The sequence below is a fragment of the Streptosporangium sp. NPDC004631 genome (assembly GCF_053601935.1).
In genome coordinates this window covers 57,672-113,345 of record NZ_JBSGCR010000022.1, presented here as the reverse complement: position 1 = coordinate 113,345, position 55,674 = coordinate 57,672, and the positions used below count along the sequence as shown (strand labels likewise).

Here is a 55,674-nt window from a genome sequence, read left to right as displayed (position 1 = left end):
CTCGGAGTGATTTGGCGATTGCCCGAGACCTACCACCAGGTAGGCCCCGAGGCGGGGACCGCCACTTCAAGTTCTACGAGCTACGGGACAACCTCGATACGACCCAGGTGTTGGGCAAGAGCCTGGGCTTGGGTTAGGGGGGTTATGCGGTCTTCGGCTCCGTGGATTAGGAGTAGTGGGCATCGGATCCCGGGTTCGGGCCTGTCAGCTCCGTAGGAGGGCTCGCTGTGGAGCAGATCCGCGTGATGGGCCTGGAACTTGGGTGCGGCTCCGCCCCAGGTCTTGAGGTCGACCACGGCGGATCTGGCGATCCCGGCCGTGAACACGTCGGTCGTCGCCAGGGCGCGCAGAACGGTGTACCCATCGGCGCCGGCGCCCCAGATCGCCATTCGTGCGGGGTCCGCACGGCCGGTGGATGCCAGGTGAAGGGCTGCGTCGGCGCAGTCGGTGGCGTCGGCCTCTCCCCACCGGTGGCGGAGTCGCAACCGGTACGCACGCCCGTACCCCGTGCTGCCTCGATAGTCGATGTCGGCGACGGCGAAGCCGTGGCTCGTGAAGTACTGAGCGTGGAGGTCCAGTCGCAGAGGCCAGTTCGCCGTTGGTCCCGGATGAGCGCGTACGAGCAGCGGCGGTAGCCGGTCGCCCTCATTCGCGGGCGGGTAGTAGAGGCCATAAGCCTCGCGGCCGTCGCGGGTGGGGAAGACGAATGCCTCGGGCTGTGTCGGGAACGGCGGATCGAGGTGGAGGCCGCTCTCGGTGAGCTCTTGGGTGGTGCCATCCGGATCGGCCAGCACCACGGTGGGCGGCTTGGTGGGGCTGGAGCCGATGAGGGCGAGCTTCCGGCCTGTCACAGCCAGGTAGGGCTTGATCGAGGTGTACGGCAGGACCGTCGTTTCCAGGGAACCGTCGGGATGTCTCGTCACCAGACGGTGCCGCGGGCCCCGCTGGACGACGGCCGTGATCTGGTCGCCCTGGAAGACGTACGTGCGGTAGCCGAACTCCCAGGGGGCCGCCGCGACCTCGAACTCTCCTGTGATCACCGGATCAAGACGCTCGTCGTGCCAGGCGTAGAGGTTCCACCAGCCGGAGCGGTCGGAGACGAGGTGCAGCACGCCGTCCGGACTCCACCGCGGCTGACAGACCGACTCCTCCTCCCCTCCGGCGACGAGCCGGACATCGGTGAGATTCCCGTCGGGTGCGATGTCCGCCACCCACAGCCGGGAGCCGTCCCACGGCATGAGCGGGGCGTTCCACGACACCCAGGCCAGTCGCCTCCCATCCGGGCTCGGCTCGGGTGACATGGAGAAGTCGTCGCCGGAGGCGATCACCCTCGGCTCGGCCAATCCGTCGGCCGACAGGATGACGATCTCGTTGTGGACGTCCTGGACGGCCGGGCCCTCGTGCCGCTCGCGGACACAGACGAGTTCACCGGTGCCCGGCAGGAGGCGAAGGTCCGCGTATCGCAGGGCGGACGGCGAATCCGGAGAGGGCGTCACCGGTACCGGGTGCCGACCGCCTCCGGCATGATGGATCCGCTGGTCGTCCGCGTCGCAGAACCAGAGGTCCCGCTCGGTGGCCAGATACGCGCCGCCACCGTACTCGTGCACGCGGGAGGCGACGTGAAAGCCCTCCGGCAGGGCGTCCCGAACCCCCTCGGAGGCGGTCCAGCGCACGAGCACGTCCCCGTCCGGGCGTCCTTCGATCCAGTGGACGGTCTCCCCGACCGCCTGAAGCGCGTCGTAGGAGACGGTGGCACGGGCGACGAGTTCAGCCGGGATGGGGCTCACGCTTTCCATGTTCGGACGAAATCGTCCAGTTCGCGAGCCGCCGCGGCACGTCCCAGGTGAGACATGTGATCGCGGAGCCGGCGCACCCGGGACATACCCGCCGCCGATCCCCTCCGGGCGAACACGGTGATCGCCTCCATGGCCAGCCGTACGGCCTCGGCGCTCTCCCCCTGACCGAGGCGTGCCTGCGCCAGGTCCACACGTGTCGCCACGCCTTACCGGCCTCGGGCCACCGTCGGCTCGGTGTGGTTCAACCGGCCTCGGAGAGACGATCTCGCGGGCCGGGCGGTCCCGGCCCGGTGGTCAGGTTATGCGCGGCCGGGGCGGAGGGTCGTGGTCAGGGCGCCGATGCCGTGCACCTCCGTGCGTCGCCGTTGGGATGACGCACCGTTCTCCATGGGATCGCGGGCCGTGTCCGGTTCGATACTTATGCGACCCCTGTGGGGTCTTGACGCCAAGGTTGTATTCAGAGTTTTGTATACCGCATTCAACTCCACCCCTCAGGAGGCACAGCGGTGATGAGCCAGTTACGCACGGGCACCAAGCACGGCCCACATTCCATGGCGGCCCCGGATGCGAAGGCCCGTCGGCCGCGTCGGCGGCAAGGCGGTGCCCTGGGAGTCCGGCTCGGCCTTCTCGCCGTCGCCGCCACCCTGCTCACCGGATGCGCCGGCTTCGGCGGCGGCTCCGACAGCGCCTCGGACAGCCCCTCGAACGGCGGCTCCCCCACTGCGGCGAAGTCCGAGTACGGCCTGGTCACCGACGGAGTGTTCACCTTCGCCCTCAGCGGGCAGCTCGCCCCGTTCAGCTTCTACGAGGACAGCAAGCTGACCGGCTTCGACGTCTCCATCGGCACCGAGGTCGCCAACCGGCTCAACCTCAAGCCCAACCCCTCCACCGGCCCGTTCAACACCCTGCTGGCGGGCCTCCAGTCCGGCCGGTACGACGCGATCGTCGGCTCGATGACCAACACTCCGGAACGTGCCAAGGTCGCCGACTTCTCCGACGACTACTACAAGTCCGGCGCCTTCCTCTGGGTGAAGTCCGGCTCCCCTGCGCAGTCCATCGACGGTCTGAAGAACGCCGTCATCGGTGTCCCGCTGGGCAGCACGTTCGAGGCCGAGATGAGGAAGAAGGCGAACGTCAAGGAGGTGAAGACGTACGAGAGCGACATGGACGCGCTCAACGACGTCCCCACCGGGCGCGTCGACGGCGCCATCGTCGACAAGCTCGTCGGCGCCTACACCGCGAAGAAGGCCAACCTCCAGGTCGGCATGGCCGGCCCGGCACTGGTGGACAACTCGGCGGCCATCCCCGTCCGCAAGCAGCACGAGAAGCTGCTCGCGGCGATCAACAAGGCTCTGGCGGACATGAAGGCGGACGGAACGTACACCAAGATCTCGCAGCAGTGGTTCGGCATCGACATCGCCACCCCCTGAGGACAGCCCAGCAGTGGAATGGCTCATTGACTTCGCCGACACGGCACCGACGTTCCTGCGGGCACTGTGGATCACGCTTCAACTCGCGCTCTGGTCCATCGTGCTGGCCGCCGTCCTTGGCGCACTCCTGTCTCTCTGCAGGCTAAGCCGCTGGCGAGTTCCGCGGATGCTCGTCAGCGGCTACATCGCCCTCATCAGGGGGACGCCGCTGGTAACGCAACTGTTCATCATCTACTTCGGCCTCGCCTCGGTCGTCACCATCGACTCGTTCTGGGCGGCCGTGATCGGCCTCACCGCGCACAACGCGGCCTACGTGGCGGAGATCTACCGCTCGGGCATCCAGTCCGTGCCCGCCGGGCAGGTCGAGGCCGGCCGTTCGCTCGGCATGAGCAAGGCGACGACGCTGCGCCTGGTCATCGCACCGCAGGCGCTGCGCACCGTCCTGCCGGCACTGGGCAACCAGTTCATCATCGCGGTCAAGGACACCTCGGTGGCGGCGTTCATCACCGTCGCCGAGCTGTTCAGGGCCGCCCAGATCGTGGCCGCGGAGAAGTTCCGGCCGCTGGAGTTCTTCGTGATCGTCGGCGTCTACTACCTGGCCATCGTGCTGCTGCTCTCCGGCGCGGTGCGGCTGATGGAGAAGCGCGTGGGGAGGTACGGCGTCTGATGGCCGAGCAAACAGCCGACACGAACGAGGTGCTGGTACGGATCAGAGGCGCGACCAAGCGGTTCGGGCCGCTGACCGTCTTCGAGGACGTCGATCTGGACGTGCACCAGAGCGAGGTCGTGGTGCTCATCGGCCCTTCGGGAGCCGGCAAGAGCACCCTGCTGCGCTGTGTCAACGGTCTCGAACGGCTCGACGCCGGCACCGTCGAAATCGGAGGCGAGCGGCTCGCCTACCGCGAGGCCGCGCTCAACCGGACCCGCCGGCACGTCGGCATGGTCTTCCAGAACTTCAACCTGTTCCCGCACATGACGGTGCTCCGCAACGTCACGGTCGGACCCGCCAAGGTCGTGCACCGGCCGCCCGGAGAGGTTGAACAGGAGGCCCGTGAGCTCCTCGACAAGGTGGGGTTGGCCGACAAGTGCGACGCCTACCCCAGCAGCCTGTCGGGCGGACAGCGCCAGCGCGTGGCGATCGCCCGCGCGCTCGCCATGCACCCGCGGCTCATGCTGTTCGACGAGCCGACCTCCGCACTCGACCCGGAACTGGTCGGCGAGGTGCTCGACGTGATGCGGGCGCTCGCCGCCGAAGGAATGACCATGATGATCGTCACCCACGAGATGCGCTTCGCCCGGAAGGTCGCGGACCGTGTGGCCCTCGTCGCAGACGGCGGCATCGTCGAGCAGGGACCGCCGGAGGCGGTTCTCGACGCGCCGCGGACGGCGCGCGCGAAGAACTTCCTGCGCGCCGTCATGGAACATTGAGGAGGAAACGCGTGACACGGGTCCTCTACCGGCGCGGGGTCGTCCACGCCCCCGAGCGGCCGGACGCGACGGCGCTGATCCTGGACGGCGACACCGTCGCCTGGGTGGGCCGGGACGGCGACGCCCCGGCGGACGTCGCCGTCGACGAGGTGGTGGATCTCGGTGGCGCGCTCGTCACTCCCGCCTTCGTCGACACCCATGTGCACGTCACGGCGACCGGCCTGGCGCTCGACGGGCTGGACCTCACCGGCTGCCCGTCGCTCGCGGAGGCGCTGCGGCGGCTCGCCGAGCACGCCGCCGCCCGCCCCGCCGAGATCCTTATCGGGCACGGCTGGGACGAGACCCGCTGGCCGGAGCGGCGCGCGCCCACCGCGGCCGAACTGGACGGTGCCACCGGCGGCGGCGTGTGCTACCTGTCCCGCACCGACGCGCACTCCGCGACGGTCTCGACGGCCATGCTGGCCCATGTCCCGGAGGCGCGCGCCGAGGCGGGGTTCGACCTTTCCGGGTACGTCCGGCTCGACGCCCACCACACGATCCGACGCTACGCCTTCGACAGCATGTCGCCGGAGCAACGCCGGCGGGTCCAGCGCCGCACCCTCGACGAGGCGGCGAGACGTGGCGTCGGATGTCTGCACGAGAACGCCATGCCGGGCCTGTCCAGTGAGGAGGACCTGGCCTCGCTGCTCGGCCTGGCCAGGGACGCCGAGCCCTGCCCGGAGGTGGTCGGCTACTGGGGAGAGCTCGGCGCGGTCGAGGTGGCCCGCAGGCACGGGCTGGCCGGGCTGGCCGGCGACCTGCTCGCCGACGGCTCGCTCGGATCCCACACCGCCTGCCTGAGCAGTCCGTACCGCGACGATCCCGAGACCGGCGGGCACGCCTATCTCAGCGTCGAGCAGGTCACCGAGCATGTGCTCGAATGCACGCGTCACGGGCTGCAGGCCGGGTTCCACGCGATCGGCGACGGCGCGCTCCGCACGGTGCTGACCGGATTTCAGGAGGCCGCGGACCGCATCGGGGCCGACCAGGTCCGCGCCGCGCGGCACCGGCTGGAACATGTCGAGATGCTCGACTCGGGAATGATCGCCACCATGGCCCGGCTGGGGATCGCGGCCAGCGTCCAGCCGATCGCCGACACCTTCTGGGGCGGCGCCGACGGCATGTACGAGCGGCGGCTCGGCGCGGAACGGGCACGTGCCATGAACCCGTTCCGCGACCTTCTGGACGCCGGGGTGCCGCTCGCGCTCAGCTCCGACTCGCCGATCATGCCGATGAACCCCTGGCTGGCCATCCGCGCGGCCGTCGATCACCACGTCCCGGAGCAGCGGATCTCCATGGCGGAGGCGTTCACGGCCCACACCGCCGGGGGGTGGCGGGCCGCCGGGCGGGACGGCGGCGGAGCCGGCCACCTGGTGCCGGGAGCGCCCGCCGGCGTCGCCGTCTGGGACTGCGGTGACACGCTGGACCCCGCCACCCGGCTGCCCGCCGCCGGCGCGGAGGCTCCGCAGTGCCTACGCACCGTCGTCCGCGGCCGGATCGTCCACGACGAGATGTGACCCTCGCGTTCCACCGGGCCCGCCGTCGCGGCGGGCCCGGCTCGCGGGGCCGGGCGTCCTCGGCCCGGCGGTCGGGGGGACTATGCGCGGCCGGGGCGGAGGGCCGCGGTCAGGCCGTAGACCACCAGAGACAGGAGTCGCTGGGCGAACAGGCCCTCGTCGACGTCTTCGTCGGCGGCGGCGCGGATCAGCAGCGGGACGACGACCCCGGCGAGCGCGCCGCCCAGCACCAGCTCATAGATCGTGTTCGGAGTGGCGTTGGCCACCGTGTAGGCGTCCAGCAGCCGCGACCCGAGCCCGAGCACGGCCACCAACGCCAGCGTCCGGACGAACCCGGTCACCCGGGAGACCGGGGTGGCCGTCGCCATCGCACGGCCGGTCCGCATGAGCCGAGGCTGCTCCACCATCCGTGACTCCCTCCCCATCTCAACCACTTTGAATTAACATTTCCGGGTTTATAGCCGTCGTCGGTATTTTTGCGGGTCATGACGGCGAATCCCCGTCGCCGTTCAAAGCCGTCGGCCGCCGCGAACGGATTCCGGTTCTCCTCCCCATCCGTCGCGCGGGGTTCGGATGGGGATCTGTTGTGGTGGAAAGCGACCAAAGTCTAGGGATGACCCGACTTAGGGGGGACGCGAAAGGTTAAGGCGTTCGGGCATTCTGGGAGCCATGAAGGGATTCCTGAGGCTGGCCGGGGTGGTCTTCCTCGTCCAGGGGGTCGGCGGGGCGGTCAACAACCTGCTGGGCTGGTGGCGCTGGGCGCATGATCTGCTGCTGGTGAACCGGCTGGAGTTTCTACGGGGCTACGAGGTGGTCGTCGGCGCCGTGATCGCGGCGATCGGCTTCGCCCTCTACGCATTGGGAGCGGAGAGCGGAAAGGCGGTCCGAAAGGAGGAACCCTCGTAACGAAAGGCGGGTCACGGCTCTACGGCCTTGATCCGTCCCGAGCGGGCCGCCGATGGCCGGGAGCCATGGACGAGCGGTAGGGAAGATGGTGTGCGCGGTCACCGCATCAGGTGTTTCGGGCCGGGGCGGGCGGGGTGACGGGTCGCGGGGCCACTACGCTCGGGGCCATGTTCGACCAGCTCACCTGCCACTGTCTTCTCTGCGTCGAGCAGGACGTGGAGCTCGACGAGATCGACCGGAGCACCATGCTGCACGTGCGGGAGCACGGGTGGGCAGTGATCATGGTGCCGGAGGACGAGGACGGGCCGGGGTGGGCGTTCACCGTCGGACTGTGGCACACGCTCCGCTCGCCCGAGGTGGCGATGTTCGGCCTCGGCGTCGAGGTGATGAAGAGCTGCCTGAACACCCTGGCCGACGCGATCGCGGCCGGCCACCGTCTGGTCGCGGACCAGGAGCGGGACGATGTCATCAGGGGCTATCCCGCCCTCACCAGAAACGTGGACGAGAGCTGGTACCGGTCGCTGTTCGGTACGGCACTGCACTTCTACCGGCAGCCCCCGCTGCCGTTCATGGAGGTTCTCTGGCCCGACGCCGCCGGCCGGTTCCCCGGGGAGGCTGATGCCAGGCCGGAGCTGAGCGATCGCCAGCCCTCGCTGTGGATTCCCAAGGACGACCACGCTCCGGGGGTGTGGACGAAGCTGCCCTGAGCCCGGCCTCGACGGCGGAAAACTCGGCCAGGACAATCGCGGCGGAGATGTAACAGAACGGCGGATCCGGACAGGTAGCGGTAACGAGTCCCCGCCGAAAGGGAACAGCGTGGTCCCCCCTGACCCGAAGCCGTACTTCGAGAAGATCTACAACGCGTACTATCCGGGTCTTCTCGCCTACGTGCGGCGGCGCACCGACTCCCCCGACGACGCCGCGGACGCGCTCGCCGAGACGTTCACCACGGCCTGGCGCCGGCTGGCCGACATCCCCGAGGGGCACGACGCCAGGCTCTGGCTCTACGGCGTGGCCCGGCGGGTGCTGGCCAACCGGCGGCGGGAGGAGACCCGGCGGACCGTGCTGGCCGTACGGCTCCGCACCGAGCTCGCGGTCTGGGCCGAGAACCTGGTCGAGGAGGATCGCGACGGGATCCGCCGGGCGTTCATGCGGCTGAGCCCCGGCGACCGGGAGCTGCTCTCCCTGGTCAGCTGGGAGGGGCTCGACAGTGAGGAGATCGCGAAGGTGCTGGGCTGCTCGCGCGGCGCCGTACGCCTGCGGCTGCACCGCGCCAGGAAACGGCTGGCCAGGGAGCTGGACGCGGCGGGACTCGACATGGCCGGGTACGGCTCGCGCGCGATCGCGCTGGCGAAGGGACAGCTGTGATGAACGACGTCGACCGTCTCGTCGCGGGGATCGCCCCCGATCCCGGCCCCGGCATGACCCCCGGGGGCAGGGAACTGTTCGACGAGATCACGGCGACCCCGGCCGCCGCCCGTGTCCGGCGCCGATTCGCCGGGTTCCCCGGCCTCCGGTGGAACGCCCACCGCCCGGCCCCGGGCGCCCGGCGGCGGCGGTGGCGCCTCGCCGTACCGGCCGTCACCGGACTCACCGCCGCGCTCATGATCCTGGGCTGGCTGTTCCCCGGCGGGTTCGGCACGACCTCGGCCTCCGCCGCCCTGGAGATCAAGCGACAGGGCGACTACTACGTCATCACGGTGAAGGATCTCTTCGCCGCCCCGGAGATGTACGAGCACGAGCTCAACGCCCGGGGACTCGACATCGAGCTCAGGCTCGAACCGACGTCCCCCAGCCAGGTCGGTCACATCGTCGTGTTGAACGGAGACGTGGAGGGGCTGCGGCGGGGACGGGTGGTGTCGGAGAAGGACTCCATCACCACCATTGAGGCCTCCGGTGAGGCCTCCGGTTCCTGCCGCTGGTTTACGGGCTGCCCGATCGGCCTGAAAGTGCCGGTGAGCTTCACCGGAAAGGGCGAGATCCGGCTCGGCAGGGAGGCCCGTCCAGGTGAGAAGTACATGATCTTGACCAGCATGGGCCTGCCCGGCGAGCCGCTCCACTGCGTGGACTACATCAACAGGACCGTCGACGAAATGCGGCCCATCCTGCGACAGCACGGCGTGGAGCCGACGTTCACCTTCTACGCCAAGAAGGAGACGTCGGGCCCGGTACCGGGCGACTGGTATGTCCACGACGATGTCATGACCGAACCCGGCAAAGCGCTCATACTCATCGATCCCCAACCCAACCCCTCCCCCCGCCCGATGGACGACTTCTGCCCCAACCGTCCCTGAGCTCTGAGGCTTCCGGCCAACCCCTGATGCGCCCCGGCACCTCAAAGACCCGGGAATCCCCGACACCACCTCCCGCTGCCCCCGTGCTCCCATCCGTCGCGCAGAGGAGCACGGGGCGGGAACCGTTCCTCGCCCACCGCACGGCCCGTTTCGCATGCGCGCGATCACCCCTCCCCCTCTTCCACGACTTCCACGACTTCCACGACTTCCACGACGACGATCGGATTCGGCATGCCCGCAGACATCCGCTCAACGGCGATCCCTCGGATCCGCCGTGCGCTCGCGACCCGCCTGTCCGCCATGGCCCTCGTGGTCCGCCGCGCGGTCGCCGTGACCCTCGCGATCCTCGCGACCCATCGCCTGTTCGCCGTGCTTCTCGCGCCGGCCGCGGCCCTCCGCGTGGTCACGATGCTTGGCTACCGGCCCGCCCGGCTCTACTGGTACGACTCCTTCACCTACCTGGACGCCGCCGTCCATCTGAAGCCCGCGTCCGGTTTCCACCCGATCGGCTACCCGCTCCTTTTGAGAGTCCTCTGGCCGTTCCACAGTGTCGAGGTGATCGTGGGTGTCCAGCACGCCATGGGACTCGGTACGGGGCTGATGCTCTACGCACTGCTCCGCCGCAGGTCGCTGCCTGCCTGGGGGGCGGCATTGGCCGCCGTACCCGTCCTGTTCGACGCCTCGTTCCTCCGGCTGGAGCACGCGGTGCTGTCGGACACGCCGTTCATCTTCCTCGTGGTCGCCGGGCTCACCACCCTGATGTGGTCGCCGCGCCTCTCGCTCCGGGCCGCTGTGGGGGCGGGTCTGCTGTTCGCCGCGGCGGCGCTCACCCGGACGATCGCGCTGCCGCTGTTCGTCGTGATCGTGCTCATGCTGGCCGTACGGCTCCTGCCGACGGTAGGGCGGGGCGAAGCGCGGGGCGGACGGCAGAGCGGATCACAGGGCGGCGAACGGAGCAGACGGCGGAACGAGCGGAACGAGGAGCGGAACGGAGGGCGGGGCCGGGGGCGGAGCGGGTGGTGGCCCCTGGGGGTCATGGCGGTCGCCGGGATCGTGCCGCTGGTGGCCTACGCGGGGTGGTACGGCCACCACCACGGCAGGTTCGCCCTCAGCGGCTCGGACGGCGTGGCGCTCTGGGCGCGCACCATGACCTTCGCCGACTGCTCGGTGATCAAACCGCCGCCGCGAGAGGCGAGGCTCTGCCCGAACGGCTCGACCGCCGACGCCGCCTCCGAATACGTCTGGGCACCGGACTCCGCGCTCAACCGGCTCCCCGGCGACCGGTTCTCCCACAACGACCTGGCCCGCTCCTTCGCACTGCGCGCCATCGCCGCCCAGCCGTTCGACTATCTCTGCGACATCGCCCGGGACACCGCGCTCACCTTCGCCTGGACCCCGATCGCCCACCCCGGACGGACGACTCCGGCCTTCGGCTTCGCCCACGGATACCTGCCACTGCCCGACCAGCCTCTGATCGACGAGATGCGTGAGGTGTACGCCCCGGACATCCGCGGCCAGCGCTCGGTCCGGCCGTACTCCGATCTGCTGATCGCCTATCAGTATCCGGCGTATCTGCGCGGCCCGCTGATCGGCGTGATCCTGCTGGTGGGGGCGGTCGGCGCGGTGCTGCGGTGGCGTGGTGTGCCGCTGCCCTGGGCCGTCGCGATGTTCCTGCTCGTCGCCCCGGTGGCCGTGCTCGACTTCGATCACCGCTACGTGCTGCCGGTGATCCCGGTCGCCTGCCTCGCCGCCGCGCCGGCCATCGTGGAGATCACCGCGAGGATTGTTGCGGGAATTCGAGCGGGGGGATGAGAGGGGGAGCGGGGGGGATCTCCTCGGGGGCGTCGAGGAGGGCGCGTGGGATGAGGACGACCGCGGTGGCACCGCCGAAGGCCGAACGGTTCAGGGTGACCTTGATGCCGTGACGGGCGGCGAGCCGGCTCACCACGAACAGGCCGAGCTGTTCGCTGTCGATCAGGTTGACCTCCGGCGGGTTGGCGAGGCGCTCGTTGATCTCCTCGCACTCCCTGTCCTGCAGGCCGAGTCCCCGATCCTCGATCTCCAGCACGAAGCCTCGCGCGACGGACTCTCCCCGGATGTTCACCTGGGTGTTCGGCGGGGAGAAGACGGTGGCGTTCTCCAGCAGCTCGGCCAGCAGGAGGGTGACATCGGCGGTGGCGGAGCCGGTCAGCCTGATGCCGTCCGGCATGGGAAACACGGTGATCCGCCGGTAGTCCTCGACCTCGGCCACGGCGGCGTAGACCACGTCGGGGAGGGGGGCGGGATTGCGCCAGGTACCACCCGCCGCGGCCCCGGAGAGGATGATCAGCCCTTCCGCCTTCCGCCGCATGCGGGCGGTGAGGTGGTCGAGCCGGTTGAGGTCCTCCAGCACCTCCGGCTCACTGGCCTTGCGCTGCATGGCGTCGAGCTGGGCGAGCTGGCGGTGGACCAGTGCCTGGTTGCGCCGGGCCAGATTGTGGAAGACCTGGTTGAACCCGAGGCGGAGTCTGGCCTCGCCCGCGGCGGACTCGACGGCGGTGCGCTGGACGGTGGAGAACGCCCGGCTGATGTCGACGATCTCCAGGGTGCAGCCCTTGGTGACGATGGGCGGCACGCTGACCCCGACGTCCACGGCCTCGCCACCGCGGAGCTGTTCGACGACCTTGGGCAGCCGGGTCTCGGCCAGTTCCAGGGCTGTCCGGCGCAGCTCGCCCAGCTCTCTGGCCAGTCCTCCGCCGAACCTGGCGGACAGGACCACCACCCCCACGATCGCCGCCAGGCCGAAGCCGCCGGCGATGACGATCTCCGCGATGATCCAGCCCGCGGCGTCGTCGACACGCCCGTTCAGCAGCCGTGACCGGGTGGCGAGGAGCCGGTCCATGCTCCCGCCCAGATCGGCGGCGACAGAGTTCCAGAGGGCCCGTTCCACCGGGAGCCGGGAGGTCTCGACGATCTCCTCCTCCAGGGAGATCAACTTCTGGTGCTGGGCGGAGGCCAGCAGCGTGTCGAAGGGGCCGCGCAGTTCGTCGTCCAGGGTGGCGGTCCCCTCGGTGAGCAGCAGCAGCCGATTCGGCGCGATCACCTCGATCGCCTTGTACTCCTCGCGGGGCAGGGTGCCGGCGAGGGTCGCGCCGGCGATCAGCGCGTCCTCCCTGGACATCATGTCGCGGGCGTGGGCGATCCGCTGGAGGCCGATCGCCTGCTGGTAGAGGTCTACATTGGAGGCGGTGACAAGCCGGTCCTGGAGGCGGTAGACCGCGTCGACGACGCGGCTGAACGACTGGACGGCCCGCAGCCGGTCGGACACCCGGGCGTCGACGTCCGCGCGTAGCGTGGGCAGCTTGTCCGCCTCGGCGACGACCTGAGCGATCGCCACGCGCACCTCGGAACCAGTGGTCGTCATGGCCTCCATGGAGGTGGCCTGCCTGCGGAAGGCGGTGACCGCCGCGTCGGTCAGATTCCGGACATCGGACAGCCCAGGCTTCTGGCCGACGGTTCCGCTCAAGGTGACGGCTGAGAGCTTACGCTCGTTCTGCACCGCGATGACCAAGGCCGTCGACGGAACCGCCACGCGCTCATACAGCGTAGCGGCTTGGCGCAGTTGAAAAAAGTCGCCGATGACGTGACCTGTAACGAACATCCAGAGCCCGATAAGAGCCACGATCGGGAGGCTGAGCAGCGCGTACAGCTTGGAGCGAATGGTGCAGTATAACATGTCACCACGCTTGTAATATCGGTAAATGTCACGAAAGGTAGCAGGCTAACACCCGGTAGTGGCCGTCGTCTGGGAATCCCAGATGCCCCTCGTCCGAGGATCGCGGCAACATGGCGGCCAGGTCCAGCCCCCGGCGGGGCCACATCCGGTTCCTCCAGGCCGACCGCCCGGCTGGAGCGGCGGAGCAGATCGAGATGGAGCACGGGGACCGGCTGGAGTACCCGCGGGTCACGGCGCGCGAGGGGGGATCCCACCCCTGGACGACGTGGCGTGACGTCCATCGGACTACGAGCCCGCCTGCTGGGAGAGAAGATCCCAGGCGATGTCCAGCGCCGGGACCAGGACGACGATCCCGATGCCGTCCGTCAGCAGCACCACCAGATAGTTCACCAAGGCGGTGCCGGAGTCGACGCCCTCTTGGAGCCAGACGTCGGTGAACACGAAGAGCAGGCCGAGCCCGGCCGCGGCGAGCGCCCCGAAGGCCGTCACGATGTGCCGGAGCGCCTCGCTGGAGATCCGCGGGATCGCTGCGAAGATCAGCGCGGCGATGGCGCCGACCAGGCCGTTCGCGACGCTCCAGTTCCACCAGAGCAGGCCGGAACCCTGGATGAGATCGATGACGACGTTGCCGGCGAGGCCGGCGAAGAAGCCCGCGACGACACCGAACCGCTTGCCGAAGAGCGGCACCAGCGCGAACGCGGGCCGGATGGCGATGCTCTGGGTGCCGGGAATGATGAGGCTGAACAGGCCGAGCACGGCGTAGAGGGCCGCGCCGACGACCGCCCGGGAGCCGGTCGCCCACGGTGAACGGCGGAGAGGTAAGGAGTCGATGCTCATGAGGGGGGTTCCTTACCGGCAGGGGGATGAGGCATGCGCTGTTCGGGGCGCGCGACCGACCCGGCGGCCAGACGCTTACCGGCCGCCAACAGGCCGGTCAGCCGAAGAATTGCGTAAATAGCGGCCCACAGCCGCTTATGTCAGCCTTTCGCGTCTTCCGTCCGGTCTATTGCAGGATTCGATTAAAAACGAGAGCGGGCCCGCTGACAATGCTCTTGCAGTCATAAAAACCATCAATGACCACACCTGATCGCCTCGAAGATCAGTTCCGCCACCATGACCACCCGGATCCGGGCGAGATGCCCGATGACATCGGCCCGCGCTCCGGCACCGGAACCCCGGCCACATCCGCCTCCCCGTCCGGCCGGGGTTCCGGCGCCGGAGCGCGGGCCAGGAAGAAGGCAGGGGAGAAAGGGAGAGGAGACGGGGGACGAATTGAGGGGGCGAGGGACCGGCGTGCCCGGAAACCACACTTCACGGATTCACAGACATCGGAGCAATATGTCGCTCCGCGGGATTGTTTCGCCGACATTTTCCTATCGGAAAACATCCGGCATCAAGACCGGCGTTCCGGGATCGAGCGCGGCACGGGTTCGGCGACACCTGTCACAGGGCACACCCCCTGGCCGCCCCCCCCCGCATCGGAGGGGGCGGAACGAGCTCGAACGGCCCCTCGGAGGCAGGGTCCCGGATCGCCGCGAGCGGGCAGTGATCCCGAGCCCGCCGGGACAGGGCTTCGCGGCCGTCACCGGGCCGCCCCGGACGCACGCGGGCGACGGCGGGCGACCTTCCACCCCCCGCCCTCCACCGTCCCGATGCCGGCCGGCGAAGCCGATCCCGGGACACGGGACACGGGACCGCCGGAGTCACAGGCGCGACCCCGGCGGGACCTCGACCGGGTGGGTCAGGTCGAGGTGATCATGAAGGCCAGGCCGAGCAGGACGACGACGGGGATCAGCCACACCACGGCCTCGACGGCGAATTCCTTGTACACGGCGAGCTTCTCCCTAAGTTCTGGCGTGTCCGCAAAAGAGATAAAGAGCAGCCTATGCGCATTTGACGAAAACCCATACTCGGCCGTACGGCACGGCAGGCCGGACCCCGGCGACGTCCGGCGCACCCCCATGTCACAGAATGGATAACAGTCACTACTTACCGTAGAGAAGAGGCAGGCGATGGCGGACGCGGACGACGAGGGGCCGGAGCTCCTCGACGAGCGACTCACGATCGGCACCGGCTTCGCCGAGGACGAGCGACCCAAGGCCGTCGAACGGCTCGCCCCCCTCGGCAAACGGCTCCGCTCCTATCCTCCCGGCTCGGCGGAGCTGCGGCTGAGCGTCAAGAATCGTGGCCGGGCCGAACAGAAGGTGACCTTGGAATGCTGGATCGCCCGCGCGGAACCGCTGGTGGCCAACTCGACGGCACCGGAGTTGGCCACCGCGCTGACCGAGGTCCGCGAGGATCTCATCGAGCAACTGGAGAGGCTCAGGACCAAGCGAGACCCTCGCCACGTCCGCCCCCACCGGCCGTGATCCCGCAGCGGACCGAAGTGAACGGAGGCGCCGAACGCGGAGGCGCCGAACGCAGGGGTGCCGGGCATGGTGGAATCCGGCAAAGTTCGGGATCATCGGGGAAGGTGCGGGAGATCGGGGTCCCCCGATCCCCTCATTCTGTATCGATCACTAAAATACGGCCCCTCCGAGTTTCTTTAGCGATCGCTATAGAATGCTCCGGGTGAGCAGACGGCGCAGCTTCGACCGGGACACCGCGCTTGAGAGCGCGCTCCTGGAGTTCTGGCGGTACGGGTACGAGGCGACGTCGATCGCCTCCCTCACCGCCGCGATGGGGATCCGTCCGCCCAGCCTCTACGCCGCCTTCGGCGACAAGCGGCGGCTGTTCGACGCGGTGATCCAGCGATACCAGAAGACCTACGGCACCTTCCTGGCACGGGCGATGGCCGAGGAGCCGACCGGCAGAAGGGCGATCGGCCGCCTCCTCCGCGACGCCGCCGCCGAGTACACCAACCCGGCGCACCCCCCGGGCTGCCTGATCATCAGCTCGGCGGTCAACTGCGGACCCGAGTCGGCGGAGGTGGAGGAGGCGATGCGCGAGCTCAGGGAGGCGGCCAAGGCCGGGATCGGAGCCCGCATCGCCAGAGACGTCACGGCGGGCCTGCTCTCCGAGGACACCGACATCGACGCCCTCGCCGCGTTCTACGCGGGCACCCTGCAGGGCATGTCCGTCCAGGCCCGAGATCGCGCACCCCGCGAGCAACTGGAGCGGATCGCCACCCTCGCCATGCTCGTCTGGCCGGACCCCTCCGACAGGTGCCCGCCGGAGGGACGGTGACCGCCGGGGGGGTTCTCCGGAGGGTGTCCGCCCGGCAGGTGTTCGTCCGGAAGGCGTTCTTCGGAGAGCGTCCGTCCGGAGGGTGTCCGTCCAGCGGGTGTTCTCCGGAGGGCGTTCGTCCAGAGGGGCCGTGTTCACCCGGATGGACGGCGTTCGCCGGAGAAGGACCGGCGCGTCTCAGGATCTGGGGAAGGTGTTTTCCGTCACAGACCGGTGATGCGGGTCGGTCACGCGAGACCGCAGGAGCGCGGCGCGGGCATATGTGTGTGCGACCGATGTGGGTCGGTCGCGTGGGACCGCACTCCCCGACCTGGCACCCTATAGGGATCTATCGCGGGACACGCCCCCATAACCAACGGTGACCTGCGGCCATGCCCATCTCCGAGCGGCTACCGTGGGTACGGACACCCGGGAGGAGATCATGCGACAGCTGAGGCGCGGCGCGCCCGTTGGCTGGCTGCTCGCGCTCCTGCTCCCGCTGCTCGTTCCCGGAGGTCCGAGCGGCGACACCGTCACCGCCCTGCTGCGGCACTCGACCGTCACCGCGGTCACCGCGCAGCACCAGCCCCTGTCCCGCCAGGCCGCCCCCGGCGGACGGCAGCACGACTTCACCGCGCCCCTCACAGGGGTCGCGGCCGGAGCCGGTGGCTGCCATCCGGTCGGGGCCCCTCCGCCGGACGCCCGGCATCCGTCGCTCGCCGCCGGTCTCGACTCCAGGGCCGCCGGCGGCGGCAGTCCGCGTCCGCTGTCGGCCCTGCTGGTCAGACCGGGCCGGGCCCCGCCCTCCACAGGCGTCTGAGGCACCCCGGAGCCGTTCCGGGCGCTTCGCCGTACCCACGCTCCGGATACCTCGCCGCGCGCGAGAACGGTCCGGGCGCTTCACCACGCCCGAACCGCAGGTGTCTCACCGTGCCCGGGCTCCAGGTACACCGCCGTACCCGAACACTTTCCCAAGCCTGTGGAGGCTTCCATGTCGCGTGCCCCTGTGGTGCGCGCGGTGGCGGCATTGGCCGTCATCGCCATCTCACTTTTCGTCGCGTTGACCATGTCCCCGCGCCTCGGCCTCGACCTGCGCGGCGGCACCCAGATCGTGCTGGAGACCAAGGACTCCCCCACCCTCAAGGCCGACGCCGAGGCCACCGACCGCACCCTTGAGGTGCTGCGCCGCCGGGCCGACGCCCTGGGCGTGGCGGACGCCCCGCTGGCCCGCTCCGGCGAGCGGCGCATCATCGTGGAACTGCCCGGCGTGCAGGATCCGACCAAGGCCGCCGAGGTCATCGGCAAGACCGCGCAGCTCACCTTCCACCCCGTCGTGGCCGTGGCCGACGAGACGACCAAGGCCGGCAAGGGCCAGAAGATCGTCTCCGACGAGGACGGCATGAAGCTGCTCATCGGCCCGGCCCGGCTCACCGGGGACGGTGTCGGCGACGCCGAGGCGGGGACCGACCCCCAGCAGGGCGGCGGCTGGTTCATCACGGTGGACTTCCGCAAGGACGGCCGCCAGGCGTGGGCGAAGCTGACCGGCGAGGCCGCCTGCCAGCCGGTGGGCGACCCGGGACGGCGGGTCGCCATCGTGCTCGACTCCAAGGTCATCGTCTCACCGCAGGTGAACGAGGACGTGGGCTGCGGGGTGGGGCTCACCGGCGGCTCCACCCAGATCACCGGCTCCTTCAGCGTCGAGGAGGCGCAGGACCTGGCCGCGCTGATCAAGGGCGGCTCGCTGCCCGTGCCCGTGGAGATCGTCGAGCAGCGGACCGTCGGCCCGACGCTCGGCGCCGCCGCGATCGCGGCCAGCGCGCAGGCGGCCGTCATCGGCGTGGCGCTCACCGCACTGTTCATCGTGGTGATCTACCGGCTGGTGGGATGGCTCGCCGTCGTGGCCCTGGTCTGCTACGGGCTCATCTCGTACGCGGCGCTGGTGGCGCTCGGCGCCACGCTCACCCTGCCGGGCCTGGCGGGCTTCGTGCTCGCCATCGGCATGGCGGTGGACGCCAACGTGCTGGTCTTCGAGCGCGCCAGGGAGGAGTACAGCGTCGGGCCGAAGCTCAGGCCCGCGCTGGAACAGGGCTTCCGCAACGCCTGGAGCGCGGTGGCCGACTCCAACATCACCACGCTGCTCGCGGCCGGACTGCTGTTCTTCCTGGCCTCGGGGCCGGTGCGGGGCTTCGGCGTCACGCTGAGCATCGGAGTGATCGCCTCGCTGATCACCGCCATGGTCATCACCCGGGTCCTGGCCCAGTGGGCGGTAACCGTGCCCGCGGTGGCCAAGCGGCCCCGGATCACCGGCCTGGCGGACATCGGGCGGGTCCGCAAGTGGCTGACCGCGCACAACCCCAACCTGATGAAGTGGCGGACGCTCTATCTGGTGTCCACGGGCGCGGTGGTCGCCGCCGCCCTGGCCGGGGTGGCGGTCCGGGGGCTCAACTTCGGGGTGGAGTTCACCGGCGGCAGGCTGATGGAGTACTCGACGAGCGTGCCGATCACCGCCGACGCGGCCCGTGAACTGGTCAGCGAGGCCGGATTCCCGAACGCGGTCGTGCAGTCGTCGGGCGAGGACATCTCCGTACGGACCGGCCAGATCGGCTCGGCCGACGCAGCGAAGATCGAGACGGCGCTGGAGAGCCAGGGGGCGAAGGTCACCAAGGAGCGCGACGAGCTGATCGGCCCGAGCCTCGGGGACGAACTGCGGCGCAACGCGCTGATCGCGCTGGGCGTCGCGCTCGCCGCGCAGCTCGCCTATCTGGCCTTCCGGTTCCGCTGGACGTTCGGCCTGGCGACGGTGATAGCCCTGGTCGCCGACGCGGCGATCGTCGTCGGCGCGTTCGCGTGGCTGAACAAGCCGGTGGACGGGATCTTCCTGGCCTCGATGCTCACCGTGATCGGCTACTCGGTCAACGACAAGGTCGTGGTCTTCGACCGCGTCCGCGAGCTGTGGGGGCTGCGGCGCAAGACACCGTTCGCCGAGGTGGCCAACACCGCGGTCCTGCAGACCGTGCCCCGTACGGTGAACACGGGCCTGGGCGCGCTGTTCATCCTCGCGGCGCTGGCCGTACTCGGCGGTGACTCGCTGACCGACTTCGCGGTGGCACTGCTGATCGGCATCATCGTCGGCACCCTGTCCTCGACGGTGGTCGCGGCACCGCTGGCGATCATTTTCGAGAAGCGCAACTCGGCACCGCCGCCGCAGGGCCGGAGCGGGTCCACCACCCGGGCCCGCGCGGGGTCGGGCGCCGTGCTCTGACCTCGGAAGAGGTCACGGAGAGCTCCGCGCGGGACCTCGGCAGGTCTCGCGCGGGGCTCTCCCCGAAGACCGCGGGCCGGACTGAAGGCCGCGGGCCGGGCCCGGGGCCTTCAGAAGGCCACGGGTCCGGCCAGGGCCATCTCGGAAGACGGCGGGCCGGACCGGGGCCTCTCGGAAGAGCGTGGGCCCGGCAGGGGCTTTCCCTCGGCGGGGCATCTCCCGCTAATGTGCTGAGGTCTGATTTCCCTGCTGCCGGAAGGCGGATGCACCCGTGGCGGACGACTACGCGACGACTTTCAAGATCATAGATGTCGACGGCGACGGCCTGATCTCGGCCACCGAGATGACGCGCCTCATGGAGGTGCTCGGCCAGCCGATCACCCCGGAGGCGGCCGCCGCGGCCATCATCGGAATCGACACGGACGGTGACGGCCTCATCTCCCTGGAGGAGTTCGCCGGTTACCTCGGATAGACGTCGGGCGGACCCCGACAACGGCCCCCCTCCCGCCGGGCGCGCGACACATCGCCTGTGAGACAAGAACAAGCGGTTGCCGGCTGCGCGCAATGCCCACGACGTCAGGGTGTGAGGCGCGCTCAGGCGGGAGGGAAGAATGACGCGACCTCAGCGGCCCGCCCCATGGACTCCCCCGCCGGCTTCACGCCGGGGCTCGCGTCCACACCGCTGAGCCCGCCGAAACCGCTGCCGGATCTCGCCGAGGTCGAAGGCGACGTCGGTGAGGTGAACCGTGCGCACCTCCGGGTCGTCGAGGGGCTTACTGTGATCGGCGAGACCCGTGAACCTCGGGTCTCCAACGGTCACGGGCTCAGCGGGCGGTGAGATAGACCTGGCCGAAGACCTCCGAGAGCTTCTTGAGGTCGGCGGTGACGTCCGTCTCGGGGGTGGCCGGATCGTAGACGGCGGCCACCCGGCGCTGGATCGGGGTGAGCTTCTTCAGCTCGTCCCAGGCGGTCAGCCGGTTCACCGTCCCCTTGGCGTCCTGGACCCGGGTCCAGACGTTGACCTGCTGGGCGGATCCGTCCAGGACCGGCTTGGACACCCGGGCCGCGATCTGCTCGCCGGTGACCTGGCCGACCAGGCCCGTCTCCTCGGCGGTGACCTGTGCCAGGACGTCCCAGGCGCGGGCGCGGACCTGGATCCACTGGTTGCGCCGCGCCTGCTCGGCGTTGATCTTCCAGGTGTCGTAGCCGCCGTGCAGCAGGCCGCTGTCCAGGGAGACCTGGTCGACACGGCCCGAGACCAGGTGCGACTCGATCCTTTCGGGGGCGAGCAGCGGGTACCGCTTGCGCGTCTCGCTCTTGCAGGTGTCGTCCGCGCCGCAGGCGAGCTCGGGAACGACGGTGTGCACGCCCAGCCGCTTGCCGGGGGCCACCTGGCGCAGCGCGGCCGACGCGGCCGTGACGAAGGCGTCGACCTCGCCGTCGGTCTTGAACGTGGCGTTGTAGCCCAGCTGCGAGCTGAACCGGATACCGGCCACCTCGGGCCGCGCGGCCAGCGCGCCGATCCGTTTGACGGCCGCGGCGAAGCCGGCGGCTCCGGCCTTCCAGTCGTCGGCCAGCTCGGTGTCGATCCAGACCCTGAGCCCGTTGGTCTTCGCGGCGGTGATCGCCTGACCGGCGGGGCTCTGGGCCGCCGCGGCGATCTCCTGCGCGGTCGGGGCCGGGATCTGGGCGGTGGCGGCCTGCGTGGCCGGGGCGCCGGTCTGTGTGCCCGTCTTTCCGGTGGAGGTGGCGGGGTCGGCCGGGCTGCCCGGCTCGGGCGCGCTCTGCGTGCCGTCGCCGCCCTCCTCGTAGCCGGCGACGGAGCACTCCTGGCCGGACTCGCACTCGGGTGCCCCGCCGTCCTCCGCGCCCTCGGGGAGCGGGGTGTTCTCGTCGCCGACGGTGCCGTCACCCTCCAGCGCCGGGCAGGAGCTTCCCGGTGCCGAGCAGTCGATGAACTTGCCGTCCGTCGGGGTGGCACTCTTGAGCTTGGCCGCGTCGTTCTCCGCCCAGAACCTCACCACGTCGTACGCTTCGCCGGGTTTGGTCATCCACCGGCACACAATGAAGGCCGGGGCGTCGGCCCCCATCAGATCGTTGCAACTACGAGGGTCGTCCTGCGAGTTCTGCGAGGAGGCGACGGCCGCGGGGGTCACCGCGCCGATGACCGCGAGCATGGCACCGACGGTGAGAGTCCGTCGTACGTTGAATCCCATGTCTGAACTCCCCGGTAAAGCCGGTCAAAACGATCGTATTGCACTTTATATGGATCATCATCCCCCCAACAGTCCCGGTCAAAAAGTCGTCAAACTTCCGCCATGCCACATTCAGCTGGGATAGGCCATACCAATAGGCCATAACACATAAAAATGAGGCGTCCCATCCGCCCGAACCTCCAGGCGTCCGGCCGGCTCCCCGGCCCTCCCGAACGACCCGCTCCTCCCAGACGACCCGATCCTCCCGAACAGCCCGATCTCCCTGGACCACCACGAGGTGGGTTCCCCGGGGTCCGGTCCACCACGACGTGGGCCATACCGCCGGGAGCGGGCCTCTCCACGCCCCGCCGTACGCACCACGGATAATCGGGGACATGTCTCCAGCCCAGCGGGTGCCCTGAATGCCGGCCGAGTCCTCGCAGACCCTGGAACGCGGCCTGCGCCTGCTCCGCCTGCTCGCCGACGGTCACCGCGGTCGCACCCCGACCGAACTCGCGGCCGAACTCGGGCTGAGCCGTCCGGCGGTCTACCGCCTGCTCACCACCCTGCAGAGCGAGGGTTTCGTCCGCCGGGACGGCGACGGCCGTGTCCACCTCGGTTTCGGCGTGCTGGTCCTGGCCCGTGCCGTCCAGCCGCTGCTCCGCGAGGGCGCCCTTCCCACCCTGCGCAGACTCGCCGAGGAGGTCGGCGCGACCGCGCACCTCACGGTGGCCGAGGGGGACGACGGACTGGCGGTGGCGGTGGTCGAACCCTCCTGGACGGACATGCACGTCGCCTATCGGGAGGGCTCCCGTCATCCCCTCACCCGAGGGGCCGCCGGGCTCGCCGTCCTCGCCCTGCGGCAGGGCCGTACGGGCTACGTGGTCACCGAGGGCCAGCTTCAGGAGGGGGCACGGGGCGTAGCCGCGCCGATCACCGATCTGCCCTGGCTTGAGGCGTCGGTGGGAGTGGTCGCCTTCACCCCCCTTGACCCCGAAACGGTGGGCCCCCGGGTGTCCGCCGCCGCGGCCGAACTGGCCCGCTCCCTGACCTGACCCGGCCGGACACCGGCGGCGGGTCCCGTCTACATGGTGTTGACGATCAGACCGATGTGGGTGAAGTAGTTCAGCGCGCCGAACAGGGTGAACGCGAGGCCCGCCAGACCCCAGCACACCCCGACGGCGGTCGCGAGCCTGCCACCCCGGGCCCGCAGGGCGAAGGGGAACAGCACGGCGCCGAGGCCGACCAGAACGTACAGGCCGGAGATGAACGTGGCCTCCAGCAGCGGCATACTCGCGAAGGCCCCGGAGATGGGCTCCTGGGGAGGCGCGACGAACAGGGTGTAGGTCCACCCGGCGGCGGCGATACCGAAGCAGCCAAGCCCCATGCCCAGCACGAACAGCGAGACGGGGCCCGCCGTACGGGCGAGCACCCCGAGGCGGTCCAGGGCGGCGGCCAGCAGGACTCCCCTGAACCAGAGGTACACGGCGGCGGCGAGCATCAGCACCCCGAAGGCGAGTGAGGGCTCACCGAAGACGATGTTGTCGAACGGGAATCCCTGCCCGGCGAGGGGCCAGGTGAGCGTCATGTGCAGGCCGGTCGCGGTCAGGATCAGGCCGAGCACCCCGAAGGCCAGTGCCCAGCCGTCGAAATGGTCGGGCACCTGTCCACGCAGCAGTCTGCGACCGAGCGCGACCACCAGGAGGAGGCCCACCCCCGCCGCGACCGCCATGATCGTGTTGTAGGTGGGCATCCTCGTCCAGTCGATCTTCAGCTCCGGGGCCGCCTGGACCAGCCGCGCCACAATCACCCCAGCTATCGCCATAGAGGGACATTGCCCTAAGTAGTGATACCAAAACGGTATGTGGCCAATCCGGCGCGCGGCGGCGGACGACGGGGACCGGGGACCGCGCGACGCGGTCCCCGGCCGACCGTCACCGGGTGTGGTGGAGACGGTCGAAGAGGACCGCCCACCGGTCGGGGTGGACGTGCGCGACAACGGTGCCGGGGGCGACCTCGGCGGCGGCGAAGGCCGCGTCGACCCGGTCGGCCGGGTAGCGCAGCCGCATGGTCGCGTGCAGAGAGCCGCCCAAGCCGGTGAACCCGTAGTCGACGAAGGCCGGATAACCCGGCAGATCGGGCGCCTGAGAGCGGCGTTCGATCCGCAGGATGGCCGAGTCGACCGAGGGAACGGGCCGGAACACCTCACGGTCGAGGCGGCCCAGCAGCTCCCAGCCGTACCAGGGCCAGGTCCGCACGGTCAGCATGCTCCACCGGCCGAAGTCGCCGGTGCGTTTGCGGGCGTACTCCAGCTGGGTGGTCAGGGTGGCCGAGGTGAGTCCCGGCGCCCGCAGGCACCAGTCGACGATCTTCGAGGTGATCGCGTAGGGGATGTTCCCGGCGACCGCGAACGGCTCACGCGGTGCGCGGGCGGACAGGAAGTCTCCCCTGACGACGCGGATGCGGGCGTCGTGCCGGGTGCCGGCCGCCAGTCTGCCGGCCAGCCGCGGATCGACCTCATAGCCGACGACCCGGCCGCAGGTCTCGGCGAGCGCCCGGGTCAGGACGCCCTCCCCCGCGCCGGGCTCCAGGATCAGATCGTGCGGGCCGACGGCCTTGACGAGCCGGGCGATCGCGTCCGGATCGACCATGAAGTTCTGCGACAGGGTGCGCCTGGCCCGGTCACGGTCGGTTCTTCCGCCGCCGGTACGGGCTTTCTTCTGGGTGTGTGAGTAGTTTCCGTGAGCGAAGGACTGCGCCACAGTGTTGCCCTTTCGGGTCCGAGATGAAGTGGTCTCGGAAGGCCCGGGGCACGCGTGGGGAAGAGCGGGATCCCCTCCCTACCGGCCCGGAGCCGGGCTGCGGCGCAGACGGATGAAAAACTGCGGTGCGCGACATGTGAACGACATGTGATTCAGGTTACGGAGCGGCACCCCGCGCGCACAAACGGTTTTCGGCCGCTGCGCGCCGGTACGAGATCGGGGTCCCCCGCCGGATCGAGCGGGTGGCCGCCGCCCGCTGTCACACCGGCGGCGGCCACCCTGGACTACGCCGCGACGGCGCCCTGCAGCAGGGACCGGTGGCGTAGCATCCACGCCGCGGAACGCGCCTGCCAGGCCAGCGCCCAGAGCGGCGCGGGGTCGCCGGACTCGGGCGTGATCCGCGCGTCGATCGCCACGGACGCGCAGTCACGGACGGCGTACTCGATCATCCGGTTGACGAACCCCTCCCGGCCGGCCGCGGAGAGCCCGTAGCCGTCGAGGAAGTGGCGCAGCTGTGCCGCGCGCGCCGTCGCCTCCGGCAGGTTCCGCCGGGCCGCGACGTCGTCGTCGTGCAGCTGCGCGTTCCACCAGGCGACGCCCGCGACCTCGTCCAGACGGTCGGTCGGACCGGCGCTCGTCCAGTCGATGAAGGCGACCGGCCGGCCGTCGCGCGCCACGATGTGCCAGGGGCCCGCGTCCCTGTGGCTGATGATCGCCTCAGGGGACGTGCTGTGGAACGGCCACGGCTGCCAGACCGCGTCCGGCGGAGGCCGGAAGCTCGCGGTGGCGTCGTGGAGCTCGCGCAGCAGGCCGCCGACCCGCCAGACCCCCTCATCGGTCCAGGCGTGCGGGTGGGCGAACTCGCCGTCGATGTAGGTGACGGCGTCACATCCCTGATCGTCGTAGCCGTCACCGACAAGACGCGGGCTTCCGGTGAAGCCGACGTCCTCCAGATGCCGCAGCAGGGCGTGCACGGTCTCGGTCCACGGGGCCGCCGGACGCAGCACCGTGTCGCGGTGCCGGAGCACCGGGGTGGGATTGCCCTCGGCCCCGCGAAGGGGCTCGAAGGAGGATTGCGAAGACACCTGTGCTCCTCGTGATCGAAGTGGTGACACCACGGACATGGGCACCACGCAGGCAAGATCGCGGGGCTCTCCCCGCGGTCATGGAAGATCACCTCAATGTGAGGAGCGCGTCCGCGAGCGGCTCATCGCCGACCGGACGAATCCGATCCGAGCCGCCGGATCGCGTGCGTCAGAGTGCGACGAACTCCTGGATCGAGGTGCGAGACGAGGCCTTGCCAAGAACCATGATCGCCATGATCAACCTCCCGATGGCGGGCTGGAAGCGTCGCGAAGACGCTGCCACCGCGGCGCCCGGCCGTGCAACACGTTTTCCGGCGCCCTCTCAGGCTCCAACGCGGCCCCCGGCGGGGAGGCGATCGTGGCCGGCGAATCCACTTCGCCGGCCCTCCGGGAGGAGCGGAGAGTCCTCTTGGCCCTCCTCGGCTCCGCGCTCGCGGAGAACGTACCAATACGTAATCGAGGGCCTGACGCACCCTACATAAACTATGTTTCCCCCTCATGCCGCAGGACAACCCGTCAGAGCAATTCTCGTCCCTCGGACCCCCGAAAGAGGATGAAAAAGGCTGACCGGCCCGAGTTCGTGGTGGTGGGGGACACACGGAGCGATCCATCTTGACGCGGGGTCCCGCCGGCGGAATCCGGTTACTCCGGATCCATATGCGGCTGCTTTATGAAGAAATACTAAAACCCTGACCAAAATGGCTACAGATAGTCAGAATCAGCTACCCTGAGCAAGATCATGCGAAACAAGGGTTTTGACAAAACAGGCCATTGACAGCGTCAGAGGTCGTTCATAACATGCGTACACCGGAGATACCACACCGGAGATCAATCGCTGATCGAGCATCCCGCCGACCACAGCGCCACCCCTTTAATCCACTGCAGTTCCCCTGCAGAGCGGGTAGCTGAACCATCGGTGTACCAACATGGCCTTAGGAGGGATTCTGCATGCTCAAAATGATGGCGATCGGCGGCGCAGCCATGGCACTCCTCGCCCCGATCAGCTCGCCTGCGAATACCGCGGACTCGATGCCTCCGACCAACAAGGTCAAGGTGGAGGTCATGACGGTTAACGGCTCGGGCTGCCCCCGTGGATCGGCAGTCGTGACAGAAAGGCCCGACAACACGGCCTTCACGGTCACCTACAGCGACTTCCTGGCACAGGCCGGAGTCGGCGCCAAGCCGACCGACTTCCGGAAGAACTGCCAAATCAATTTGCGGGTGCATGTTCCCCAGGGATACACCTACGCGATCGCTCAGGCCGAATACCACGGCTTCGCACACCTGGAGGAAGGGGCGTCCGGCCTCCAGGAGGCGAACTACTACTTCCAGGGCAGCTCTCAGACGGTCCCGGTCAGCCATGTGCTCAACGGCCCGTTCGAGGGCGGCTGGCAGAACACCGACACGGCTGACGTGGAGGCGTTGGTATACAAGCCCTGCGGCGAGGATCGCGGCCTCAATATCAACACCGAACTAAGAGTCAATGTCGGCACCTCGAACCCGGAGAAGACGACCAGCTTCATGACGATGGACTCCACGCGCGGGAGCGTGCACACCGTCTATCAGTTCAGCTGGAAACGCTGCCCCTGATTCAGCAATCGTCGACTGACAATAGAAGGGATTCTTCGTGCGCAAACTCATGGCTGTCGCCGCGGCGGTCGTGGCATTCATCGCCACGGCCACCACTCCGGCGAATGCCTGGCCCGCCGTCCCTCCGCCAGACAAAATCATCATCGATGTCGCAACGGTCAACGGCTCAGGCTGCCGGCCTGGGACGGCCGCGGTGGCCGTTTCACCCGACAACATGGCCTTCACGGTCACCTACAGCGACTTCCTGGCGCAGGTCGGAGTCGGCGCCAAGCCGACCGACTTCCGGAAGAACTGCCAGCTCAACTTGCTCGTGCACGTTCCCCAGGGATTCACCTACGCGGTCGCTCAGGTCGACTACCGCGGCTTCGCGCACCTGGAGCCGGGCGCGACCGGCGAGGAGAGGGCCAACTACTACTTCCAGGGGCACTCCCAGACCACATCGACCACCCACAAGCTCCAGGGGCTGTTCGAGAACAACTGGCAGAACACCGACACGATCGACGTGGCGCAGCTGGTCTACCTGCCCTGCGGTGAGATGCGCAGCTTCAACATCAACACAGAACTGCGCGTGAACGCGGGCACCTCGGACACGACGAAGACCACCAGCTTCATGGCGATGGACTCGACGGACGGCAGCATCGCGACCACGTACCACTTCTCCTGGAAGCAGTGCCCCTGAACCCAGGAAAACCCTGACACCGTACCGGTGACTCAGTGAGTGCCCGCCGCCCGATCCGGATCCGGATCGGGCGGCGGCTTGCCGTCGTCACCCGTTCCGGCGACGACGTTCATGTTTGACATCGTCCCACGGGTGGCGGATGGTTGTTCGTATAGAGGACGTATATGTCCGATAAACGGACGAACTTGGGAGAAGCGGATGCCGTACTACCGCGTCGTGGGTGAGATACCGCGCAAGCGACACGTGCAGTTCCGGCGGCCCGACGGCGGACTGTACGCCGAGGAGCTGATGGGTGAGGAGGGGTTCTCCAGTGACTCCTCCCTGCTCTACCACCGGCACCTCCCCACCGCGATCATCAAGGCCGAGGCGGTCGAGTCCCCCGCGGCGACGGCGCTCACCCCGAACCTGCCGCTGTCGCCCCGGCACTTCCGCACCCAGGACCTGCCGGTCGGCGGCGACCTGGTCACCGGGCGCGGGCTGCTGGCGGGCAACTCCGACGTCCGCATGTCGTACGCCGCGAGCGAGACGCCCAGCGGGCTCTACCGCAACTCCATGGGCGACGAGTGCGTCTACATCGCCTCCGGCCGGGTCGGGTTCGAGTCGACCTACGGCGCGATCGAGGCGGGCGAGGGCGACTACGTCGTCATCCCGACCGGGACCATTCACCGCTGGGTCCCCCGGGGCCGCGTCACGGCCTTCACCGTCGAGGCCTCCGGGCACATCCGCCCGCCCAAGCGCTACCTGTCCTCCCACGGCCAGTTCCTGGAGCACGCCCCCTACTCCGAGCGGGACCTGCGTACCCCGCGGGAGCCGCTGATCGCCGAGGGCGAGGAGGTGCCGGTGCTGGTCCGCACGCGCGGCGGGCTGACCCGGCTGGTCTACCGCAACCATCCCTTCGACGTGGTCGGCTGGGACGGCTGCCTGTATCCGTACGCGTTCAACATCAACGACTTCGAGCCCGTCGTGAAGCGCACCCACGCCCCGCCGCCGGTGCACCAGACCTTCGAGGGGCCGAACTTCGTGATCTGCTCGTTCTGCCCCCGGCCGCTCGACTTCCACCCGGACGCCGTCCCGATCCCCTACAACCACCACAACGTCGACTCCGACGAGCTCATGTTCTACGCGGGCGGGGACTACACCGCGCGCAAGGGCTCGGGCATCGACGTCGGCTCCGTCTCGCTGCACCCGGCCGGGTTCACGCACGGCCCGCAGCCCGGCGCGGTCGAGGCCGTCATCGAGGCGGTACGGCAGGGACACACCACCACGAGCGAGCTGGCCGTGATGGTCGACACCTTCCGCCCCCTCGACCTGGGCCCCGCCGGACTGTCGGCCGAGGACCCCTCGTACGCCTGGACCTGGGCGCGATGAGGCTCTTCCACGCCCTCGTCGACGACGCCGGACTGTTCCCCCCGACCGCGCTGCCGATGGCCGAGGCCCTGGAGCGGCACCGGGCCGATCTGGCCGGGGGCAGCCCGGTGCTCACCCACCGCTTCCTGTGCGCGGCCGGGCGGCTGCCCGAGCTCCGCGCCCACCTGGACGGCCTGCCCGTCCGGCTCGGGCTGATCCTCGACACCCCGGACCTCCCGCCGGTCGGAGATCTCGACGTCGAGCTGGTCGAGGTGCCGGGCGGGCGGGCCGTCGCCCTCGGCGATCTCGCGGCCCGCCAGTTCGTCGAGGTCACCGCCGACCGGCTGCCCATGGACCCGCCCCCCGGGGTCGGGCTCAAGATCAGGTGCGGCGGGACGGTCGCGGCGGCCTTCCCCTCCGCCCACGACCTGGGCGCCTTCATCGCCCACTGCGTCGAGCACGGCCTCCCCTTCAAGGCCACGGCCGGGCTGCACAACGCGGTCCGCCACTTCGACCCGGTGCTGGGCGTGGACCGGCACGGCTTCCTCAACCTCGTCCTCGCGGTCTGCGCCGCCGTGGAGGGCCGGGACCCGGTGCCCGTGCTGAGCACGACGGACGTGGGCGAGCTGGTCCGGCTGGCCCGTGCCGTACCGGACGGGACCGCGGGACGGGCCAGGGAACTGCTGGTGTCGTACGGCTCGTGCAGCACCAGGACCCCGATAGACGATCTGCTGGCCCTCGGCCTGATCACAGAACAGCACGTCGGCGCGGTCGGCGCCACCGGCACGGAGGAGAACGCGTGATGACCTGGGGTCTGGAGAACCTGCCCTACGGGGTCTTCTCACGGCAGGAGGGCGAGACCCCGCGCGTCGGCGTGCGGTACGGCGAGCACGTCGTCGACCTCGCCGGAGCCCTGCACGACGAGGTGTTCGCCACCGGCTCGCTCAACGCCTTCATGGCCAGGGGCGCGACGGCCTGGCGGGACACCCGGGCGGTGATCCAGAACAAGCTGAGCACCGACCGGGGCGCCGTCGAGCCGCACCTGATCCCGCTGGAGCAGGTCACCCTGCATCTGCCGATCGAGGTGGCCGACTACGTCGACTTCTACTGCTCGCTGGAGCACGCCTCCAACCTGGGCCGGATGTTCCGGCCGGACGAGGAGCCGTTGAAGCCGAACTGGCGGCATCTGCCGGTCGGCTACCACGGCCGGGCCGGGACCGTGGTGGTCTCCGGCACCCCGGTCACCCGGCCGTCCGGGCAGCGCGGCGCCGGGGTCTTCGGGCCGTCGGCCAAGCTGGACATCGAGGCGGAGCTGGGGTTCGTCGTCGGCACGCCGACCGCCCTGGGGACGCGGGCCGGCCGGTTCGCCGACCACGTGTTCGGCGTGACGCTGGTCAACGACTGGAGCGCCCGGGACATCCAGGCATGGGAGTACGTTCCGCTGGGGCCGTTCCTCGGCAAGTCCTTCGCCACCTCGATATCCCCGTGGATCACCCCGCTCGCGGCGCTGTCACAGGCCCGGGTCCCGGGCAGGGAGCAGGATCCCGAGCCGCTGGACTACCTGCGGCGTCAGGAGCCGTGGGGGCTCGATCTGACGCTGGAGGTGTCGCTGAACGGCGAGGTCGTCTCCCGCCCGCCGTACCGGGGGATGTACTGGACGCCGGAGCAGATGCTCGCCCACCTGACCGTCAACGGCGCGAGCCTGCGCACCGGGGACCTGTACGCCAGCGGCACGGTCTCCGGCGCGCGGCCGGGTGAGCGGGGGTCGCTGATCGAGCTGACCTGGAACGGCACCGAGCCCCTCAAGCTGCCCGACGGTTCGGCCAGGGCCTTCCTGGAGGACGGCGACACCGTCACGATCACCGCGTCCGCTCCCGGCCCCGGCGGGGCCGTGATCACTCTGGGCGAGGTGTCGGGAACCATTAGATCCGCCCGGTAGGTCCGCGATGTTACTCGGCGTGCTTCATTGATCACCTCTCGCTACCCTGGGGCGCCCGAGTACTCGCGAACTTCAAAGGCAGGAACCAATGCGGCGCGCCGCGGGATGTCTCCCGATCGTTCTCCTCCTGCTCCCGGTCACGGCCTGCTCGTCGGTCGTGGCCGGGAGCGGCGCTCCACCGGGGACGGCGCCCGGCGTGGAGATCGTCCCCGCGCCGGGCACGACGGGGGCCGAGACCGGCCGGGGCCTGACCGTCCGGGCCGGCACGGGCACGCTGACCGGGGTGACCGCCTACGCGGGCGGCGCCCCGGTGCCGGGCCACTTCGACGGCGCCCGGTCCACCTGGCGCTCGGACTGGGCGCTCACCCCCGGCCGGGAGTATGTGGTCAACGTCACCGTCTCGGGGACCGGCGGCGTCCCGGTGACCACCTCCGGCAGGTTCCGCACACTCGTCCCCGCCCGGACCTTCGGCATCCGGTCCGTCACCCCCTCCCCGGGGGAGACCGTGGGCGTCGGCATGCCGATCATCGTCGGGTTCGACACACCCGTGGTGGACAGGGCGGCCGTCGAGCGGGCGCTGGAGGTGCGCTCCACCAAACCGGTCGAGGGCTCGTGGCACTGGACGGGCGACAGCGAGGTGGTCTACCGCCCCCGCCGCAACTGGCCGGCCCGGCAGCGGGTCTCGTTCACCGCGCACCTGTCCGGTGTCCGCGCCGCCAAGGACACCTACGGCGCGTCCGACCACGAGACACCCTTCGCGGTCGGCCGCAGACAGGTCAGCCTCATCGACACCCGCCTCCACCGGATGCAGGTCAGGCGGGACGACAGGCTGGTCCAGCAGATGGCGATCAGCGCGGGCATGGGCACCACCAGGGAGTACACCACCACCAGCGGCGTCCACCTGACCATGGACAAGGGCAACCCGGTCCGCATGATCTCCCCCGGCCGGAAGAAGGGCGAACCCGGCTACTACGACCTGATGATCGACCACGCGGTCCGGATCTCCAACAGCGGCGAGTACGTCCACGCGCTGAACAACGTCTGGGCCCAGGGCAGCCAGAACGTCAGCCACGGCTGCGTCAACGCCCGCCCCGACCAGGCCGCCTGGTTCTTCGCCACCTCCCTGCGCGGCGACCCCGTCGTCATTCGCGGCACCGACCGGGAACTGGAGTGGAACAACGGCTGGGGGTACTGGCAGCTCCCCTGGGCCGAGTGGCGCGAGGGGAGCGCGCTGCCTGCCGCCCAGCCCCCGCGCCCCTGGGTCTCCCCCACCCCTCAGCCCCCGCGATCACCGTGACGGGCGGCCCTGCCGCTCCCCCGGAAGACGGCATACGGTAGGGGAAGGGAACCTCCGGGACATCCGAGCCGTTCAACTACGTAGGAGGGCCGGGGCATGGATTACTGGGTCATCTGGTTGATTCTCGCGGTGGTGCTGGGTGTCGCCGAGATCTTCACCCTGACCACGGCCCTCGGCCTGCTCGGCGGCGCCGCCCTGTTCGCATCCATCGCCGCCGGTCTCGGCCTGCCGCTCCCGCTCCAGCTCGTGGTGTTCATCGCCTCCCTGGCGGCCGGGGTGGTCGTGGTACGGCCGATCGCCAAACGTCACCTCATGCCCCCGTCCTCGGATCGGCGGTTCGGAGTCCAGGCCCTCGTCGGCAAGCACGCCTACGTCCTGCGCGAGGTGACCGGCAGGGACGGCCGGGTGCGGATCGGCGGGGAGGAGTGGTCGGCCAGGGCGTACGACGAGACGCTGGTGATCCCGGCGGGGGCGGTCGTCGACGTCATTGAGATCGAGGGTGCCACCGCCCTCGTATATCCCCGGGAGTAACACCATGGACGCATTGCTGATAGCCGGGCTGCTCGTCATGTTGTTCGCCGTGTTCACGGTGATCCGTTCGGTGCGTATCGTTCCCCAGGCCCGCGCCCGCAACGTGGAACGGCTCGGCCGCTACCACAGCACGCTCAAACCGGGTCTCAACTTCGTGATCCCGTACATCGACCGCGTGTATCCGATGATCGACCTCCGCGAGCAGGTGGTCTCCTTCCGTCCGCAGCCGGTGATCACCGAGGACAACCTGGTCGTCGAGATCGACACCGTCCTGTACTTCCAGGTCACCGACCCCCGCGCGGCGGCCTACGAGATCGCCAACTACATCCAGGCCGTCGAGCAGCTCACGGTCACCACCCTGCGGAACGTGGTCGGCTCACTGGACCTGGAGATGACCCTCACCTCCCGTGACACGATCAACAGCCAGCTCCGGGGCGTGCTGGACGAGGCGACCGGCAAGTGGGGCATCCGGGTGAACCGGGTGGAGATCAAGGCGATCGACCCGCCCAAGAGCATCAAGGAGGCGATGGAGAAGCAGATGCGCGCCGAACGCGACAAGCGCGCGGCGATCCTCAACGCCGAGGGTCAGCGGCAGTCCCAGATCCTCACCGCCGAAGGTGACAAGCAGAGCGCGATCCTGCGGGCCGAGGGTGACCGGAGCGCCGCGATCCTCAAGGCCCAGGGCCAGTCCCAGGCCATCGACGAGGTCTTCCAGGCCGTGCACCGCAACGACCCCGACCCCAAGCTGCTGGCCTACCAGTATCTCCAGGTCCTCCCCGAGCTCGCCAAGGGGCAGGGCAACACGTTCTGGGTGATCCCCAGCGAGGTGACCTCCGCCCTCCAGGGCGTCTCCAGGGCGTTCACCGAGTCTCTGCCGCAGTCCCCCGCGACCCGCGAGGCCCCGGCGATCAGCGAGGCCGCGGCCAGGGAGACGGCCCAGGCGGAGAGGGCGGCGGCCGAGGCGGTCGCGGAGGCCGCCGAGGCCGACATCGGCCCCCGTCAGCTCGGCGCCGCGTCCGCCACCGCCGACCCCCTCGCCGACCTGCAGAAGAGCCGTCACCACTCCTCCTGATCTCCTCCCGGCCCCTCCGTCCCCGCCCGTTCCGCGAGAGCGGGCGGGACGGCCGGCGCCTCCGCGGCGTCCGGGTGGCGACCGGCCCCCGCAGGAGCGGTGTCCGGGCACAAGCGTGAAGCAACGCTGTGGGCCGGGTTAAGGAAACCGCGATGGACACCCCCCGAGCCGACCCGGCACAGTGCGTAAAGTCGGAAGCCAAAGGGGGATCTGTGATGAAAGCGCTGGTCAAGGAGAGGGCGGAGCCCGGTCTGTGGCTGACCGACGTACCGAGGCCGGTCACCGGGCCGGGAGAGGTGCTGATCAGGGTGCTGCGCACCGGCATCTGCGGTACGGACCTGCACATCCGGAGTTTCGACACGTGGGCCCGGCGGACCCTGCGGACGCCGTTGATCATCGGGCACGAGTTCTGCGGCGAGGTCGTCGAGGTGGCGCCGGGCGTGCGGGACATCGCGCCGGGCGACCTGGTCAGCGGCGAGGGGCACCTGGTCTGCGGCAGGTGCCGTAACTGCATGGCCGGGCGGCGGCACCTGTGCCGCGACACGGTCGGGCTGGGGGTGAACCGCGACGGCGCCTTCGCCGAGTACGTGACGCTTCCGGCCTCCAACGTCTGGGTGCACCGGGTGCCGGTGGACCTCGACATCGCGGCGATCTTCGACCCGTTCGGCAACGCCGTACACACCGCGCTGACCTTTCCGATGGTCGGCGAGGACGTGCTGATCACCGGTGCCGGGCCGATCGGGCTCATGGCCGCCGCGGTGGCCACGCACGTGGGGGCGCGCAACGTGGTCATCACCGATGTCAGCCCCGAACGGCTGGCACTGGCCGGCAAGCTCGGGGTCAGCCTGGCGCTGAACGTCACCGAGCGATCCATCGCGGACGGCATGCGCGAGCTGGGCATGCGGGAGGGTTTCGACGTGGGCCTGGAGATGTCCGGGCACCCGCAGGCGCTCCGCGACATGATCGCCAACCTGACGCACGGCGGGAAGATCGCCCTGCTCGGGCTGCCGTCCGAGCAGTTCTCGGTGGACTTCGCGACGGTCGTGACCTCGATGATCACCATCAAGGGCATCTACGGCCGGGAGATGTACGAGACCTGGTACGCCATGTCGGTGCTCCTGGAGAAGGGCCTGGACCTCTCCCCCGTCATCACCGACCGCTTCTCCTACCGCGACTTCGACGCCGCGTTCGACACCGCCGCGAGCGGCAAGACCGGAAAGATCATCCTGGATTGGACCTCCTGATGTTCGACAACGTCCGCGCCGACCTGCGCGACACCCTCGACGAGATCGCCGACGCCGGGCTGCTCAAGCCCGAGCGGGTCATCACCACCCCGCAGCGGGCAGGCATCGCCGTCGCCGGAGGCGGCGAGGTGCTGAACTTCTGCGCCAACAACTACCTGGGACTCGCCGACCACCCCGAGGTGGTGGCCGCCGCCAAGGAGGCCCTGGACCGCTGGGGCTTCGGCATGGCCTCGGTGCGTTTCATCTGCGGCACCCAGGAGGTGCACAAGGAACTGGAGGCACGGCTGGCGGACTTCCTCGGCCAGGAGGACGCGGTCCTGTACAGCTCGTGCTTCGACGCCAACGGCGGGGTGTTCGAGACGCTGCTCGACGAACGCGACGCGGTGATCTCCGACGCGCTCAACCACGCGAGCATCATCGACGGCATCCGCCTGTCGAAGGCCCGCCGCCTGCGCTACGCCAACCGCGACATGACGGAGCTGGAGGCCAGGCTCAAGGAGGCGTCCGACGCCCGGCGCAGACTGATCGTCACCGACGGGGTCTTCTCCATGGACGGCTACGTCGCGCCGCTGGACGAGATCTGCGACCTGGCCGAACGGTACGACGCCATGGTCATGGTGGACGACTCGCACGCGGTCGGCTTCGTCGGCGAGGGAGGCCGGGGCACCCCGGAACTGCACGGCGTGATGGACCGGGTGGACATCGTCACCGGCACGCTCGGCAAGGCGCTCGGCGGGGCCAGCGGCGGCTACGTCGCCGCGAGGAAGGAGATCTGCGAGCTGCTCCGCCAGCGTTCCCGCCCGTACCTGTTCTCCAACTCGCTCGCCCCGATGATCGCCGCCGCCTCACTGCGCGTCCTCGACCTGATCAGCGGCTCCAGCGAGGCCCGGGAGCGGCTGCGCGCCAACACCGAGCGGTTCCGCACCCGGATGACCGAGGCCGGATTCGACATCCTGCCCGGCGACCACCCCATCGTCCCGGTGATGATCGGCGACGCGACCGAGGCCGCCGCCCTGGCCGAGCGCCTGCTCGAACAGGGCGTCTACGTGATCGGCTTCTCCTACCCGGTCGTCCCGCACGGCAAGGCCCGCATCCGGGTCCAGCTGTCGGCGGCGCACTCCACCGAGGACGTGGACCGGGCGGTGGACGCCTTCGTCACGGCCCGCGGATGACCTCGCCGGGAAGTCGGCGGACGGCCTCGGCGACAATGAGAGGGTGATAGACACGCGGCGGCTCAGGACCCTGCGCGCGCTGGCCGACCATCGGACGGTCACCGCCGCGGCCGCCGCGCTGCACCTGACCCCCTCCGCCGTCTCCCAGCAGCTCGTCGCCCTGGAGCACGAGGTGGGCCACAGGCTGCTGGAGCGCGACGGCCGGGGCGTACGGCTCACCTCCGTGGGCCGGATCCTGCTCGGCCACACCAACGAGGTGCTCGCCCAGCTCGAACGGGCCGAGGCCGACATCGCCGCCTACACGACGGGTACGGCCGGCGAGGTGAAGGTGGCCTCCTTCGCCACCGCGATCGGACTCGTCGTGGCCCCGGCTGTGGGGACACTCCGGGACAAGGAGCCCGGCATCCGGGTGCACGTCCTGGACGCCGAGGGCGACCAGAGCCTCACCATGGTGCTGGACGGCGCGGTGGACGTCGCCGTCGCGGTCGAGTATCGCGGCGCCCCCGCCGAGGACGACCGGCGCCTGTCCCGGATCCCCCTCTACTCCGAACCCTTCGACGTGGTGCTCCCCCAGGGCCACCGTCTGGCGGACGGTGAGGTGACCGTGACGGATCTGTCCGGCGAGACCTGGATCGGCCCCTATCCGGGTAACCCCTGCCACGACGTGATCGCGCTGGCCTGCGAGCACGTGGGCTTCATCCCCGAGTTCGCGCACTCCTCGGACGACTTCAGCGCGGTGGTCGCGCTGGCCTCGGCCGGAGCGGGCGTGGCGATGGTGCCCCGGCTGGCCCTGCGCGACACGGACCTGTCCGGCGTGGTGATCCGTCCGGTGGCGGCGGGCCCGAACCGCCGGGTCTTCGCCGCCGTACGGCGAGGCGCCGAACACCACCCCCTGCTGATCCCCCTGCTGAACACCCTCCAGGACACCGCGACATCCCTGCGCCGGTCTCCGTCCCCATGACGAGCAAGCACACCGGCTCCACGCGGATCCGGGGGTTCTCCGCGCTCCAGCCCCGGTCGGTGACCGTTATGGAGAGCAGGTCGTCATACACCGTCAGCCGGAGAAGCAGCGAGTCGGCCCAGGGGCTCCCGTCCGGCTCCTTTCCCGCCTGCCGACCTCCCCCGTGCTGATTTCCCGCGTACTGACCTCCCCCGTGCTGTACGGCGTTGGTCACCAGCTCGGACACGGCCAGCCGCGCGTTCTCGTAGGCGGGGTCGTCCCTCCCCAGCCATGTGCGAATTTTGTCCCGCGCCCGCGAAACGGATTCGGGAATTCTGGGCAGACAGGTCTCGTGATGCGTCCCCGGAATCATTGATTTGCCTCCTCCTGCCGAATTCGACCGGTTTTACGTCTCACTCAGGCCATTGGCCGGGGTGCCACCGTGTCTCTGAGGTGGGACTTCATACGGTCGCAAACACCTGAGGGCCGGGGTGTTGAATCGTGTTCGCAATATGTTCACAGTTGCCGGAACACCCTGGCGGGCCGGAAGGACTCCCCCTGACAATGACCTGAACACGGTGCCCAGCATCGAGAGGAGCCGGAAATGAACGCCCCCCCTGGAACCGGACCCGCACGTATCCTCACGCATTCAATTCGGTACGGAACTACGTAAATCCCGGCTTATTGCGGGATTTACGTAGAGAAGGCTCGGCGAGGCGATCCACCTGTCGATCAGCCAGCTCAGCATGGTCGAGAACGGTCACCGGCTGCCGACCCTGGAACTGGCCGGCAAAATGGACGACGCCCTCAACCTGGGGACGGCGCTCACCGGCCTGCTTCAGACCGAGAACTACGCACGGGCCATCCTGAACCGCAAGCCCGGCACCACCGCCGAAGAGACCGAGGAGGATGTCGCGGCCCGAATGGAGCGGCAGGAGGTCCTGAGAAAGCCGACGCCCCCGATGCTCTGGGTCATTCTGGACGAGGGCGTGCTGCACCGCCCGATCGCCGAACCGGAGGTGATGAAGGGGCAGTTCGAGCGCCTTCTCAAAGCCGGGGAAAGCCCGCGAATCTTTCTCCAGATTCTTCCCTACTCGGCGCGGAACGTGCTTGGCTTGTTGGGAGGTTTCACCATCGCGGACTCGTCGAGGGGACACCACCCCGTGGCTTACATCGACTCGCAGAGCACGGAAGACCGGGTCAGCGACCGGCCCGAGGACCTGAAGAACCTGGCATTCAGATACGACGCGATCCGGGCGGACGCCCTGCCCCGGCGCGAGTCCCTCAGCATGACCAAGGAGACAATACGGAGATGCACGACCTGATCCGGGAACTTCGCACCGCCCAGTGGCGCAAGTCCACCCTCTCCGGTGACGACGGAAGCAACTGCGTCGAGGTCGCCACCCTCTCCGGCGGCCACCGAGGCATCCGCGACAGCAAAGACCCCAACGGCCCCGCCCTCATCATCACCCCCGACACCTGGACCACCCTCCTCACCGCCATAAAAAACGGCACCCTCGACTAACCCACACGAACCTTCACCCGAACAGCCCTCCGGCCACCCGTCCGGAGGGCTTCCGAGGGATGCCGGGGCCGAAGGTTCAAGCAGCGGGAGCCCGTGGTGTCAGACGGCCCTCGACAGCCGAGGCGGGAGAGGTGCGTCACATCGCGCTGATCGCGCCTGTCACGTAGGGGGCCAGCCAGATCGCCCAGACAACGAGGCTGAACCGGTGGAAGCTCTGCTTCTCGCCGGGCCGGTCACGGATCAGCACGACGACGGCCCAGAGCAGATGGACGGCCATCAGGACGAGGGCGACGCCACCGCTCACGATCATGATGCTGCTGAGTCCCGAGACGGACGCCCCGGTCGCCGCACGGTCATCGGCGATCATGCTCATCAGGAAGGTGCCGGTGGCGTCGCAGATCAGACCGAGCATGAAGGCACCGGCGTGCCACCACTTCAGCGTCTTCTGCAGACGTTCCGCCCAGACTCCGATGGTGTAGAACACGAGGGCGAAGGTAATGATCACAATGGCGAGCGGAAGCAAGGGGACTCCTCAGGCGCGACCCCGGCGACAGCGATCACCGGAAGGACCGCGAACGTGCCGTGAACAGCCCACCTGAGCGGCTTGAGCGCAGGTGGGAACGGAAAGTTCGTCATTTCTCACTAACGGTAGGTAACGCCTCCTCTGGCACGCATCGTTCAAAAGGTGTACTGCGGCCGTCCGAAAGAGCCAACCCGGACGGATCATCCTCACGATGCGCGAGGAGAGCCCGCCGCCCGGCCAGTGGCGAATCTCCCCGAACACCGTCAACGTCGCGGCGATCACCTCGCGGGGGACGTGATACCCGGCACCGCACCGACGATGGTGCCGCCGCTCATGCCGGGCCCACTGCCGCCGGTGGTGGGGAGGTCATCGCAGGGCGAACTCGTCGAGAGGGATCAGCCAGGAACGAGCACGAAGGCGCTGACGTGTGCGGGCCGGACCACTGAGAAATCTCTGGTGTCCACGGTGAACACCTCATTGATGCGGAGACGTTCCGCGACAGCGACGACCGAGGCGTCGGCGGATCCAAGTGGAAGATCGGCGTAACGCTCCACCAAGTCGGCAATACGGCCGAGATCCTCGTGCACAGGGTCGATCAGCCGAAAAACACCGGCCTGCAATGAGCGTAGGAACCCGGCCTCCGCCCTGGCTCCACCGATCTTGCCCAGCATGTAGGAGACTTCACCAGCCACGAAGCCGGGGACAAGAAGTTCACGTCGTTCTTTACGGAACCGGTTGAACGCCTCAACGCAGACATCGTGCTTGCGGTCATTTCGGATGGCAGCGGCAACGATGGGGCCGGTGTCAACAACGATCACACCTCGTGACCATACCCCTCACGCAAGATCTCCTCAGTGCGTTCGGCGATGTCATCCTGTTCCGTGACGACGGACCCGAACCAGGCGGGCGGCCACTCCTGACCTGACTCTCCCCGATCAGAGTGAACGAGACGCAGGGTGTGCGCACGCACCTCACGGAGCTGGTCCGGCGTCAGGCGATCGACCAGCCGATGCATGTCCTCGAACTCTTCCGGAGCAGCGGTCATGGTCGAAAGTCTACGCCGACCTCGCTGAGAGGCGTGGGTCCAGTTGGTGCGGCGGCGGGAGAAAGGGCCTGGCCGCCGGTGACGGCGTCACCCCGACGTCCTCACAGCCCAATGGCGGGAACGCGCCCGCATCCGCGGCGAGAAGGGCCTCCGCTGGGACGGACGATCCCTCGTTGTCGCAGCCTGACCGCTGGGTAGGCCTCGCCGCTCCCGGCAACAACGACTTCAAACGGTGTCCAGGCTCTTCGCCATGACCCGTTCTCTGCGCACTCCGTCGGGCAGGAGATCACCCAGCTCACCCACGTCTGCGAAACCGTGGCGTTCGTAGAGCGCGATCGCCTTGCTGTTGTCCGGCATCACCGACAGACGCAGCGTCTTGGCGTGCCGTTCCACAGCCCACTTCTCCACTGCTCTGATCAAGAGGTCCCCCACTCCCCGGCCACGCGCCACGGGACTGACCCACATCGAGATCAGCTCAACACCGGTGCCTTCCTCAACCGGGACCCCGCTGGTCATACCAACCGGATGACCGTCGAGGACCGCTACGACATCCCGCGCACCGGGAATCTCCAGGCGGGCACGCCAGCGTTCCTCTCGGTCGCCGGCTCCTTGCCACTCCGCCAGCGTCGATCCGAACGCGTAAGGCGCCTCGGCAAGCGCCGCCAGTCGCAGTTCCCGCCACATCGGCCAGTCGTCTGACTCCAGAGTACGCAGTTCAAGCATGGTCCAGACCATGCCCTGTCTGAGGAAACAGCGGCAAGGCAATTACCGGCACCTCGTACAACGCGGTCTGTCACCTCCGTGATCGGCCGGTGAACAGTGGTGAAAGAAACCGCTTCTCAGGTGACGGTAGGTGTTCAGGTATACAACGACTGCGCTCCTCTCCTGTCCTGGGGAACCGCGAGGGATACGGCGGAGGGATATCCCTTGACCGTGGATCTCCGGCTACGGGCACCATTGGCAGGACGAACCGTGGTCGAGAAGGACAGCGGACGGCGTATCCCCATCCCAGGACCATCAGGGCGACACACGACGCGGGAGACTCCGTGACCGCCTGAGCCAACGGGGCCGGCACGCCGGACCTGCCGGCTCAGGCGGTCCGGAAAGCGCGCCCTGTTACTCCGCCGCCCGGCGCTGTTGCGCCCCTTGTACCGCTCGGCGCCGAACCCGGTGGGCCAGAGAAGCCCGGTAGAGGTTCATACACTCTTCGGGCAGGTCCTCCAGGCGGATGTAGGGCGGATTGCCGACTACAACATTCACCTGAGGAGTGCCTGGAGGCTGCTCAAGCAGATAGTCGGCTTGTCTCACCCACGAGCGCGCCACACGGGAGGCATTGGCGGGATCCCAGCCTTGCCACCTGAGGAGGTCGGGCGCCCCACAGCCGCGCATGCGCCCAGTGGTGTGGGCGTCCTTCGAAACGGCGGCGTACTGGATTGGCTTCTCCGTTCCGTTTGGCCGCTGGTCGGCGGTTCGATGCCCGTGCTCCGGCGCCGAACCGCCGGCCAGACGTTCCCGGTTCGTCCCGGCCTGTCAGATCGGCGATGTGAGCCGAGGTCAGATTCGGGTCATGGTGGATTCGTATCCGCCTCCGCCGGGGTAGACCCAGGCGCCGATGACGGTGGTGCCGTCGGCGCTGAACATGCCTTCGTAGTAGGCGGGGCTGCCCTTCGTGCCGCCCCAGATGGTCAGCTTGTCGCCGGTCAGCTCGTACACGTAGTCGAGGGTGTTGCCGGTCGAGTCGTAGAAGCGTGACACCACGTCCGTGCCGGCCGGCTCGCCGAACGGGCGCGGGTTTCCGATCACTTCCAGGCCGGTGACAGGCTGGCCGGACTGGGTGAGGTTGACGTGCTGGAGCAGGAAGAAGCCGCCGGGCATCCACTCGTACCGCACGGTTCCCTCGGCGCCGCCGGTGACCGCCCAGGTGCCGACCAGGCGATCCAGGGCCTTCACATCGGCGCTCGGCTGGTAGGTCTCCGTCATATCGGACATCTCATCCTCCTTGTGGCTTTGGTGACTGCTTACCGGTACCTCGGAGCCCGCTTGCGAGCTTCGACACGATCCGGGTGTGTTCCAGATCACATCGCGGTCGTGTCGAGAGCCCAGGTTCGGCACCGAGGTAGCGGCAGGAACACCCATTCAAGGAGGAAGTCATGGCCACCACCGCAGCCACCACCCCGGCCACCACCGGCGTCCCCCCCGTCCGCCGCTCGGCCGGCCACCTGCTGCTCGTCGGCGCCCTGGCCGGGCCGGTGTTCTTCACCTCGGCGACCATCCAGATACTCACCCGCGAGGGCTTCGACATCACCCGCCATCCGATCAGCCAGCTCTCCACCGGCGACCTCGGCTGGATCCAGATCGCCACGTTCGTGCTCGCCGGCCTGGGCGGCCTGGCATTGGCCGGCGGTGTCAGGCACACCGTCACCGAGGGGGTCGGCCGGCGGGCGCTGCCCATCCTCGTCGGGATCTTCGGGGCCGGGATGATCGCCGCGGGCGTGTTCACCATGGACCCGGAGAACGGTTTTCCCGCCGGAACTCCCGACGGGCCGGTGGCTCAGATGTCCTGGCACGGCATCACGCACTCGGCCGCGGCAGCCGTCTCCTTCACCGCGCCGGCCATCGCCGCCATCGTGCTGGTCGTCCGATGCGCCCGCCGCCGGGCCGTACCGGCGGCCATCGGCAACGGCGCCGCCGCGCTCGTCCTGCTGCTGCCCATGTCGCCCGATCACATGAGCATCCAGATCGCCGTCAACGGCCTGGTCGCCTTCACCTGGACGACCGTCCTGGCCCTGTCCCTGCGCCGCTCCGCCTGACCTCGCGTACGCTTTCCCGAACGTTCGAAAAAGGATCCGCCATGAAGTATCTGCTGCTCAGCTACACCCCGGCCGCCGCCTGGGACGCCGCGACCGCTGACACCCCATCGGAGGAGGCGCTGGCGGCGTTCGCCGCCTACCAGAGGTTCGAGCAGGAACTGATCGCCACCGGCGAGTTCGTCAGCAGCAAGGGCCTCGGCCATCCCGCGGTCAGCACCACGGTCCGCAGGACCGCTGACGGCGTGGTGGCGATCGACGGACCGTTCGCCGAACTGAAGGAGGTCCTGGCCAGCTTCGCCGTCCTCGACGTGGCCGGTCAGGAACGAGCCGTGGAGATCGTCTCGCGGATCGTCGAGGTGCTGGGTGAGCCGATCGAGATCCGGCCGATCATGGGCGAGGACTTCACGGCGTGACCGATCATGCCGAACCGGCGGCCGACAGGGCGGCCGGAAAGGCGCACGCGAGCATGAGCGCCGACATCGAGCACCTGCTGCGCGTCGAGGCGCCACAGGTGCTCGGCGCGCTGGTGCGGCGTTTCGGCCGCTTCGACGTCGCCGAGGACGCGGTGCAGGAGGCGGTGCTCGCCGCGAGCCGCATCTGGCCGGCCGACGGCGTGCCGGACAACCCGCGCAGCTGGCTGATTCGCATCGGCTATCGGCGGATGGTCGATCTGCTCCGCGCCGACCAGTCCCGGCGCCGGCGTGAGCAGGAGGCCGGCGTCGCCGAGCTGGCCATGCGGGAACCGGACCGCCGGCCGGGCGCCGCGCGGGAGACCGACGACAGCCTCGCCCTGCTGTTGCTCTGCTGCCACCCGGCACTGAGCGCCACCTCCCAGGTGGCGCTCACGCTGCGGGCCGTGGGCGGCCTCACGACCGCCGAGATCGCGCACGCCCATGGAACCCCGGAGAACACCATGGGCACCCGGATCAGCCGCGCCAAGCAGCAGCTGGCCCGCGCCGGTGCCCGCTTCACCCCGCCGACCGACACCGACCGCGACAGCCGGATGGCCGCCGCGATGCGGGTGCTCTACCTGATCTTCAACGAGGGCTACACCGCCTCCACCGGCGACCGGCTCGCCCGCGTCGACCTGACCAGCGAGGCCATCCGGCTGACCCGCGTACTCCACGCCTCCGTGCCCGCCGACGCCGAGGTCACCGGCCTGCTCGCGCTGATGCTGCTCACCGAGGCCCGTCGTCCTGCCCGCACCGGCGGCCACGACGAGTTGGTGCCCTTGGACGAGCAGGACCGGACGCGATGGGACTGCGACCTCATCCGCGAGGGCACCGAGCTGATCGACGGCATCTGGAACCGCCGCGAAGTCGGCCCCTACCAGCTGCAGGCGGCGATCGCGGCCGTGCACGCCGCGGCGACCCCGCCGCAACAGACCGACTGGCCGCAGATCGCGGCGCTCTACCTGTGGCTCGAACGGCTCAACCCCATCCCGCCGGTACGGCTGAGCCGGGTGGTGGCCGTGGCCAAGGCGTACGGGCCGGTTCGAGGACTGGCCCTACTCGACGACCTCAACCGCCGCTTCCGGCTCGACCAGGACCCGCTGATCCGGCGACGCGAACGCGCGGTGCGCGCCCACCTGCTCCAGATGACCGGCGACGCGGCCGGCGCGGCGAGGCTGTACCGTGAGGCGGCTTCCCTGACCGGCAACCTGGTCGAGCAGCGATATCTGCTCGACCAGGCCGACCGTCCGGGCTGAGGACGCGGGCGTGGCGCGCTTTTACCGGCACGGGAATCCACGGTGCCGGCCGTCCGGCGTCGGCCCCCGATGATGCCCGTCATCACGCCCCGCGGCAGGGTGTTCGCCTTCTCCTGCCCCGTCAATGCCCTGCCCGTCAATCCTCATCGTCGGCTCAGGCGGAGGTCATCCGGCGGGCCAGGTCGTGGCCCTTTCGCTGCGCCGGGCGCTCTATCCAGCGATACGTCACCCAGCAGACGGGGAGCAGGATGACCAGGAAGAGGACCAGGGGAACGGGGTTGTCGTGGTCTCGCCAGCGGCCGACGGTCACGTCGGAGACCTTCAGCAGCAGGGGATGCAGGAGATAGACGGAGAAGCTCATCATCCCCAGCCGGACCACCCAGCCGGGCATGCTCCGGTGACGCGTGGCCATGCCCACGCCGAAGGCGCAGGCTGTGAGCACCAGCGTCACCGTCCAGGAGACCGGGCCGCCCTCGACGTCCTCCGGATGCCACCACCCCTGGGCCGTCGTGACCACGAGCACTCCCGCGCAGGTCAGCGCCGCCGTCCGCCACCGCAGCAGCCCGTGCTCCGCGCGGTGCAGCACGGTGCCGGTGAACATGACCGCCAGGATCGACAGCCCGAACCACGGTGAGAGTCTGCCGTTCAGGATCACCAGGGCCAGGGCGAGCACACCCCCCGCCACCATCCCGCCGCTGCGCAGCGACGGCCGGGAGAAGTACGCCGATCCGATCGCGATCGCCATGCCCAGGACCGTGAGGGCGACCACGACGGGAGCACCCAGCGCCCCGGTGAGGAGCGTCCCGGCTCCCACGGAGCCCAGGGTCAGACCGCCCAGCGTCAGAACGGCGACCACGGGCACCGAGCGCTCATGCCACCGGATCGCGAACAGGCCGGTGACCACGAGGTAGAACGCCATCTCGTAGGAGAGCGTCCAGAGCACGTTGACGGCGTTGGGCACTGTGAGCAGGTCCTGCATCATCGTCACGTGCGCCAGTACGGCGGTCACCGGGTCGAAACGGTCCAGTTCGCCCCGCAGCCGGCTTACCCCCGTCACCGTCAGCACGGACAGCACGACGGCCCCCGCGCACCAGAGCGGATAGATCCGGAACAGCCTGCCGGCCCAGAACCGCTCAACACGGCCGTGCCGTTCCAGCGAGGCCGGAATGATGTATCCACTCACCAGGAAGAACACCATCACGCCCCAGAGCCCGGGGTTGAACCACTCCAGCGTCGCCTCCCGCGCGTGGGGGGTGTACAGGAAGGTGGCGTGATGTACCGCCACCGCGACGGCCGCCACCCCCCGCAGGGCATCCAGCCATCCAAGCCTTGGGGCTCCGTTCCGATCGAAATGAGCGGTTCCCGTCAAGACGGACGAGGTCACTTTTGGTTACCACCAATCATCGGAACGCTCGTTCGGGGCTTATTCGTTGAGCAGCGACCGGATATTCTCGCGCTGGAAGACCATAATGACCCGCGTCCCTGAAGGTTTGGGGAAGGCAAAAAAACTGGGTGGCGGGGCGAGGCGCGCCCGGCCCTCCAATCTTTGAGAGTTGGAAGGGTTGAGCAGTCACCAAGGGTTTTAACTCTTGGACAGCCCCCATTCGGGTGCATGGCGTTTCGCTGATGGCGAAAGTCCCAGGTCGTTGTGTACAACTCCCTCCCCGAGATGTCGTCGACTCGGCACCATCACCGACAGGGCGACTCCGGAGGTCTTGGCATTGACCGACGGGATCCGCGTGACGTCTATCCGGGGGTGGGAACCGAGTCGGCGGCGACCGCGCTTCTCCGCGGTTCATCCGACCGAGCGGCGGCGAACGGCGCGCCGGAGGTGCGAGGGACGGCGCGCCGGGCGGGGCGTCGCCCCCGGCGGGACTCCGAGCTCAGCGACCTGACGACCGGCCGCCGTCGTCATGTGCCGTCAGCGCGAACTCCGCGGCGACTACAGCCGCGAGGACGTCAGTCGTAAAGCACTGTCGCATCCTAGGGTGTGCTTGTGCCGGTTGTCGCACAATGGAACGTGCGACTCCCACAGCGGCCCGGATTTCATCGGATCGACCGTTTCCGGTGATGGATGAATTCTACGGATCGGGTCGCCACCCAATCACGCTGAGTGGGAAACCGGCTCTTCGCCCCCGAGAGAGAAGCGCTCCGGTGCGGGCGGCATATCGGACCGTTACAATGCCGATTGCCAGGCGGTGATCGACCCTCCCGCAATCCTCCGACACCAAAGCGGCTATTATTCCTTTTTAAGGTGCGTTACGGACATCTCCTTGACTGCCGGCCTTCACTCTCTGAATGATCTCAGGGACAGATGGAGCAATACGAGCAACACTCGTTGGAGGTCCAGGTCATGACAGTACGGTTTCTCGGTGGGGACACCGGCAATGACGGTTCGCCGCGGCTTTATGAGGATGGGGAGGACTTCCTCGTTCAGGGGTACCTGATCGAGGACGCGTCCGTCCTCGCTCAGCTCAAGATCCCGGAGGGCGAGACCGTGGTCCGCATCCCGAAGGGACTGATGAAGTACCTTCCGGAGGAAGTCAATGGAGCAACTGTCCCTTGAGGAGTTCCGCACCAACTTCCGCCGACATACCCATGCCGTCCACCTGGAGATGAAGGAGCACTACGGCATCACCGAGGAGGACGAGCCATTCCGCAGATTCATGGCGGGGGAGGACGATGACTACGCGTGGCGAGCGGGATACTTCGCGGCCATTCGGGCCGCCACGGCGGCGGGAACCGTGGTCCGGCGGATTCGGGTCGTCAGAGAGCCGCTCAACGACTACGCCCGCTTCCTGCTGCACATCGCCCCCGGCAACATCGCGGCCGGGGAGCAGATCCGCTACCTCCCGCGGGACAGGGCCACCGGGGTGGAGTTCCCCTCGGAGGATTGCTGGTTGTTCGACTCCTCCAGACTCATCCTCGTGAAGTTCTTCGATAATGGGCGGATGGACGGCTTCTACGTGGCTGACGATCCCGAGCTTGTGCAGGTGTACCGGCACGCCTGTGCGCAGGCGTGGGAGCGAGCCACCCCCTTCGCTGAGTATGTCGACGGCTAGTGAGGCCAGAGCTGCTCTCGGCATTCGGCTCAAGAACATACGGATGGACGCCAGGCTGACCGGCCGCGCACTGGCCGGCCTGGCAGGCTGGCACTTCACCAAGGTCTCAAAGGTGGAGCATGGTCGCACCATGCCCAGCGAGACCGACTTGGAGCTGTGGTGTTTTCACTGTCGGGCCCAGAGTGAGCTACCAGATCTGATAGCCACAGTTCGGACTATTGAGAAGATGTATGCGGAGATACGGCGCTTGATGCGCTCGGGCACGGCCCGATACCAGCGCGAACTCCTGGACGAGCGCGCCAAGAGCCACCGGCTGCGTACCTTTCAGATCTCCCTCGTCCCGGGCGACCTCCAGACGCGCGAGTACACGACGGAGATCCTGACGGACGCCGCGAACATGCTCGGCCACCCGGCGGACATCGAGGCCAGCGTGGCCGGCAGAGCGGAACGGGCGCAGCTCATGCGCTCGGGGAAACGGCTCTATCACATTCTCCTCTGCGAGAACGTGCTCCGTTCCGGGGTGGTCTCCCCCGCCACGATGCGGGGGCAACTCTCCCACCTGGCCACATTGTTCTCGGTGGCGTCGGTGCATCTGGGGATCATCCCTGCCGGGGCGCGGCTCTACATGCCGATGTGCGCTTTCTGGATCTTCGATGACAGGCACGCGGAGATCGAGACGTTCTCCGCGATCATCAAGATCACTCAGCCTCGCGAGATCGGCGTGTACGCGAAGATCTTCGACCACTACTCCGGGGCCGCCCTGTACGGCCAGGAGGCGAGAGAACTGGTGATGAAAGCTCTTCATGATTTGGAGCAACATGGGGAAACCTCATAGTCCCCAGGTCTACCTTGCTTCTACCGTCTGATTTATGGCTTTTGGACAGACAGCAACGCCACCCCACACAGAGGTCCAGGAGGACGAAGGGGTAACCGAACTCACCGCTGAACAGCACGACAGGGCCCTGGCCGTTGTGCAGCGACTGCTGAAGGCGCGGGGAGTCCGCGCCCGATGCCATCACCGGATCGGCCTGAAACTGTTCGGCGACGGCAGGCCGTTCCTGCTGGGAGAGCGCCGACAGTACCTCCCCGAGCTGGTCGTCTACAGCGGCGCGGGACGGAAGAGCGCCGTGATCTCCATGGACAGGCAGTCCAGCCACTATCTGATCTCCCACCCGACGTTCGGCGTCGAGCGCCGGACCGTCAACGCCGACCAGCCCCAGGCGGTCGTGGAGGTGATCCTCGCGACGCTGTCCAGGATGGGCGACGCGGGGTGATCGAGGCGGCACGCCCGTGACCCCGGGTGGGCGGCGTGCACGATCGGCGACCAGGAAACCGTACGGGCCCGATCCGCCGACCTCGTGGAACGTGGCAGTCCCACGGGCCCGGTCCACCTGCTCCGTGGAACGTGTCAGCCGTACGGGCCGGTCCGATGGAAGGCGTCAGCCGTACGGGCCCGTCCCCCTGGAACGTGTCAGAGGCCGTCGCCGTTGCCGGCCACTCTGATTACCTCGACGAACCGGCGATAGCGGGACAACTCCTCATCCACCGGGGTCAGCACGAGATCACGGCCGACCTGGTCCACACTCGCGCGCAGCGCCCTGGCCGCCCTGCCCGCCCGGCGGCGCCCGCCGAGCCAGGCGGCCACCCGGGAGAGCAGTGCGATCACCAGCCCTCCGAGGACACCACCGGCCAGCAGGAGGGTGGGCCAGGGCAGTTCACCCGCCGTCGGCAGGTAGGGCGGGGGAAGCCGGAGGTAGTCCAGGGCGAGCAGGCCCAGCAGCCAGAGTCCGCCGGCCGACACGGCCGCGAACATCAGCCACTGTGCCGCCCCGGCCGGCCACCACCAGGCGGGGCGGCCGGACGCGCCGAGCGGGGTGGTGGCCACGGCACGGTCCAGACCGTCCTCCAGCTCGTCCCCGCGCGAGCGGGCCGCCTGCCGTACGGCCGCCGCCCACGGCTCGGGAAGTCCAGCCGAGGCGGCTCCGGCGACCTCCCGGATGGCGGTGTCCATCCGGGAACGTTGCACGACGGTCGTGGCGGGGATCGAGGTCCGTCCCACCGGCTCCCCGGAGTCGCGGATCGCGGAGGTGCCCAGGCGGAGACGGCGGAGCGGGTCGGGCCGGAACCGGCGGATCCACCGGGTGGGCGGCCAGCCGGTGGCGGCGACCGAGCGGTGCCGGTGGGCCTTGGCCACCGCCTCGACGACGAGGGGCACCCCCGCGGCCTCCGAGAGCGCGGTGGTCAGCGGCCGGGCGAGGCCGTCCACGCCGACGGCGCGGGGGCTCGACGGGGCCGGGGGCTCCGGCCGGTCGGGGAGGCCGGACGCCCTGCCGAGCGTGGCGGCGGCCGTACCGGCGTCGGCGGCCAGCCGGGCGGCCCACGACCTCCGGCCCGCGGCCCGCAGGGCGAGCACGGCGCGCAGCTCGGCGACCCCCGTCCCGGTGCGCGCCGAGACGCCGACCAGCGGCACCCCGGTCAGGCCGTCCTCGTCCAGGAGCCTCCGCAGATCCTTCAGGCACCGCTCGGCGGCGGCCGGTGAGAGGCGGTCGATCTGGTTGAGCACGACGACCGTCACACCCCGGTGCCGGGCCAGCGGCCGGAGATACCGCTCGTGCACCGCCGCGTCGGCGTACTTCTGCGGGTCGAGCACCCAGACCAGCAGATCGACCAGCTCGACCAGCCGGTCCACCTCCAGCCGGTGCGCGAGCCGGATCGAGTCGTGGTCGGGCAGGTCCAGCAGGATCAACCCGGCCGGATCCCCGTCCGCCCAGCCTCCCCCACCGGCCGCCACCCCCGGCCCGGCCACGTCGCCGCTCACGGGGGCGCGCGGAGCGGCGCCCTCCCGCCCGGCCCACGCCTGTACGGCGGACGCGCCGGGAGGCGACACCTCGTGGCGGCGGGGGATCCCCAGCCAGTCGAGCAGCGGCCCGGCGCCCTCACCGTCCCAGAGCGCGGCCTGCGCGGTCGAGGTGGTCGGGCGGGTGACCCCGACCGTGGCGAGCGCGGTGCCGGAGAGCAGGTTGAACAGGGAGGACTTGCCGCTCCCCGTGGCCCCGGCCAGCGCGACCACGGTGTGGCCGACCGACAGGCTCCGCCGTACCCCGGCGCGGGAGACCACCGAACGCGCCTCGGCGACCGCGTCGGCGGCCAGCCGCCCGTCGGCCAGGTCGGCGGCCTCGGCCAGCCCCTCCAGCCGGTCGTCCAGGGAGACCGCGCCCTTGCGCCGCAGCAGCTTCACGCCTCGCCCGCCTCTCGGTCGGCCGTATGAGACAGGGCGTCCCGGCGGCCGGGGGCGGGCAGCTCTCCGCGGTGCTCCCGTACGGCCCGCGCGGCGGCGCGGAGGGCGAGGGCGGTGTCCTCGGGGGGTTCGACGGCGTCGAGGAGGGCCGTGAACCGGGTGGCCTCGGCCCCCAGGAGGGCCGCGACGCGGGCCCGCAGGTCGGCGCGGGCCTTGACGGTGAGGGTACGGACGGCCTGGTCGCCGAAGACCGCCTCCAGGAGTTTCTGGCTCAGCACGCTGGTGCCGCCGGCGATGCCGATCTCGATCCCGGTCAGGCCGCCGGTGGAGGCGAACACCGCGAGCATCAGCAGCAGTCCGGCGCCGTTCACCCCGTAGGAGGTGACCCGGGCCGTGGTCCGCTTGTCGGCGCCCTCCTGGCTGACCAGGTCGAGCACGTATCCCTGCCAGCCCCTGACCGCCGTCCGCGCCCTCCCCTGCAGGTCGGCCGAGGCCCGGCCGAGACGCCCGGCCGCCGCGACCCCGGCCTCCTCCAGCAGGGCGCGCCCCGACGGGTGCGACGACCACGACTCCAGCGTCCGCTCGGCTGCGCCGTCGGCCGAGGCTCTGATCAGCGACTCCACCCCGCTCTCCAGCGCGACGCGCAGCTCGCTCTCGGGGGCGGGCCGCCCGGTGAACATCGCCACCACCCGGTCTCTGAACCGGCTCACCCGGTTCTCCAGGGAGCGCATCAGGTCACCGGTGCCGATGAAGTCCTGCCAGCGGGCCAGCACCTCGCCCCGGAGCAGCGAGCCGTCCAGCATGCCCTCGTCGAAGGAGGCGAGCCCCCCGGCGTAGGCGGCGCCCGCCATCGCGCGGAGCTCGTCGGCCGCGCCGTGCTGGCGGTCCACGGCGTCGGCGAGCGCGGGGACACGGACGGCGAGGCTCTCCAGGGCACCGGACAGGGTCTGGCGCACCACCTCGGCGCGGGCCCGCGAGTCGGCCGCGATGCCGGTCAGCCAGTCGACGACGGGCTGGACGGCCGGGCGCGGCAGCCGGGCGTTCTCCTCGGGTAGCACCAGCTCCGGCAGCTCGAACAGGAGTGTCCCGCCCAGCCCGTTGGCCTCCAGCAGGCGGCTCAGATCCCTCTTGACCACGCCGAGCGCCTCCGGGGGGACCCGCGACAGGATGACGGCCAGCGCCGTACTCCGCTCCCTGGCCGAGCGCAGGAAGCCCCACGGCACCTCGTCGGCGTAGCGGGCCGCGGTGGTGGTGAAGAGCCACAGGTCGGCGGCGGCGAGGAGCTGGGCGGCCAGTTCGCGGTTGGCGGTGACGACCGAGTCGATGTCCGGCGCGTCGAGCAGGGCCAGGCCGGGCGGGAGGGACGGGACGGTGACCACCCGGAGCGTGCCCGGGTGGTCACCGGCTCCCCCGGTGACGCGGGGAAGTCCCGGCAGGACGTGCTGGGCGGTGAACCACGCCTCGTCGGCGGGGCTGGTGACCAGGGTGGGGGCCAGTGTGGTGGGCCGCAGCACGCCGGGTTCGGAGACGTCGGCGCCGACGACGGAGTTCACCAGGGTCGACTTGCCCGCTCCGGTGGAACCGCCGACGACGGCGAGCAACGGGGCGTCGATCGAGCTCAGCCGGGGGATCAGGTAGTCGTCGAGCTGGCCGGTCAGCTCGCGCAGCGCCCGGCGGTCGGTCTCGGCGTCGCCGGTCGCCAGCGGGAACAGGTCGCGGTCGAGGTGACGGCGCAGCTCGCGTAGCGCCTCAAGCAGACCCTCGCTCAGACCCTCGCTCCGGTTCACAGGAGCGATCCTTCCCGTGAAAGAGGCTCCTAGACGTGTTTTTGCCCCACCGCTCGACCGGGTTACGGGGGCGAACCCACTTGAGCGATGGGGCCTTCCCCCGGTCTCACGTGGAGGCCGTAGCGGCCCGTCTCCCCCGCAGCTGGAGACGGACCCGAACCCGTCACATGATCACGGGGTGGTCGGGGGTCGAACACCGTCCATTGGAACATTCGAAGCTCAGTGTCAGATCAGGCCAAGCTGAAAGTAAGCTGAAAATTCAACCATTATGTGGAGCTCGTAGGACATATCCCACCCCGCGCAGGGTGTGGATGAGCCTCGGCCCCGTCATGTCGACCTTACGGCGGAGGTAGGAGACATAGGACTCGACGACCCCGGCGTCACCACCGAAGTCGTAGTTCCAGACGTGCTCCAGGATCTGCGCCTTCGACAGCACCCGGCCGTTGTTGACCATGAAGTAGTGCAGCAGCTTGAACTCGGTGGGCGACAGCCGTATCGACTCGCCGGAGCGCCACACCTGGTGCGCCTCCTCGTCCAGCTCCAGGTCGCCGACCCGCAGCCGGCTGGGCAGGTCGAGATCCCCCCTGGTACGGCGGAGCACGGCCCGGATCCGGGCGAGGACCTCCTCCAGGCTGAACGGCTTGGTCACGTAGTCGTCGGCCACCCGCAGACCGGCGACCTTGTCATCGGTCGCGTCCCGCGCGGTCAGGAAGACCACCGGCATCTGCGCGCCCATCGCCCGCAGACGCCCGGCCACGGTGAACCCATCCATGTCGGGCAGCATCACGTCCAGCACGACGAGGTCCGGGCGGACCCGCTCGGCGAAGTGCACGGCCTCGCGGCCGTCCACCGCGGTCACCACCTCGAACCCGGACCTGCGCAGGCTGGCCGAGAGCAGCTCGCGGATGTTCGGTTCGTCATCCACGACCAGCAATCTGGCCTCGGCTCTGTCCAGCACAACACGAGGCTTGCTCACCTCGCTGGAACACAGCTCAGCTCCGGCTGAACGTTTCCTGAAAACTCTGTCAACGCCGACCTCCGGCGCCGCCCTCGCCGAACAGGTCGCGGCGCGGGGCGTTCCAGTCGCCGGCCTCGTAGCCGTTGGTGGTGCCGTGCCTGATCAGATCAGTGGGGTTCCGGCGGATTCGAGGGTGAGGGGAAGTACGACGCGGAACGTCGAGCCCTTGTCCGGCTGGGACTCCACCCCCACGGTGCCGCCGTGGGCCTTGACCATGGCCGCCACGATGGCCAGGCCGAGACCGCTGCCGCCGCTCTCCGGCGCCCGGCGCCCCCGGGAGGAGTCGACGCGGTAGAACCGCTCGAAGACGCGCTCGCACTGCTCGGCGCTGAGCCCCGGCCCCTCGTCGGCCACCTCCACGACGGCCATGCCGCCCTGGGCCGAGAGCGCCACCCGCACGGGCGTGCCGTCCGGGGTGTGGGTGAGCGCGTTGGTCATCAGGTTGCCCACGACCTGGCGGAGCCGTACCTCGTCGCCGCAGACGATGAGGGCGGCGCCGTCCACCGAGAGCGCGACGTCACGGGCGGGGGCGAGGATGCGGGCGTCGTGGACGGCGTCGGCGGCGATGGCCAGCAGGTCCACCGGGCGCATGGCCATCGGCCGCTGCTGGTCCAGCCGGGCGAGCATCAGCAGGTCGTCCACCAGCAGCCCCATCCGGACGGCCTCGGCCTCCACCCGCCGCATCAGCGGCGCGGGATCGACGTCGGGCGCCTGCCGGCAGAACTCGGCGAAGCCCCGGATGGAGGTCAGCGGGGTACGGAGCTCGTGGGAGGCGTCGGCGACGAACCTGCGCATGCGCTCCTCAGACCTGCGGGCCGAGGTCTCCGACTCCGACCTGGCCTGGAAGGCGGTCTCGATCTGGGCGAGCATGCCGTTCAGCGACCGGCCGAGGCGGCCGACCTCGGTGGCCGGGTCGGAGTCGGGGACGCGGCGGCTCAGGTCTCCGGCGGCGATGGCCTGGGCGGTGCGTTCGATCTCCTCCAGCGGGCGCATGCTCCGCCTGATGACGACCACACCCACCCCGGCCAGCACCAGCACGAGACCGCCTCCGCCGAGCAGCTCGATCAGCGCGAGCTGGCCGACGATCTGCCGGACCTCGGTCATGTCCACGGCCAGGACGAGGCTGCCGCCGTCGTTCAGGAAGACGCGGTGGACCCGCCAATCACCGCTCTCGAACGGGCCGACCTCCCGGCCCTGCGGCACCTGCGGGCCGGGCTTGCCCTCGACGTCGGTGCCGTTAAGCAGGATGATGATGGTGCCGGCCGCGTCGCGGAGCTCCACCCTGGCGTCGGACGGCATCGGTTTGCCGATCAACGCGGCGTTGCCGCGGTGCAGGCGGCGCATCGAGGCCTGGGTGGTCAGCTCGATCTGGCCGTCCACCCGGTCGATCAGGTAGCCGTGCATGATCGATACGCTGCCGACGCCGATGAGGGCGAGGGCGATGGTCAGCAGGACCAGGATGACGGCGATCAGTTTTATCCGCAGCGACGGCCTGCCGGCCATCATGGCCCCGGTGGAAGGCGCAGCACGTAACCGACGCCGCGCAGGGTGTG

Annotated in this window: 56 protein-coding genes and 1 pseudogene (1 of these 57 cut by a window edge); 36 read left to right on the top strand and 21 right to left on the bottom strand. The window is 69.5% G+C overall.

All coding sequences use genetic code 11. The features are described 5' to 3' along the window. Positions 1–80 precede the first annotated feature (80 nt). Together ACWEF2_RS21845 and ACWEF2_RS21840 are read right to left on the bottom strand one after the other, a co-directional pair. Entirely contained in the window at positions 81–1,787 is a 1,707-nt protein-coding gene (locus ACWEF2_RS21845; protein WP_453817839.1) for a prolyl oligopeptidase family serine peptidase, read from the bottom strand. Then, a complete protein-coding gene (locus ACWEF2_RS21840) occupies positions 1,784–1,999 on the bottom strand; it encodes a hypothetical protein (RefSeq protein WP_453817837.1) in 216 nt (71 codons plus the stop codon). Before ACWEF2_RS21840 ends, ACWEF2_RS21845 begins: the two co-directional genes overlap by 4 nt. A gap of 306 nt (positions 2,000–2,305) precedes the next feature. Between ACWEF2_RS21840 and ACWEF2_RS21835 the strand changes: the two genes are divergently transcribed. From ACWEF2_RS21835 to ACWEF2_RS21820, 4 genes are read left to right on the top strand one after another with little or no spacing between them, the layout of a single operon-like run. Then, positions 2,306–3,226, top strand: coding sequence for a transporter substrate-binding domain-containing protein (locus ACWEF2_RS21835; protein ID WP_453817835.1), 921 nt, complete (start codon positions 2,306–2,308; stop codon positions 3,224–3,226). A gap of 13 nt (positions 3,227–3,239) precedes the next feature. Beyond that, positions 3,240–3,893, top strand: coding sequence for an amino acid ABC transporter permease (locus ACWEF2_RS21830; RefSeq protein ID WP_453817833.1), 654 nt, complete (start codon positions 3,240–3,242; stop codon positions 3,891–3,893). Beyond that, entirely contained in the window at positions 3,893–4,654 is a 762-nt protein-coding gene (locus ACWEF2_RS21825; RefSeq protein WP_453817831.1) for an amino acid ABC transporter ATP-binding protein, read from the top strand. The genes ACWEF2_RS21830 and ACWEF2_RS21825 overlap by 1 nt, the downstream gene beginning before the upstream one ends. Positions 4,655–4,665: 11 nt before the next feature. Beyond that, a complete protein-coding gene (locus tag ACWEF2_RS21820) occupies positions 4,666–6,210 on the top strand; it encodes an amidohydrolase (protein ID WP_453817829.1) in 1,545 nt (514 codons plus the stop codon). An 80-nt stretch (positions 6,211–6,290) separates the two neighbouring features. On the opposite strand, the gene ACWEF2_RS21815 is transcribed toward ACWEF2_RS21820, so the two are convergent. Continuing rightward, positions 6,291–6,617 (bottom strand): lipid II flippase MurJ, encoded by a 327-nt coding sequence (locus ACWEF2_RS21815; RefSeq protein ID WP_453817827.1) that lies wholly within the window; start codon positions 6,615–6,617, stop codon positions 6,291–6,293. 262 nt (positions 6,618–6,879) lie between these two features. Here ACWEF2_RS21815 and ACWEF2_RS21810 point away from each other — a divergent pair, with 262 nt between their 5' ends. The 5 genes from ACWEF2_RS21810 to ACWEF2_RS21790 all read left to right on the top strand — a co-directional run bounded on the left by ACWEF2_RS21810 (position 6,880) and on the right by ACWEF2_RS21790 (position 11,222). Further along, the gene (locus ACWEF2_RS21810) at positions 6,880–7,116 is read left to right on the top strand and encodes a hypothetical protein (protein WP_453817825.1); all 237 of its coding nucleotides are present in this window, start codon (positions 6,880–6,882) and stop codon (positions 7,114–7,116) included. 167 nt (positions 7,117–7,283) lie between these two features. Further along, positions 7,284–7,823: a DUF4262 domain-containing protein gene (locus tag ACWEF2_RS21805; RefSeq protein WP_453817823.1), complete on the top strand. Its 540-nt coding sequence runs from the start codon at positions 7,284–7,286 to the stop codon at positions 7,821–7,823. Between the two features lie 109 nt (positions 7,824–7,932). Then, entirely contained in the window at positions 7,933–8,484 is a 552-nt protein-coding gene (locus ACWEF2_RS21800; protein WP_453817821.1) for an RNA polymerase sigma factor, read from the top strand. Continuing rightward, a complete protein-coding gene (locus tag ACWEF2_RS21795) occupies positions 8,484–9,410 on the top strand; it encodes a hypothetical protein (RefSeq protein WP_453817819.1) in 927 nt (308 codons plus the stop codon). Before ACWEF2_RS21800 ends, ACWEF2_RS21795 begins: the two co-directional genes overlap by 1 nt. Before the next feature lie 231 nt (positions 9,411–9,641). After that, positions 9,642–11,222, top strand: a complete 1,581-nt coding sequence (locus ACWEF2_RS21790) for a phospholipid carrier-dependent glycosyltransferase (protein WP_453817817.1) — start codon at positions 9,642–9,644, stop codon at positions 11,220–11,222. On the opposite strand, the gene ACWEF2_RS21785 is transcribed toward ACWEF2_RS21790, so the two are convergent. Continuing rightward, a complete protein-coding gene (locus ACWEF2_RS21785; protein ID WP_453817815.1) occupies positions 11,182–13,125 on the bottom strand; it encodes a nitrate- and nitrite sensing domain-containing protein in 1,944 nt (647 codons plus the stop codon). The two genes, ACWEF2_RS21790 and ACWEF2_RS21785, sit on opposite strands and share 41 nt — an antisense overlap. A gap of 285 nt (positions 13,126–13,410) precedes the next feature. Further along, a complete protein-coding gene (locus ACWEF2_RS21780) occupies positions 13,411–13,962 on the bottom strand; it encodes an ECF transporter S component (protein ID WP_453817813.1) in 552 nt (183 codons plus the stop codon). A gap of 1,175 nt (positions 13,963–15,137) precedes the next feature. On the opposite strand from ACWEF2_RS21780, the gene ACWEF2_RS21775 reads away from it, so the two are divergent. From ACWEF2_RS21775 to ACWEF2_RS21750, 6 genes are all read left to right on the top strand, one after another. Beyond that, positions 15,138–15,494, top strand: a complete 357-nt coding sequence (locus tag ACWEF2_RS21775) for a hypothetical protein (RefSeq protein WP_453817811.1) — start codon at positions 15,138–15,140, stop codon at positions 15,492–15,494. A gap of 193 nt (positions 15,495–15,687) precedes the next feature. Continuing rightward, positions 15,688–16,311 (top strand): TetR/AcrR family transcriptional regulator, encoded by a 624-nt coding sequence (locus tag ACWEF2_RS21770; RefSeq protein ID WP_453817809.1) that lies wholly within the window; start codon positions 15,688–15,690, stop codon positions 16,309–16,311. A gap of 421 nt (positions 16,312–16,732) precedes the next feature. Beyond that, positions 16,733–17,110: a hypothetical protein gene (locus ACWEF2_RS21765; RefSeq protein WP_355596928.1), complete on the top strand. Its 378-nt coding sequence runs from the start codon at positions 16,733–16,735 to the stop codon at positions 17,108–17,110. A gap of 171 nt (positions 17,111–17,281) precedes the next feature. Beyond that, positions 17,282–19,552 (top strand): protein translocase subunit SecD, encoded by a 2,271-nt coding sequence (gene secD, locus ACWEF2_RS21760; protein WP_453817807.1) that lies wholly within the window; start codon positions 17,282–17,284, stop codon positions 19,550–19,552. Between the two features lie 271 nt (positions 19,553–19,823). After that, positions 19,824–20,024, top strand: coding sequence for an EF-hand domain-containing protein (locus ACWEF2_RS21755; RefSeq protein WP_355596924.1), 201 nt, complete (start codon positions 19,824–19,826; stop codon positions 20,022–20,024). Between the two features lie 165 nt (positions 20,025–20,189). Continuing rightward, positions 20,190–20,390 carry a hypothetical protein gene (locus tag ACWEF2_RS21750; RefSeq protein ID WP_453817804.1) on the top strand — a complete coding sequence of 67 codons (201 nt, stop codon included), beginning with the start codon at positions 20,190–20,192 and terminating at the stop codon, positions 20,388–20,390. On the opposite strand, the gene ACWEF2_RS21745 is transcribed toward ACWEF2_RS21750, so the two are convergent. Next, positions 20,377–21,768: a hypothetical protein gene (locus tag ACWEF2_RS21745; RefSeq protein ID WP_453817802.1), complete on the bottom strand. Its 1,392-nt coding sequence runs from the start codon at positions 21,766–21,768 to the stop codon at positions 20,377–20,379. The two genes, ACWEF2_RS21750 and ACWEF2_RS21745, sit on opposite strands and share 14 nt — an antisense overlap. 401 nt (positions 21,769–22,169) lie before the next feature. On the opposite strand from ACWEF2_RS21745, the gene ACWEF2_RS21740 reads away from it, so the two are divergent. Continuing rightward, positions 22,170–22,802: an IclR family transcriptional regulator gene (locus tag ACWEF2_RS21740; RefSeq protein ID WP_355596920.1), complete on the top strand. Its 633-nt coding sequence runs from the start codon at positions 22,170–22,172 to the stop codon at positions 22,800–22,802. A 29-nt stretch (positions 22,803–22,831) separates the two neighbouring features. On the opposite strand, the gene ACWEF2_RS21735 is transcribed toward ACWEF2_RS21740, so the two are convergent. The 3 genes from ACWEF2_RS21735 to ACWEF2_RS21725 all read right to left on the bottom strand — a co-directional run bounded on the left by ACWEF2_RS21735 (position 22,832) and on the right by ACWEF2_RS21725 (position 25,594). Continuing rightward, positions 22,832–23,572, bottom strand: a complete 741-nt coding sequence (locus ACWEF2_RS21735; RefSeq protein WP_453817800.1) for a DUF981 family protein — start codon at positions 23,570–23,572, stop codon at positions 22,832–22,834. Positions 23,573–23,681: 109 nt separating this feature from the next. Then, positions 23,682–24,509 (bottom strand): ErmE/ErmH/ErmO/ErmR family 23S rRNA (adenine(2058)-N(6))-methyltransferase, encoded by an 828-nt coding sequence (gene erm, locus ACWEF2_RS21730; RefSeq protein ID WP_453817798.1) that lies wholly within the window; start codon positions 24,507–24,509, stop codon positions 23,682–23,684. A gap of 284 nt (positions 24,510–24,793) precedes the next feature. Next, the gene (locus ACWEF2_RS21725; protein ID WP_453817796.1) at positions 24,794–25,594 is read right to left on the bottom strand and encodes a phosphotransferase; all 801 of its coding nucleotides are present in this window, start codon (positions 25,592–25,594) and stop codon (positions 24,794–24,796) included. A gap of 948 nt (positions 25,595–26,542) precedes the next feature. On the opposite strand from ACWEF2_RS21725, the gene ACWEF2_RS21720 reads away from it, so the two are divergent. From ACWEF2_RS21720 to ACWEF2_RS21670, 11 genes are all read left to right on the top strand, one after another. Then, positions 26,543–27,184 carry a DUF4360 domain-containing protein gene (locus tag ACWEF2_RS21720; protein ID WP_453817794.1) on the top strand — a complete coding sequence of 214 codons (642 nt, stop codon included), beginning with the start codon at positions 26,543–26,545 and terminating at the stop codon, positions 27,182–27,184. 49 nt (positions 27,185–27,233) lie between these two features. Continuing rightward, positions 27,234–27,863: a DUF4360 domain-containing protein gene (locus ACWEF2_RS21715; protein ID WP_355597009.1), complete on the top strand. Its 630-nt coding sequence runs from the start codon at positions 27,234–27,236 to the stop codon at positions 27,861–27,863. A 198-nt stretch (positions 27,864–28,061) separates the two neighbouring features. After that, the gene (locus ACWEF2_RS21710) at positions 28,062–29,231 is read left to right on the top strand and encodes a homogentisate 1,2-dioxygenase domain-containing protein (RefSeq protein ID WP_453817792.1); all 1,170 of its coding nucleotides are present in this window, start codon (positions 28,062–28,064) and stop codon (positions 29,229–29,231) included. Continuing rightward, on the top strand, positions 29,228–30,013 hold the full coding sequence (locus tag ACWEF2_RS21705; RefSeq protein ID WP_453817791.1) for a hypothetical protein: 786 nt from the start codon (positions 29,228–29,230) through the stop codon (positions 30,011–30,013). Before ACWEF2_RS21710 ends, ACWEF2_RS21705 begins: the two co-directional genes overlap by 4 nt. Beyond that, the gene (fahA, locus tag ACWEF2_RS21700) at positions 30,013–31,149 is read left to right on the top strand and encodes a fumarylacetoacetase (protein ID WP_453817849.1); all 1,137 of its coding nucleotides are present in this window, start codon (positions 30,013–30,015) and stop codon (positions 31,147–31,149) included. Before ACWEF2_RS21705 ends, fahA begins: the two co-directional genes overlap by 1 nt. 88 nt (positions 31,150–31,237) lie before the next feature. Then, positions 31,238–32,446, top strand: coding sequence for an Ig-like domain-containing protein (locus ACWEF2_RS21695; RefSeq protein WP_453817790.1), 1,209 nt, complete (start codon positions 31,238–31,240; stop codon positions 32,444–32,446). 96 nt (positions 32,447–32,542) lie between these two features. Next, on the top strand, positions 32,543–32,977 hold the full coding sequence (locus ACWEF2_RS21690; RefSeq protein WP_355596905.1) for an NfeD family protein: 435 nt from the start codon (positions 32,543–32,545) through the stop codon (positions 32,975–32,977). A 4-nt stretch (positions 32,978–32,981) separates the two neighbouring features. After that, complete coding sequence (locus ACWEF2_RS21685; protein WP_355596902.1) at positions 32,982–34,049, top strand: SPFH domain-containing protein; 1,068 nt, start codon at positions 32,982–32,984, stop codon at positions 34,047–34,049. Positions 34,050–34,264: 215 nt separating this feature from the next. Further along, a complete protein-coding gene (gene tdh / locus ACWEF2_RS21680; protein WP_453817787.1) occupies positions 34,265–35,293 on the top strand; it encodes an L-threonine 3-dehydrogenase in 1,029 nt (342 codons plus the stop codon). Continuing rightward, on the top strand, positions 35,293–36,465 hold the full coding sequence (locus ACWEF2_RS21675; protein ID WP_453817785.1) for a glycine C-acetyltransferase: 1,173 nt from the start codon (positions 35,293–35,295) through the stop codon (positions 36,463–36,465). Before tdh ends, ACWEF2_RS21675 begins: the two co-directional genes overlap by 1 nt. A 43-nt stretch (positions 36,466–36,508) precedes the next feature. Then, a complete protein-coding gene (locus tag ACWEF2_RS21670) occupies positions 36,509–37,426 on the top strand; it encodes a LysR substrate-binding domain-containing protein (RefSeq protein WP_453817783.1) in 918 nt (305 codons plus the stop codon). 28 nt (positions 37,427–37,454) lie between these two features. Here ACWEF2_RS21670 and ACWEF2_RS21665 read toward each other — a convergent pair. Next, positions 37,455–37,778: pseudogene (locus tag ACWEF2_RS21665) on the bottom strand (ATP-binding protein); the annotation flags it as partial. 346 nt (positions 37,779–38,124) lie between these two features. Here ACWEF2_RS21665 and ACWEF2_RS21660 point away from each other — a divergent pair. Beyond that, positions 38,125–38,730 (top strand): helix-turn-helix domain-containing protein, encoded by a 606-nt coding sequence (locus ACWEF2_RS21660; RefSeq protein ID WP_453817848.1) that lies wholly within the window; start codon positions 38,125–38,127, stop codon positions 38,728–38,730. Then, positions 38,718–38,930, top strand: a complete 213-nt coding sequence (locus ACWEF2_RS21655) for a DUF397 domain-containing protein (protein ID WP_453817781.1) — start codon at positions 38,718–38,720, stop codon at positions 38,928–38,930. Before ACWEF2_RS21660 ends, ACWEF2_RS21655 begins: the two co-directional genes overlap by 13 nt. A gap of 136 nt (positions 38,931–39,066) precedes the next feature. Here ACWEF2_RS21655 and ACWEF2_RS21650 read toward each other — a convergent pair whose 3' ends face one another. The 5 genes from ACWEF2_RS21650 to ACWEF2_RS21630 form a co-directional block, all read right to left on the bottom strand. Continuing rightward, the gene (locus ACWEF2_RS21650; protein ID WP_453817779.1) at positions 39,067–39,453 is read right to left on the bottom strand and encodes an HsmA family protein; all 387 of its coding nucleotides are present in this window, start codon (positions 39,451–39,453) and stop codon (positions 39,067–39,069) included. Positions 39,454–39,848: 395 nt separating this feature from the next. Next, a complete protein-coding gene (locus ACWEF2_RS21645; protein ID WP_453817777.1) occupies positions 39,849–40,271 on the bottom strand; it encodes a type II toxin-antitoxin system VapC family toxin in 423 nt (140 codons plus the stop codon). Further along, positions 40,268–40,498, bottom strand: a complete 231-nt coding sequence (locus ACWEF2_RS21640; protein WP_453817775.1) for a hypothetical protein — start codon at positions 40,496–40,498, stop codon at positions 40,268–40,270. Before ACWEF2_RS21640 ends, ACWEF2_RS21645 begins: the two co-directional genes overlap by 4 nt. A gap of 225 nt (positions 40,499–40,723) precedes the next feature. After that, entirely contained in the window at positions 40,724–41,221 is a 498-nt protein-coding gene (locus tag ACWEF2_RS21635; RefSeq protein WP_453817773.1) for an N-acetyltransferase family protein, read from the bottom strand. An 831-nt stretch (positions 41,222–42,052) separates the two neighbouring features. Continuing rightward, the gene (locus ACWEF2_RS21630; protein WP_453817771.1) at positions 42,053–42,487 is read right to left on the bottom strand and encodes a hypothetical protein; all 435 of its coding nucleotides are present in this window, start codon (positions 42,485–42,487) and stop codon (positions 42,053–42,055) included. A gap of 161 nt (positions 42,488–42,648) precedes the next feature. Between ACWEF2_RS21630 and ACWEF2_RS21625 the strand changes: the two genes are divergently transcribed. The 3 genes from ACWEF2_RS21625 to ACWEF2_RS21615 are packed head-to-tail and all read left to right on the top strand — an operon-like array spanning position 42,649 to position 45,016. Then, positions 42,649–43,308, top strand: coding sequence for a DUF998 domain-containing protein (locus ACWEF2_RS21625; RefSeq protein ID WP_453817769.1), 660 nt, complete (start codon positions 42,649–42,651; stop codon positions 43,306–43,308). A gap of 41 nt (positions 43,309–43,349) precedes the next feature. Further along, entirely contained in the window at positions 43,350–43,721 is a 372-nt protein-coding gene (locus ACWEF2_RS21620) for a YciI family protein (protein WP_453817767.1), read from the top strand. After that, positions 43,718–45,016, top strand: a complete 1,299-nt coding sequence (locus ACWEF2_RS21615) for an RNA polymerase sigma factor (protein ID WP_453817765.1) — start codon at positions 43,718–43,720, stop codon at positions 45,014–45,016. Before ACWEF2_RS21620 ends, ACWEF2_RS21615 begins: the two co-directional genes overlap by 4 nt. Before the next feature lie 154 nt (positions 45,017–45,170). Here ACWEF2_RS21615 and ACWEF2_RS21610 read toward each other — a convergent pair whose 3' ends face one another. Then, a complete protein-coding gene (locus tag ACWEF2_RS21610; protein WP_453817763.1) occupies positions 45,171–46,400 on the bottom strand; it encodes an acyltransferase family protein in 1,230 nt (409 codons plus the stop codon). 930 nt (positions 46,401–47,330) lie between these two features. On the opposite strand from ACWEF2_RS21610, the gene ACWEF2_RS21605 reads away from it, so the two are divergent. From ACWEF2_RS21605 to ACWEF2_RS21590, 4 genes are read left to right on the top strand one after another with little or no spacing between them, the layout of a single operon-like run. Beyond that, positions 47,331–47,582 carry a hypothetical protein gene (locus ACWEF2_RS21605; protein WP_355596874.1) on the top strand — a complete coding sequence of 84 codons (252 nt, stop codon included), beginning with the start codon at positions 47,331–47,333 and terminating at the stop codon, positions 47,580–47,582. Continuing rightward, positions 47,563–48,078, top strand: coding sequence for a DUF6879 family protein (locus tag ACWEF2_RS21600; RefSeq protein WP_453817760.1), 516 nt, complete (start codon positions 47,563–47,565; stop codon positions 48,076–48,078). The genes ACWEF2_RS21605 and ACWEF2_RS21600 overlap by 20 nt, the downstream gene beginning before the upstream one ends. After that, positions 47,960–48,913, top strand: a complete 954-nt coding sequence (locus ACWEF2_RS21595) for a helix-turn-helix domain-containing protein (protein ID WP_453817758.1) — start codon at positions 47,960–47,962, stop codon at positions 48,911–48,913. The genes ACWEF2_RS21600 and ACWEF2_RS21595 overlap by 119 nt, the downstream gene beginning before the upstream one ends. Positions 48,914–48,947: 34 nt before the next feature. Then, positions 48,948–49,352: a hypothetical protein gene (locus tag ACWEF2_RS21590; protein ID WP_453817756.1), complete on the top strand. Its 405-nt coding sequence runs from the start codon at positions 48,948–48,950 to the stop codon at positions 49,350–49,352. 197 nt (positions 49,353–49,549) lie between these two features. On the opposite strand, the gene ACWEF2_RS21585 is transcribed toward ACWEF2_RS21590, so the two are convergent. The 5 genes from ACWEF2_RS21585 to ACWEF2_RS21565 form a co-directional block, all read right to left on the bottom strand. Continuing rightward, positions 49,550–51,316, bottom strand: coding sequence for a GTPase family protein (locus tag ACWEF2_RS21585; RefSeq protein WP_453817754.1), 1,767 nt, complete (start codon positions 51,314–51,316; stop codon positions 49,550–49,552). After that, positions 51,313–53,103 (bottom strand): ABC transporter, encoded by a 1,791-nt coding sequence (locus ACWEF2_RS21580; RefSeq protein ID WP_453817752.1) that lies wholly within the window; start codon positions 53,101–53,103, stop codon positions 51,313–51,315. The genes ACWEF2_RS21585 and ACWEF2_RS21580 overlap by 4 nt, the downstream gene beginning before the upstream one ends. 259 nt (positions 53,104–53,362) lie before the next feature. Beyond that, the gene (locus ACWEF2_RS21575; RefSeq protein WP_453817750.1) at positions 53,363–54,079 is read right to left on the bottom strand and encodes a response regulator transcription factor; all 717 of its coding nucleotides are present in this window, start codon (positions 54,077–54,079) and stop codon (positions 53,363–53,365) included. A gap of 144 nt (positions 54,080–54,223) precedes the next feature. Next, positions 54,224–55,624: a sensor histidine kinase gene (locus ACWEF2_RS21570; protein ID WP_453817748.1), complete on the bottom strand. Its 1,401-nt coding sequence runs from the start codon at positions 55,622–55,624 to the stop codon at positions 54,224–54,226. Further along, positions 55,624–55,674, bottom strand: the 3' end of a protein-coding gene (locus tag ACWEF2_RS21565; protein WP_453817746.1) for a response regulator transcription factor. Its footprint extends 657 nt past the window's final position; the window shows 51 of its 708 coding nt (coding positions 658–708); its start codon lies beyond the right edge, outside the window — the gene reads right to left on this strand; it ends in the stop codon at positions 55,624–55,626. The genes ACWEF2_RS21570 and ACWEF2_RS21565 overlap by 1 nt, the downstream gene beginning before the upstream one ends.

Coding starts and splice junctions, on each gene's coding strand:
- ACWEF2_RS21835 (WP_453817835.1), top strand. CDS start 2,306: ATGAGCCAGTTACGCACGGGCACCAAGCACGGCCCACATTCCATGGCG.
- ACWEF2_RS21825 (WP_453817831.1), top strand. CDS start 3,893: ATGGCCGAGCAAACAGCCGACACGAACGAGGTGCTGGTACGGATCAGA.
- ACWEF2_RS21815 (WP_453817827.1), bottom strand. CDS start 6,617: ATGGTGGAGCAGCCTCGGCTCATGCGGACCGGCCGTGCGATGGCGACG.
- ACWEF2_RS21810 (WP_453817825.1), top strand. CDS start 6,880: ATGAAGGGATTCCTGAGGCTGGCCGGGGTGGTCTTCCTCGTCCAGGGG.
- ACWEF2_RS21805 (WP_453817823.1), top strand. CDS start 7,284: ATGTTCGACCAGCTCACCTGCCACTGTCTTCTCTGCGTCGAGCAGGAC.
- ACWEF2_RS21795 (WP_453817819.1), top strand. CDS start 8,484: ATGAACGACGTCGACCGTCTCGTCGCGGGGATCGCCCCCGATCCCGGC.
- ACWEF2_RS21790 (WP_453817817.1), top strand. CDS start 9,642: ATGCCCGCAGACATCCGCTCAACGGCGATCCCTCGGATCCGCCGTGCG.
- ACWEF2_RS21785 (WP_453817815.1), bottom strand. CDS start 13,125: ATGTTATACTGCACCATTCGCTCCAAGCTGTACGCGCTGCTCAGCCTC.
- ACWEF2_RS21780 (WP_453817813.1), bottom strand. CDS start 13,962: ATGAGCATCGACTCCTTACCTCTCCGCCGTTCACCGTGGGCGACCGGC.
- ACWEF2_RS21775 (WP_453817811.1), top strand. CDS start 15,138: ATGGCGGACGCGGACGACGAGGGGCCGGAGCTCCTCGACGAGCGACTC.
- ACWEF2_RS21770 (WP_453817809.1), top strand. CDS start 15,688: ATGCTCCGGGTGAGCAGACGGCGCAGCTTCGACCGGGACACCGCGCTT.
- ACWEF2_RS21765 (WP_355596928.1), top strand. CDS start 16,733: ATGCGACAGCTGAGGCGCGGCGCGCCCGTTGGCTGGCTGCTCGCGCTC.
- secD (WP_453817807.1), top strand. CDS start 17,282: ATGTCGCGTGCCCCTGTGGTGCGCGCGGTGGCGGCATTGGCCGTCATC.
- ACWEF2_RS21750 (WP_453817804.1), top strand. CDS start 20,190: ATGGACTCCCCCGCCGGCTTCACGCCGGGGCTCGCGTCCACACCGCTG.
- ACWEF2_RS21745 (WP_453817802.1), bottom strand. CDS start 21,768: ATGGGATTCAACGTACGACGGACTCTCACCGTCGGTGCCATGCTCGCG.
- ACWEF2_RS21740 (WP_355596920.1), top strand. CDS start 22,170: ATGCCGGCCGAGTCCTCGCAGACCCTGGAACGCGGCCTGCGCCTGCTC.
- ACWEF2_RS21735 (WP_453817800.1), bottom strand. CDS start 23,572: ATGGCGATAGCTGGGGTGATTGTGGCGCGGCTGGTCCAGGCGGCCCCG.
- ACWEF2_RS21720 (WP_453817794.1), top strand. CDS start 26,543: ATGCTCAAAATGATGGCGATCGGCGGCGCAGCCATGGCACTCCTCGCC.
- ACWEF2_RS21715 (WP_355597009.1), top strand. CDS start 27,234: ATGGCTGTCGCCGCGGCGGTCGTGGCATTCATCGCCACGGCCACCACT.
- ACWEF2_RS21710 (WP_453817792.1), top strand. CDS start 28,062: ATGCCGTACTACCGCGTCGTGGGTGAGATACCGCGCAAGCGACACGTG.
- ACWEF2_RS21705 (WP_453817791.1), top strand. CDS start 29,228: ATGAGGCTCTTCCACGCCCTCGTCGACGACGCCGGACTGTTCCCCCCG.
- fahA (WP_453817849.1), top strand. CDS start 30,013: ATGACCTGGGGTCTGGAGAACCTGCCCTACGGGGTCTTCTCACGGCAG.
- ACWEF2_RS21695 (WP_453817790.1), top strand. CDS start 31,238: ATGCGGCGCGCCGCGGGATGTCTCCCGATCGTTCTCCTCCTGCTCCCG.
- ACWEF2_RS21690 (WP_355596905.1), top strand. CDS start 32,543: ATGGATTACTGGGTCATCTGGTTGATTCTCGCGGTGGTGCTGGGTGTC.
- ACWEF2_RS21685 (WP_355596902.1), top strand. CDS start 32,982: ATGGACGCATTGCTGATAGCCGGGCTGCTCGTCATGTTGTTCGCCGTG.
- tdh (WP_453817787.1), top strand. CDS start 34,265: ATGAAAGCGCTGGTCAAGGAGAGGGCGGAGCCCGGTCTGTGGCTGACC.
- ACWEF2_RS21675 (WP_453817785.1), top strand. CDS start 35,293: ATGTTCGACAACGTCCGCGCCGACCTGCGCGACACCCTCGACGAGATC.
- ACWEF2_RS21655 (WP_453817781.1), top strand. CDS start 38,718: ATGCACGACCTGATCCGGGAACTTCGCACCGCCCAGTGGCGCAAGTCC.
- ACWEF2_RS21640 (WP_453817775.1), bottom strand. CDS start 40,498: ATGACCGCTGCTCCGGAAGAGTTCGAGGACATGCATCGGCTGGTCGAT.
- ACWEF2_RS21635 (WP_453817773.1), bottom strand. CDS start 41,221: ATGCTTGAACTGCGTACTCTGGAGTCAGACGACTGGCCGATGTGGCGG.
- ACWEF2_RS21630 (WP_453817771.1), bottom strand. CDS start 42,487: ATGTCCGATATGACGGAGACCTACCAGCCGAGCGCCGATGTGAAGGCC.
- ACWEF2_RS21625 (WP_453817769.1), top strand. CDS start 42,649: ATGGCCACCACCGCAGCCACCACCCCGGCCACCACCGGCGTCCCCCCC.
- ACWEF2_RS21620 (WP_453817767.1), top strand. CDS start 43,350: ATGAAGTATCTGCTGCTCAGCTACACCCCGGCCGCCGCCTGGGACGCC.
- ACWEF2_RS21605 (WP_355596874.1), top strand. CDS start 47,331: ATGGAGCAATACGAGCAACACTCGTTGGAGGTCCAGGTCATGACAGTA.
- ACWEF2_RS21600 (WP_453817760.1), top strand. CDS start 47,563: ATGGAGCAACTGTCCCTTGAGGAGTTCCGCACCAACTTCCGCCGACAT.
- ACWEF2_RS21595 (WP_453817758.1), top strand. CDS start 47,960: ATGGGCGGATGGACGGCTTCTACGTGGCTGACGATCCCGAGCTTGTGC.
- ACWEF2_RS21590 (WP_453817756.1), top strand. CDS start 48,948: ATGGCTTTTGGACAGACAGCAACGCCACCCCACACAGAGGTCCAGGAG.
- ACWEF2_RS21570 (WP_453817748.1), bottom strand. CDS start 55,624: ATGGCCGGCAGGCCGTCGCTGCGGATAAAACTGATCGCCGTCATCCTG.